Genomic DNA, 57671 nt, shown 5'->3' with positions numbered 1-57671 from the left:
CCGTTCCAGGAACCGGTCAGCGTCGCCGAACTCACCGGCGAGGAACTGCGGGCCGTTCTGGCGGGTGCGGCCGAGAGCGACCTTCGGTTCGCCGAACCCGACTGGTGGCACGCCCACGTGAGCGGCGCTCGACTCGTCTGGGACGTCGAGGCACACGCGCTCCGCGAGGCGAGTGTCGGTGGTGCACCGATCGACCCCGAGGCTACCTACACCCTGGCGACGACCGATTACCTGTTCTACTCGGCAGACGAGTTCCCAGCACTCCGAGAATCCCACCGCGTTCGGCGCCTCGATGTTCAGTACGAGGTGCTCGCCGAGTACGCCAGAGAGCGTGGTATCTCCCCGTCTCGTTCCGGTCGGATCGTCCGGTCGACGAGCGACGACTGACCCCTCTTTTCTCGTTACTTCCAGTTCACGGAGACGCGACAGTCCGGGCAGGTGGGGGAGGCCTCGAAGAGCCGTTCGGTGCGTGAGTCGGCGGTGATCGTGTTACCGTTCGGGCGGCAGTCGGCGGCGTGAGCTACTGCGTGATCGAATCAGGGTGTAGCGTCAGGCGATTGCGTCGGTGTTGCGGTCGATTTCGGCGTCATCCGTCGCCGACTGCTTTTTCCTAATTACCGTGACGACCCTCTACAGTACGTCCACTACCTCACTATACCATTGAATGGTATTGATTGGTATTGAGTGGAAACACTTATTATCGACCCGACGAATGGTGGAGTGTAGCGATGACAGCAGACGACACCGACCCCGCCTCCATTGCGGGCCTGTTCGCCGAAGCGATGGAGTCTGCGGGCACGAATGCGGCATCGACGTCCAAAGATATGACCGAGGCCATGGCTGGCGTGGCGACGGGGCGGGACGAATTCCCTCTCGACGCGGTCCAGGAGACGGCGACGTTCAAAACGCGCGTGCAGAGCAGCGGCCGGATCAGCATCCCCGACGCCGAGCGCGAGATCCTCGGTATCGAGGAGGGCGACATCGTCCAGGCAGTCATCGTCCCGCTGCACCGGGGTGGAAACGATGACTGACGAGGATTCCGGGGCCGACCCGACATCGCCGTTCGAGACGATGTTCGACCTCCAGCGCGAAGCCCTCGAACGTGGACAGCAGTTCGTCGAAGCGTCAGCAACCCTTCCGGCGGACGCGGGCCGGTCGATGCGAGACGCGGCTGTCGATCACGCACGCGTTCACCGCCAGACGATTCGCAGCGGCCGGACGACGATCGACGCCGTCCTCGACGCGATCGAGACGACCTCACCGGCCGCTGAAGACGAGATCGCCGAACTGCGCGAAGCCGTCGACGACGGTTTCGACCAGCTTCTTTCGACCCACGATGAGGCCGTCGAGAATGTAGAGACCGCCACCACGGAGGGAATCGACGGGTTCGAGACGCTCGTCGAGGAATCGATTCGCGCGCTCGAGGCGCAACTCGACCTCGTCGTCGAAACGAGCGAACTCGCCGAGGCACAGACTGTCGACGCACTGGCGGCGATCGTGGATCAGTACGAACGGCTCGAGGACGAGATACGACAGGAATCGGCGGACCTCCCTGCCGAGATCGAGACCCAGGTCGAATCCTTCGATGACCGACTCGAATCCGTCTTCGACGAGTTCCGGACCCACCTCGAGGAACTCGAGACGCGATTCGACTCCATCCAGGGCGGCGATGCCGCGAGTGGCGGTGCCGGCGACGACTGAGCCGCGCGACCCAGTTACTGCCACTCCACGGAGCCGCCACAGTACGGACAGGTGTCCTCCATGGTCGGGACGGCCCGCTCGCACGCTGGACAGAACGCCATGTAGCACGCCCGGTCCATCATATCCAGCCCTCGCCGCTGGTTCGGGAGACCCAGTAGCCAGTCAGCACTCCTGAATCCCCTCGTCGGTCACGATCCGGTCGAGGAGGTCGGTCGGGGTCGCGTCGTAGGCCGGGTTCTCGACGTCGAATCCCTCGGGTGGTTCCCGGATGACCTCGGAGGGCGAGCGGAAGTCGTTCTCGAACTGGAACGCCCCGTCGACGAGTTTTGCACTCGACCCCGCGACGGTCACGGTGACGCCGGCGTCCGCGGCGACCGCGGCGATAGGGTAGGTGCCGATGCGGTTGTAGAGGACGTCGTCGACCACGCAGTCCATCCCGACGAGCACCTCGTCGGTGTCGGCCATGTAGTGGCCAGCCGCCCCGTCCACGATGAGCGTCGGTTCGATGCCGTCGACCTGCCCCAGTTCGCGGGCGGTCTTCCGACCGAGGTGACGCGGTCGCGCCTCGGTCACGAACGCGTCGAAGGACTTGCCCTCCTCGATGGCGTACCTGATGCCCTCGATGACGGTCGTCGAGTAGTCGTGAAGGAGGAGCGTCGATCCGTCCGTCAGTTCGGCGGCGAGGTGCTTTGCCGCCTCGTGCTTGCCAGTCTCGACCTCGTCGATGACCGCCTGGACGACCTCTCGCGTCCGTTCCTGGGCCGCCCCGACGTCGTCGACATCGGCCTCCTCCACGGTGGCGACGATCTCGCGCTGGGTCGTCACGAGTGAGGCGTGGGAAGGGTTCGCGCGGCGGAGGGCGCTACTGTTGCGTTCGAGGGCGCGGACGTACTCCTCGACCGTGGGGAACTCCTGGTCAGTGACCTCCAGGAGTGCCCTCGCGGCCTTCACGGCGACGACCGAGGAACTGTGCGTTCGCATCTCCTGGATCTCCTCGGCGGTCTCGTCGATCATGTCTCACTCTGCTGTTGGCGAGCGCAAATGTCTTCCGGAGGACCGCTGATGGGGCCGGCGGTGACGGACCGCGCCGGTCTAGATCAGCCCTTGATGTTCACTACCGGGTAGGTGCGGGCGACCGTGTCGCCGATGCCGAGTTCGTCGGAGACGCGGACGACCTCGTCGACGTCCTTGTAGACGCCCGGCGCCTCCTCCGCGATGGTCGCGCCGCTCTGGGCTTTCACGTATATCTGGTGTTCGTCCCGGAGTTCGTCCTGGACGTCCCCGCCCCAGAAGTCTTTTTTCGCCTGGGTTCGACTCATCAGGCGACCGGCGCCGTGGGCGGTCGACCCGAAGGTGAGGTCCATCGAGTTCTCCCCGCCGCGGAGGACGTAGCTTCCCGCACCCATGCTGCCCGGGATGATGACCGGTTGACCGACGTCGCGGTAGGCCTCGGGCACCTCCGGGTGTCCGGCGGGGAACGCCCGGGTCGCGCCCTTGCGGTGGACGTAGAGTTCCTTCTGCTCGCCGGCGACCTCGTGGGTCTCCTTCTTCGCGATGTTGTGTGCCACGTCGTAGAGCAGGTGCATGTCCAGGTCCCGCCAGTCGGTGTCGAAGACGTCGGCGAAGACCTGGCGAGTCTGGTGCATGACGAGTTGCCGGTTGACCCACGCGTAGTTGATGGCCGCGTTCATCGCACCGTAGTACTCCTCGGCCAGCTGGCTCCCGGCCGGTGCGGCGGCCAGTTCACGGTCCGGGAGCGACTCCAGGAGGTCGGCGTGGTCCTGTTCGATGCGGCGCAGGTAGTCGGTGCAGACCTGGTGGCCGAGGCCGCGGGACCCACAGTGAATCAACACGACGATCTGCCCCTCCTCCAGGCCGAAGGTGTCCGCGACGTCTTCGCGGTAGACGTCGGTGACCCGCTGGACCTCGAGGAAGTGGTTCCCACTCCCCAGGCTCCCGATCTGTTTGCGACCTCGATTTTTCGCCTCGTCGGAGACCGTCGAGGGGTCGGCTTCCTCGCGGAAGCCGTTGTCCTCGCAGTGTTCGAGGTCGTCCTCGACGGCGTACCCGTTTTCGAGCGCCCACCGCATCCCCCGGTCGAGTATCTCGTTCACGGTGCTCGTGGTCCCCTGGACGACCCCACCCCCACCGAGGCCCGAGGGAATCGCCTCGAACAGGGCGTCGACCAGTTCCTGTTCGTGTCCCTGGACGTCCTCGTAGGTGAGGTTCGTTTTAACCATTCGGACGCCGCAATTTATGTCATATCCGACGCCTCCGGGGCTGATGACGCCGCTTTCGGCATCCGTCGCGGCGACGCCGCCGACGGGGAAGCCGTACCCCTGATGGCCGTCTGGCATGCAGACCGCGGGCGACTGGATGCCGGGGAGGTGGGTGACGTTCGTGATCTGCTGGAGGGTCTTGTCTTCCATGATCTCCTCGAGCAGTGCCTCGCTCGCCATCACCCTGGCGGGCACGCGCATCTCCCCCTCGGCCTCGATCTCCCAGATGTAGTCGTCGATCTGGGTCAGTTCGATGCCGTCGGCGTCAAATGTAGTCATACTGTCCCGTTCGGTCGCCGGGGGCGTGTAGGTTTCGGCCTGCCCACGACTCAGACGTCGAAGACGACGTAGGCGTGCCACTCCCCATCGCGCTGGGAGAGATCCATCTCGGAGTAGGTGACGGCCTTGAGGTCCCGCGCGATTACGTCGGCCAGGGGGACCCCGCGTGCGGACGCCTCGACGGTCCACTCTTCGCCCTCGCCACTGACGTCCGCTTCGTGGTCGACCGGCAGCACCTCGCGGACGTCTCGCTCGTAGATGAGTCGGTCGAGGTAGTCGAACAGCACCGCCTCCCGGTTCTCCGCCGTTACCGAGAGGGTGAATCGGTCGCCCGTGGCCGGAATCTCGTCTGCCATCGCAGCGGTCATCCCCTCGGCGACCGCGGCGAACACGTCGCCCATGGAATCGCCAGTCGCCTCGACCGCGATGTCGGCAGTGTGGTCTTGCAATTCGAACGGCATCACGGCGTCCCCCTGGAGGGTCGGCGTGCCCAATCTGTGTTCATAGCCGCAATGAGGGCGGCGACAATCTTGAAACTGGACCTTTCCGGCCCAGAGCGAGGGGAGTGGGCCGTATCGGTAGCCGATAGGGATGCTACCAGTCACCAGGGGCGGTGGAATTATATTCGCGCGAGTGCAATCTGTCGGCAGTGAGCGTCACGGTAGACAAACAGGTCGTTCCGCCGGGAGACGACGAGCATCTCTCGGCCGCCTGGGAACTCAAAGAGCGGATTCGGGAGGACGAGGACCTCCTCAAACAGCGCTGGGGCTTCTTCTCCGACGCGTACCGCCGGTCGACCGTGTACGCCTATCTCGACGGGGACTCCCTCATCGGGTTCGCCGCCGCCAGACGTGACGGCTATCTCCTCTTTCTCGCGGTCGACCCGGCGTATCGCGGTGACGGATTCGGGGAACGCCTCGTCGCGTTCGTCGCCGACGAACACGACGACGTCACCTGTCACGCCAGAACCACCAACCAGAACGCCCTCGAATTCTACCAGCATCTCGGCTTCTCCGTCGTCCGTCGGATCGACAACTACTACGAAGACGGCGCTCCGGCCTTCTACCTGCGTCTGGGCGACAGCGAGGACCTCGTCGATCGCATCTCCGAGTTCTTCCGCCGGTAGGGACGGAGCGATACGCCTTTGGTAGCGGGTTTCGTACGCCGGTGCGACATGGAGGATCGAACGCGGGCGTACCTTCGAGGGCGATTCCGCGATTACTACCGCCGATCGGCCCCGGCCCTGCCACCGGATCCGGCCGCCCGCGAGTGGGGCTACATCCCCTGGACGTCGGGCCCGGACACTACGATGGTCCGACACCGGTCCCAGCTGGACCTCGGCGACCTCGAGACGTTCCTCGCCCGCGAACGCCCGCGGCATGTTTACTACTCGGCTGGCTACTACGACGACCCGAGCGCCCGGACCATGGCCGATAAGGGGTGGCGCGGCTCCGACCTCGTCTTCGACATCGACGCCGACCACCTGCCGAACGTCGACCTCGGGGAGACCACCTACGCCGAGATGCTTGCCGCGGGGAAGGAATCTCTGGAACGCCTCGTCGCCATCCTCACTGACGACTTCGGCTTCGAAGATCTCTCGCTCGCGTTCTCGGGTGGCCGTGGGTATCACGTCCACGTTCGGGACGAGTCAGTCCACACGCTGGATCGCGAACAGCGCCGCGAGATCGTGGAGTACGTCAGGGGGAACGGCGTCGACCTCGAGTCGCTGCTGGAGACCGAGGCCGTTGGCGGGATGGGGCGAAAGACGCCGACCTCGCGGCGAACGCTTCCAACCGACGGTGGCTGGGGCCGTCGCGCCGTCGACCGGATCGACACCTTCGTCGACGAACTCCTGGCGATGGACGAGGCCGACGCCATCGAGTACCTGGAGGAGTTCGACCGGGTCGGGGAGAAGAGCGCCACCGCCGTGTTGAACGTCGTGAAGGGGAACACCGACCAGGTTCGCTCCGGGAACGTGGACGTCCACCCCGCGTTCCTCCCGGTCGCGCGCCAACTGGTCCAGGCGGCGGTCGAGGGGGAGGCCGCGTACATCGACGAACCGGTGACGACGGACACCCATCGACTCATCCGCCTGCCGGGGACCCTCCACGGGGGCAGCGGACTGGTCGTCACACCGCTGGAACCCGGCGAGGTGTCCTCGTTCGATCCGTTAACCGATGCTATCCCAGACACCTTTCGGGGTCACGACATCGCCGTCGAAGTGGCCGAGGAGACCCGACTGGAGTTCGACGGCGAGACGCGGGTCGTCTCCCCGGGACGAAAGGTACTTCCAGAGTACGCCGGTATCTTCCTCATGGCCCGCGGCGCGGCCGAGAAGGCCAGAGAGTAAGGATGGATCTAGAGGAGTTACGGGCGGTACAGACCCGCGAACGAGCCACCGACGGACTCCAGGAGCTACGCGAATCCTTCTACGCCGACGTCGCTACATACATCCAGGAGTTGCGCGAGGAGCGCGACCGCGCGGCGGCCGAGGCCGACGACCCGTTCCGGAACCCGCGAGTGAACGAACTGACCGACGAGATAGAGGTGACCGAACAGGTCGCCGAGGCCATCTACGAGCGCCGCATCGGCAAACTGGTCAAACAGGCGAGTCTGGCGGCCGCCGGCATGCCCGACGACCAGACCGGCCTCACGAACGAAGAGCAGGACCTCTACACCGACCTCGTCGACCGCATCCGGGAAAACAAACAGGGCGTCCTCGACGTCATCGCCGGCGACGCGCCCATCGACGACGCCGACGGCGCGGACGAGGAAGCCGCACGTGGCGGTCCGTCTTCCGATGGCGCTGACGATACCGACGACTCCCCGACGCCGCCACCGGACGTCCCACCGCAGGAGCAGCCCACTCCCGCAGCAGAGGCGATGGGCGGAGAGTCGGGCTCCGAACAGGATGGGGACGACGAGTCCACGCCGCCCGACACCGACGAGATGGCCGATGCACCCGACGCCGACGACGTCGACCGCACGACGGTTCGCGTGACCAGCGATGTGGGTGAGATATTCGGCGTCGACGAGCGCGAGTACTCGCTGTACGAGGACGACGTGGTCCAGTTGCCCGAGGAGAACGCCGAACCGCTGCTCCAGCGGGACGCGGCCGAGAAACTGGACTGACGATAGGGGGTTCGGGAGACGAGTGTTACCGTAAGGAACTCCGAGTGCAGGGTGTAGCAATATCGTATTTTGCTTAGCCCTTGCATTCGCGGCACGAGTGGTCCGTTAGGACCCGGAAGTGCCGCGATTCACCGGCCGCGAAGCGACCGGCCCACGGACCGACCACCGCGCGCCGGAGGCGCGCGACGGGAGGGACGCCGGGTTTTCATGAACGTTTTGCCAGGGCGAGCCGAAGGCTCGCCCGCGGCAAAAGGTTCACTGGAAGGTTCGGCCGAACATCTCGTCTTCTTGCTCTTCGGGGGCGGTGCGGGCTTTCTTGAAGCGCTCTTCCATTTCCGCGTAGCGCTCGGTCACCTCGTCGTCGACACTCGGCGAGACGGACTCGAGTGCCTCCTCGAAGTGGTCCATCGTGACCCTGACGTTCCCGACGCTGTCCATCGCCTCCTCGGGATCGACGCTGTTGATGAACTCGCGGGTCGCGGCCATCGTGGCCTCGCGGCAGACCGCCTCGATGTCGGCGCCGACGTAGTTATCGGTGCGTCGGGCCAGTACGTCGAGGTCGACGTCGTCCGCGAGCGGTTTGTGCTCGGTGTGGACCTCGAAGATGGCGCGGCGGGCCGCCGTGTCGGGGACGGGGACGTGGATGTGGCGGTCTAGCCGTCCAGGCCGAAGGAGCGCCGAATCGATGAGGTCCGGGCGGTTGGTCGTCGCGATGACCACGACGTCCTCCAGGTCCTCGATCCCGTCGAGTTCCGTCAGCAACTGGGAGACGACGCGCTCGCCGACACCGGAGTCGCCGGAGTGGCGGCCCCGTTCTCCAGCGACGGAATCGATCTCGTCGAAGAAGATCACCGTCGGCGCGTTCTGGCGGGCCTTTTTGAATATCTCTCGGACCCCCTTCTCGGACTCTCCGACGTACTTGTTGAGGAGCTCCGGCCCCTTCACGGAGATGAAATTGCTCTTGGCCTCGTTGGCGATGGCCTTCGCGAGCAGGGTCTTCCCCGTTCCCGGTGGGCCGTACAGGAGGACGCCACGGGCCGATTCCAGGTCCATCTTTTCGAAGACAGGCCCGTATTCGAGTGGCCACTGGACCGTCTCTCGGAGTCGTTCTTTGGTGTCCTCGAGACCGCCGACCGACTCCCAGGAGACGTCAGGGACCTCGATGAAGACCTCGCGAAGGCCGGCTGGTTCGATGCCTTTCATCGCGTCAGTGAAGTCGTCCTGGGTGACGCGGATGCCGTCGAGGATCTCGGCGTCGATCTCGTCCGATTCGAGATCGATTTCCGGGCGGATGCGACGGAGGGCATTCATCGCGGCCTCCTTCGCCAGCTGCTCGATGTCCGCGCCGACGTAGCCGTGGGTGTTCTCGGCGAACTCGTCGAGGTCGACCGCGTCGGTGAGTGGCATCCCGCGCGTGTGGACCTGGAAGATCTCTTTGCGGCCTCGCTTGTCCGGCACGCCGATCTCGATCTCGCGGTCGAAGCGCCCACCCCGGCGCAGGGCCGGATCGATGGCGTCGACGCGGTTCGTGGCCGCGATGACCACGACGTCGCCGCGCTCCTCGAGGCCGTCCATCAACGAGAGTAACTGTGCGACGACCCGGCGCTCGACGTCACCCGAGGTCTCACCGCGTTTCGGGGCGATCGAGTCGATCTCGTCGATGAAGATGACGGCTGGGGCTTCCTCTTCGGCTTCCTCGAAGATCTCCCGGAGTTGTTCTTCGGATTCGCCGTAGTACTTCGACATGATCTCCGGGCCGGAGATGTTCTTGAACGAGGCGTCGATCTCGCTCGCCACCGCCTTCGCGATGAGCGTCTTCCCCGTCCCCGGCGGTCCGTGCAACAGGACGCCTTTCGGCGGTTCGATGCCGAGTTGCTGGAAGAGTTCGGGGTGGCGCATCGGCAACTCGATCATCTCGCGGACCTGCTCGAGTTCCTCGTCGAGACCGCCGATGTCCTCGTACGTAATGCTCGGCGTCTCCCGTTCTGCGGTCTCCTGTGCGACGATGTCCTCGGCGGGTTGCTCGCTCACGTGGACCTCCGTCGAGTCGGTCACGACGACGGTGCCGGTGGGTTCGGTCTCGGCGATCCGGAGTGGAATCTGCTGGCCCGAGGCGGCCGCGAGTCCACCGAAGCCGAGGGACACCGGGACGGTCTGGCCGGTCGTCACGGGCCGGCCGCTCAACTTATCGCGGATCATCGGCTCGACGTTCCCGCGGATACGGAGGTTCTGCGGGAGGGCGACCGTCACCGACGTCGCCGGTTTGATGTCTGCCTTCTCGACGGTGACCCGGTCGTCGATCCCGACGTCCGCCTCCTGTCGGAGCCGGCCGTCGATGCGGATGACGCCCTTGCCCTCGTCTTCGGGATAGCCGGGCCAGACCCGGGCGACGGCCCGCCCCTGTTGGCTCCCCTCGATCACGATGTAATCGCCGTTCTCGAGCCCGAGTTCGCGCATCGAGGCCCGGTCGACGGCGGCGAGTCCACGCCCTGCGTCTTTCTGTTTGAGTGGTTTGACGGTGAGTTTCATCTCGTCGGTCATTCCCCGCTCACCTCGATAGTTAGCACGCCATTGGAGATAAACGTGTGCGCATCTCCGTCTGGCACGTCGAATTCGTACTGTCGTTCCCCCTCCGCTGTCTCCAGGACCACGATGGCCGTCTCGTCGACGACCTCGACCGTCGCGTCGTCGGCGACCGCACCGAGATCCGCGACGAACACCGTCTCGTCCTCGTAGTCGTACTGCCGATACAACACCTCGTCGCGTGCCTGGTGTGGTACTGATACCATCTTGCTAACAACACGTTATCTGTTTACCTATATAAAGATTTTGACCAAGAATCGCAAGCAAGCGACCGCATTACTAACAATAATGGAAATGCGGTTCCGAGACTCCGCGTTCGAAGACGGCCCGGGCGACCGCAGACCGTTCATCTCGCCAGAACGTTCATGGCCGCGGCCTCCGAGTCCCGACGTATGCACTCCGTCCATCACGACGGTCGGGAGACCGAGTATCGGGTCGCCGACCGGGAGGCGTCGGGACCGACCCTGGTATTCGTTCACGGAAGCGGTGGCAGCCACGAAGTCTGGAAGTCCCAACTGGCGCGACTCTCGGGGGAGTATCGGATCGTCGCTCTCGATCTGAGTGGGCACGGCCGTTCGGCGGACGTCGCCACGCAGGACGGTCCTACCGCTCGCGAGCGCTACGTGGAGGACCTCCTCGCCGTGACCGAGGCTGTCGACGGGGACGTGCTGGTCGGCAATTCGCTCGGCGGGGCGGTCGTCCTGTCGGCTCTTCTCGATCGGGACCCTTCCGTGGACGCCGCGATTCTGGCCGGGTCCGGGGCGAAGTTGGCCGTCCTCGAGGACCTCCGTGACTGGCTCGCCGACGACTTCGACCGGGCCATCGCGTTCCTCCACGGCGAGGATATGTTCTTCCACGATCCGGACCCTCGCCTGGACGCCCTTTCTCGCGAATGCATGCGGGCTGTCGACCAGCGCGTCACCGAACGGGATTTCCTCGCGAGCCACACGTTCGACGTCCGCGACCGCCTCGACGCCGTCGCGGTCCCGGTCCTGGCACTGACCGGGGAGTACGACCGGCTCACACCGCCGGAGTACCACGAGTACCTCGCGGAACACGTCCCGGCGGGGGACTGGACGACCGTCTCGGACGCGGCGCATCTCTCCATGCTCGAAGCGCCCGAGCGATTCAACGCGGTGCTCCGCGAGTTCGTCGCGGAGCGGTCCGGCTAGAACGGGCCCGTGGGCCGGTGTTCACAGGTCGTACTGCTCGCGAACGAGGTGGTCGAGACCGCGGTCGGCCAGCAGGTCCATCGGGACCATGAGGCTCAACTGGACCACGCCGGGGAGGCGACCGACCTCGACGCCTCCCGTGAAGGTCGCGCGGGTCCGTATCTCCCCCTCGCTCATCCCCAGCAGCGCCTCGGCCCGGTCGTATGCGTTATCAGTGGCGGCGTTGATGGTCGCCCCCGAACCGATGACCTGTATCGGACCGGCGTCGGTCTCGACGTCCACGTCGTACTGCTCACCCAGCGCCCGGCCTCGCTCGCGGTCCTCGTCCGTGAACGGGGCGACGATGTGCGAGAGGTCCTCCTCGTTGGGGAGCAACAGCGGGCCGTCGATGTCCAACCCCTCGATGACCTCGACCTCGAACTCCGTCCACCCGCTCACGTCCGTCGTGTGGAGGGCCAGTTCGCCATCGCCCTGGTTGGCGTGCATGTCGCCGACGTAGATGCCGCCGCCCTCGACCTTGACCGGCACGATCAACACCGCGCCCGGTCGGACCGCGTTGACGTCCATGTGACCGTCGGTGCGCTGTGCCAGTTCGTCCGTGCCCGCGAGTCCCCAGTCGTGGTCGGCGCCGATGAGGCTCTGTCCGAAGTCGCCGGCGTTGTGCGAATCCGGCATCTCGATCGGTGGCGTCGAGCCGATGTTCCCGACGAAGGGGCGAAGGTGGCCGAGCGTTCCCGGCATCTCCGACGGTTCGAACAGCAAGATCGGATGTTGTTCGGCGTTCTCCGGCAGTGCCGCTGCCTCGTCGGCGTCGAGGGCGAACTCGTGGGCGGCATCTTCGTCGACGGTGATACCGACGTTCCCGTCGACGTCGAAGGCGGTCGTGATGCCGTACTCGAACGCGAACGGGGCGGCGTCTGCCCCGCACTCGGCGCACCGGATGGCGTTCTCGCCCGTTCCCTCGACGATGGTCTCGGGCCACTCCGCGCCACACTCCGGACAGACGTGGTCCACGAAGGGGTCCTCGCCGAAGGCCTCCTCGCGGGGCGCCATCGTGCCCGTACTCGTCGCGATGCTCGTCACCTCGACGTCGCGGATGTGGACGGCGATGGCATCGCCGACGCTCGCCCCCTCGACGGCCACCGGCCTCGTCACCTCGTGTCCGCCCTTGAACGACGGGGTGATCATCGGCCCCCAGCACGCCGGCGGTGTGTGGGTCCGCACCGTCCCGCCGTCGGCGACCGTCCCTGCCCACTCGACGTCCGGTCCGACGAGCCCTCGCGTATACTCGTCGACGGTTAGCTCGTTGTGTACTTCTTCCTGGGACATGGTACAGTCGCACCTACACGCCCACCGCCAAAAAGTGTGAGGGGGATAACAGGTCAGGTCGAGAAGCGTCAGTAGATGTCTTCGATGTCGGATTTGACGTGACTGTGTTCGTCGGCGGGGAACTCGCCGGACTCGACGGCGTTTCGGTAGGCGTCCACTGCCGCTTCCATCTCGGCACGGACGTCGCCGAACTGCGCGGAGAAGGGCGGCGACCGCTCCGAGAGACCGAACACGTCGGTGAGCACGAGTACCTGGCCGTCGGTGTCCGGGCCGGCACCGATACCGATGGTCGGGATGTCGATGGCCTCGGTGACCTGGGCGGCAACGTTCGCCGGCACGTGTTCCAGCACCAGCGAGAAGGCCCCTGCTTCCTCGTGCTCTCTGGCGAGTTCGAGGATCCGTTCGGCCGCGGCCGTCGTTGTCCCCTGTCGGCTGTAGCCGCCAAGCTGGTTGACGTGCTGTGGCGTCAACCCGAGGTGCGCCATGACCGGGATGCCCATGTTCGTGAGGTGGTCGGTGAGGTCGACCGTGTGGGGGCCGCTCTCCAGTTTGACGGCGTCCGCGTCGGCCTCTTTGAGCATGCGTCCGCAGTGTTCGACGCTCTCGGCCCTGTCGACGCCGACAGAGAGAAACGGCATGTCCGCGACGACCAGGGCATCGTTCGTCGCCCGGGCGACCGCGGCCGTGTGGCTCTCGACCTCCTCGGTGGTCACCGGCAGGGTCGAATCATATCCCAGAACGGCGTTGCCCATGCTGTCCCCAACGAGGATGACGTCGATTCCGGCCCGGTCGACGATAGCCGCAGTGGGCGCGTCGTAGGCCGTGAGCATCGTAATCGGCTGATCGCCGGCGTTTTGGCGAAGGTCCTGGACGGTCGGCATACGGTGTGCTCGCGCTGCCATCGTGGTAAACGTTTGCGAACGGCCAGCCGATGCCAATCGTTTATGCGCTGGCCAGTCGTCTCTCGAGGCGTGCCAGAACGCGTCGCATCGACCGACCCGGAGGGTATCGATTACGGGTGGGTCGTCCAGATGACCTTCGTCCTCTCGATTGCCATCGGCGCGCCAATCGTGGGACTGCTCGCCCTGACGACCGATCTGCCGACCTGGAACGCTCGGCTCTCCTTTGCGGTGCGGGTCGGTGCCGTCGTCTGGTTGGCCGTCGGTATCGCAGTCCTCACGTACGCCAGGTTCAGACGCGCCTGAAGGCGACGCCGGCCCGTTCGGCCGCCTGCTCGTCCGTCTCGCTGTCCCCGACGAACAGCGCGTCCTCCGGGGCGACGGAGAGAACGTCCAGTGCGGCGAGTACCGGTTCGGGGTCCGGTTTGCGGGCGTCGACCGTGTCGCGACCGACGACCACGTCGACCGCCTCGAGCAAGGATTCTTTCTCGAGGGCGATGCGGACGGCGGCCTCCGCATTGAGCGAGACGACGCCCGTCGGGACCTCGTCGTCGAGGAGGGCGTCGGCGAGGGGGAGGCGGTCGGCTCGCCTGGCCCCCTCGCGTTCGTGTCGAGCGAGGATCGCTTCGACCTCCTCGCGGACGCCCACGGCGTCGGCGGCGTCGAGCAGGTCCCAGGTGACCAGGCCGTCCGGATCGGCGCCGGCCGTTCGAAGGACCGTCGCTATCTCTCGTTCGACGGCGGTCCAGTCGACGGCCAGGCGGACCAGGGTTCCATCGAGGTCGTAGAGGATGGCCTCGTACTCTGCGGTGCTGGTGTCCATGCTATCCGCTCACTCGAAGATGCCCCGGGCGATGATGTCCTTCTGTATCTCGGAGGTCCCCTCGTAGATGGTCGTCACTTTGGCGTCGCGGTAGTATCGCTCGACGTCGAAGTCCTTGGTGTAGCCGTACCCACCGTGGAACTGGACCGCCGTCTCGGTCACGTCGACCGCCGTCTCCGTCGCGAAGAGCTTCGCGCGGGCGGCAGCGTGCCGATAGTCCTCGCCGTCGTCCGCCAGTCTGGCCGCCTCCCGGGCGAGTTCGCGGGCGGCGGCGATGTTCGTCTGCATCTCGGCGGCGTCGTGACGCAGCGCCTGGAACTCGGCGATCGACTGTCCGAACTGGTCGCGTTCGCGGGCGTACGCGACGGCGTCGTCGAAGGCGGCCTGTGCGAGTCCGACCGCCTGGGAAGCGATGCCGACGCGGCCGTTGTTGAGGATGTGCAGGGCAGCGGAGAGGCCCTCTCCCTCTTCCGTCAACCGGTACGTCGCGGGAATACGGACGCCGTCGAAGGTGAGTGACGTCGTATCGCTGGCCCGGAGCCCCATCTTGTCCTCTTCTTTGCCGACCGTGAGGCCGTCCGCGTCTTTGGGGACCAGGAACTGGGTCACCGACCGCGGGTCGTCGGGATCGGTCTTCGCGAACAGGATGACGACGCCGCTCCGTCGGCCGTTCGTGATCCACTGCTTCTCGCCGTCGATGACGTATTCGTCGCCCTCGGGTCGCGCGACCGTCGACATCTCCGCGGGGTTCGAGCCGGCTTCCGGTTCGGAGAGCGCGAAGGCGCCAACGGGTCGCCCCTCGGCCATCTCCGGCAGCCAGGCCTCCTTGAGATCCTCGTCGCCGAACTCCGCCAGACAGGAGGTCGCCAGGCCGTGGACGCCCAGCGCCGTCGCGACGGCGAGTGCGCCGTACGCCACCTCCTCGTTGACGATGCTGTAGGTCGTCATCTCGAGGTCCAGACCGCCGTACTCCTCCGGGACGGTCATCGCAGTCATGCCGAGGTCAGCGAGCGTCTCCCAGACCTCCTCCGGAAATTCCGCGTCGCGGTCGGCCGCTGCGGCGATCGGTCGGATCTCCTCGGTGGCCACCTCGCGGACGGTGTCGCGGATGGCCGTCTGCTCGGCTGAGAGCTCCATGGCTCTCACTATGTGAACCGCCCTAAAAATGATGAGTGATTCCCGCGCTATTCGAGGAACGAGACGACGTCCGGGGGATCCGCGTCGAGACCCCCTCCCTGGGCGAAGGTCGGTCCACCACCGCCACCACCGCCGAATTCCTCGGTAACCTCGTCGACGACGTCGTTCGCCGCCACCTCGCCGGTCGTCGCGACCACTACGAATGCCCGTCCGTCGCCACCGGCGACCGCGAGGACGTCGCCCTGGCCGCCTGCCAGCTCCTGGAGCCGGTCCCCGACGTCGTTCGCATCGAACCCGTCGACGACCCCGACACGCCAGGTCAGTCCGTCCTTCTCGACGGTATCGAGCCCGGAGAGCCGACTGTCGAGTACCTCGTCGGTCAGGTCGCGGACCTCGCTTTCGAGGGAATCGCGTTCCTCGAGCAGCCGTTCGACCTCGGTGGCGAGTTCGTCGACATTGGTGCCGATAGCGCTGGCGGCATCCAGTATCGCACGGTGTTCGTCGGCCCGTCGTTGGATGCCCGTCGGGCCGACGGCGAATTCGACCCTCGTCAACCCCTCTCCCGGGTTGGACCGTTCGAGGATCGTGACCTGGCCGATCTCGCGCGTGTTGGCGACGTGGGTGCCGCCGCAGGCCGCGACGTCCCACCCGTCGATGGTCACGAGCCGAACGGTGTCGGCGTCGGCCATGACGCCCTCCTCGGTGGCCGAGTTGAACGCGACGTCCTCTCGGTCGAGGGCTTGCTCCCGCGGTACCGCCTCCCAGGAGACGTCCCGGGAGTCCCAGACCGTTCGGTTCGCCAATCGCTCGAGTTCCACGAGCACGTCGTCGGTGACCTCCGTGCTGGTCTCGAAGTCCACGCGGACCTTCTCGTTCGTGATGCCGAACCCACCGTATCCGAGGTCGTCGAGCAGCCGACGGCCAGCCCCGTAGAGGACGTGACTCGCCGTGTGTGCTCGCATCGTGTAGCGACGGAACTCCTCGTCGATCGTGGCGACGACCTCCGCGCCCGCCGCGAACGACGGTTCCCTGGCGAGTCGATGGACGGTCTCGCCCGCCACGGTCTCCACGTGTTCGACGGGCACGCCCTCGATAGTCCCCCGGTCGGCCGGCTGGCCGCCGCCCTGTGGGTAGAAGTAGGTCTGTTCGAGGACGACGTCTGTTCCGTCCACGCTGGCGACCGTCGCATCGAACTCGGTGACCGTCGGATCGGCCGCGGCGAGTGAATGCGTCATCGTCCCACGACACGACGGGCCACGATAAAAACGAGACGGTTACCCCGCGTGCGTGCGGTGCTACTCCTCGGCGAGTTCGACGTCCAGGAAGTCCTCCAGGGCGGCGATCACCGAGCCCCCGACGCCGGCCCGGGTCGCACGCCCCTGTTCGACGGCGAGGAGGTCGTTCTCGCTGATGTCCAGTTCCTCGGCCAGTTCCTCCCGCTGGAGTCCTGCGTCCTGCCGTGCACGGACGACCCGTTCGCCGTAGTCGCGGACCAGGTAGGGCAACTGGTCGCGATCGTAGTTCGTCCCCTCCTCCTCCCAGTGCGTCGAATCGCCTTTCGCGGCGTCCATCGCCCGCGCTGTCTTCTGGGCGGCCCGTTTGCCGGGGCTGTCGCGCTGTTGTCCACCGCCACCGCCGCCACCGCGGTTGGAACCGCCGCTCGGTCCGCCGCCGTCCCCGTGTGTCGCACAGTCGGGGCAGACCTGCAGTTCCGCGCCGGCGACCGTGGCGGTACGGAGGTCCTCTGTCGCCGTCCCGCAGAGCTCACAGGTCCCGCCACCGTCGCTGCCGCGGGAACCGCCCGTCGAGTACTTGGCCATATCCCCGTGTATGGTAATCACACCATTTGAATACCCCGCTTATCGACCCGTTTCCCGGGGAAAATCGGTCGGATTACGTCGTTCGTCCTCTCAGTCGTCGCCGGTCGAGATGGATTCCCACTCCATGCCGCTGCCGTCGGTGGCGACGGTCTCCCACTCCATCGTATCGCTCGCCTCGATTGCCGCCGGATGCTCGACATCGCCCGGTTCATCCGGTTCCTCAGCCGTCTCGAACGCCGCGACTGCCTCCATCGACTCGTCGATAGTGAACGCGTCGAGTTTCTCTTCGAGTCCCGCGGCGTTCTCCGCGAGATGGTCGGTATGCTCCGCGACGGTGTTCAGCGTCGCGGCCTGCTCCTGTGCGGCGGCAGCCACGGTCTGGGCTTCCGCGGAGGTCTGTGAACTGATCGAAGAGATGTCTTCGACCATGCCCACGACGTCCTGGGTGGACTCGGCCTGGTCGGCAGTCGCTTCGCTGACCTCCCGGATGCTGGTGTTGATGTTCGAGACGTTCTCGGCCATGCGCTCGAAGGCCTCCGTCGCGTCTTCGACCGTCTCGACCCCGCTGTCGACCCGGTGGGTCATCGCCTCTATCTCCGCGACGGTCTCCTCGGATTGCTCCTGGACGTCGTCGATGAGCGAGCCGATGTCCTCGGCGGACTCCTTGGTCTCCTCCGCGAGGTTCTTGACCTCTTCGGCGACGACGGCGAAGCCTTCTCCGCCCTCGGAGGCGCGGGCGGCCTCGATTCCGGCGTTGAGCGCGAGGATGTTCGTCTGGTCGGCGATGTCGAGGATGACGTCCGTGATGTCCTCGATCTCGCTCAGGGTCTGGTTCAACTCGTTGACGGCCGCGACGGTGGCGTCGGTCCGCTCTTCGATGGCGTGCATCTCCTCGATAGCGCTTTCGGCGGCCTCTCGACCGTCTTCGCCGACTGCCGCCGTCTCGTCGGTGAGCGTGGCCACGTTGTCGGAGGACGCCGTGATCTCCTGGATCGTCGCCGAGAGGTTCTCGGCCTCGTCCGCGGTCTCGTCCAGCCGTTCGGCCTCCTCGTCGACCCCCATGGATATCTCCTGGATGGAGTCGCTGATGTCCTCGCTCGCGTTGCGCACCTCCTCGGCACTCGACTGAACCTCGCGGCTCTCCTCTGCGACCTGTTCCGCGAAGGCGATGAGCGATCCCAGCGTCTCCTCCCAGTCCTCGAGCATCTCGTTGAACGACGAACCGATCTCAGCCATCGCCTCGTTGTCCGTATCTGCCTCGAGACGCTGTGTGAGATCGCCGTCGGCCACCCTGGCGATGGTCCGCTGGTAGGATTGTGCGGTCTGCTCCAGCGCCTCGTTTCTCGCTTCGATCTCCGCCCGTTTCGTCTGCAATTCGTCCATCCGGGATTTGAGATTCCGCTCCATCTGGGAGAGCGATTCGCCGAAGGTACCCGGGATCTCTTCGTTCAGGACGTCGGCATCGAACTCCTCGGCGCCGATCGCGTCAGCCTGGGCGGCGGCCGTGCGGATGTACTCGTGCATCGATTCGAACGACGACGAGAGGCCCCCGATCTCGTCGTCTTGATCGAAGACCGGTACCGTCCCGTCGAGTTCACCCTTGGCGACTTCGTCGGCCGAGGCCCACATCGCCTTCACCGGCTCGACGAAGTCGGAGTTGATGATGTAGACGGTGTTCAGTTGCGCGACGACCGCGAGGACGAAGACCAGGCCGAACAGCCCCATCTCCACTGGGGTCAAAAGGGCCAGAAGCTCGCCGACACCGAGGAAGGCGATGCCGAAGACGAACAGTCCGAGCATCGCCATGAACTGGAGACTCACTGCCGTCAGCATTTTCCGCCTGATGCTCTCGTCCACGCCGATCGCGTCCATGACGCCCCGCAGGATCCGTACGTAGAGGCCGAGGGGACCCGAGGGGGTCGCGGGTGATGGTTCGTTTGTTGACATAGTTGAGTGGGTGGGGATCGCCCATCGGGAGATGGGGTATATGCGAGCTACTTGTCCTAATGTGGTAATAAAACTGCGGGACCAGAGATCATATCTGGTAATTAGACCGTCGCTCCTGGGGTCAAATCCGGCGCTGTCGCTCGGGAATGTGGTTTCGACAGAAGTTGTGCGTGGGTGATGTCCCGGAGGACTTCACCCGCATCGCGAGTCGGTTTCCCGACGTGGCGATGCGTGGGACCGGATTTGAACTACGCCCGAGAACCTGCGCACGGCGCAGAACCTCGGTCTCCTTCAAATCCGCCCCTGCTCGTTCGCCCCCCGTTGGTCGCTCACTGCGCGGGACCGGATTTGAACCGGAGGAAGACGATCACTCTCACTTCGTTCGAGTGCTGCGACTTCCAGGGTTCAAATCCGGCGGCGGTGCTGATGAACGTTGTTTCGACAGAAGTTGTGCGTGGGTGATGTCCCGGAGGACTTCACCCGCATCGCGAGTCGGTTTCCCGACGTGGCGATGCGTGGGACCGGATTTGAACCGGCGAACCTCTACAGGACAGCGCCCTCAACGCTGCGCCTTTGACCTAGCTTGGCTACCCACGCTCGCCCGTGCGTTTGCAAACAGTGGTAGTCTGGGCCCGATTAAAAGCCCTTTCATTTGGTCGCCCTCCGGTGGTCGGGGCGGACGTCCACCTGCCCCTACAGTCCACCGTCGCCGATGACCGGGCGGTTGACCTCCCGGTCGGTCCCCTCGTCGTCGATGTCGTAGGGGTACTCGCCGGTTACACAGCCCATACAGAGGTTCGATCGATCCGTGCCGATGGCCTCGGCGACGGCCTCGTTCGAGAGGTACGCCAGGCTGTCGGCGTCGATGATCTCGGCGATGTCGTCGGCGTCCTGCTCGGCGGCGATGAGTTCCTCGCGGGTGGCCATGTTGATGCCCATATAACAGGGGGCAGTGATCGGGGGCGCACCGATACGGACGTGGACTTCCTCGGCACCCGCTTCCCGGACCAGCGAGACCAGTTGTCGCGAGGTGGTTCCGCGCACGATGCTGTCGTCGATGATGGTCACCGTTCGCCCTTCGACCGTGCTGCGGATGGGGTTCAACTTGAGCCGCACCGCGCGTTCGCGGGCCTCCTGGGTCGGCATGATGAACGTCCTGCCGACGTAGCGGTTCTTCATCAGTCCCTCCGCGAATTCGACACCCTCCGCGGCTTCGGCATATCCGGAGGCGAACGCCCGCCCGGAGTCGGGGACCGGCATGACGACGTCGGTATCCACTCCGCTCTCTTCCCAGAGTTTTCGGCCCAGGTCACGCCGGACCTCGTAGACCAGCGTGTCGTCGATGACGGAGTCCGGTCGGGCGAAGTAGACGTACTCGAAAAAGCAGTGGGCGTGGCGGTCGCGCTCGACGAGCTGATAGGCGTCGAACCCGTCGCCGTTCTCGTCGAGGACCACGAGTTCGCCGGGGTTCACGTCTCTGACGACCGAGCCACCGAGGGTGTCGATTGCTGCACTCTCGCTCGCCAGGATGTAGCCGTCCTCGAGTTCGCCGATGACGAGTGGGCGGTTGCCCTCGGGGTCGCGCAGACCCAGGACGGTGTCCCCGTGCATGATGGTGAGGGCGTACGAGCCGTGGATCCGATCCATGGTCCGTTTGACCGCCCGGACGAGGTCTGCCTCGAGGAGGTTGCGGGCGAGGTCGTGGGCGATGACCTCGGTGTCGCCATCGGAGGTGAAGGCGTGACCGATGTCGCCGAGTTCGTCGCGTATCTCCCCGGCGTTGACGAGGTTCCCGTTGTGCGAGAGGGCGAGCGATCCGCCCTTGAACGAGACGGTGAACGGCTGGGCGTTGCTCTCGTCGATGCTCCCTGCCGTCGGATAGCGGACGTGGCCGATACCCGTCGGGCCGGCCAATCCCTCGATGTCCCCCTCGTCGAAGGCGTCCCCGACGAGCCCCATCGCGATGTGCTGGTGTTGCTGGAACCCGTCGTGGGTGACGATCCCGGCCGATTCCTGGCCCCGATGCTGGAGCGCGTACAGGGCATAGTACGCCGGGAGGGCGGCGTCGCGTTCCGAGAGACTGAGGCCGACGACGCCACACTTCTCTGTCGGCCCCTCGTCGATTGCCGGGGCAGGGTCACGCCCGGATGACATGGACACCACTATCGTCGCACCGGGTAAAAATCCCCCGGCATCGTGCTGAAATCGCCGGAAGCGAGAACGGATTTATCCACGTCCGTGCACATGTGGGCCGGGGCGCGGGATGGGTCTCCGTTTCGGCACGGGCACGGCTATCGCTGGGGAGTTCGCGTTCCCGAGAAGGCCGTTCGTTCAGTTGTCGCCAGCCTTGTCCTGCCACTCGTAGCCGCGGCGTTTCGCGGATTTGCCGAAGCCACAACTCGAGCAGACGCCCTTTCGGACGTGGTACGATTTCTCTCCGCAACGGCGACACTTGACGTGCGTCGTCTTGTTCTTTTTCCCCTGGCTCGGAGTGCCGGCGCCAGTCATGGTTTGATGGTGACGACGTTATCGCCGCGTATAACGGTTGTGTTGTCCCCGCCCGGGTCTTCGATGACCAGATTCATGTGCTGGTCGTACCCGGCCAGAACGCCGGTGTACTCCTCGCCGCCTTTTAGCTGGACGGTCACGGGTTCGTGAAGGGTCTCCTCCAGCACGTCGAGTGGTCGGCCGCTCATACTCCACGAACCTGCCGTCAGTCGCTTAAACGTACCGAACCCGCATTATAGCGTCACGCCGAAGTACTCCCGTTCGTCTTCCCGGTCGGCCATCGCGGCCAGCACCCTCGCGGCGGTCTCCAGGTCCGCCGTGTCCACGACCTCCGCGGGCGTGTGCATGTACCGATTCGGGATACCGAGGTTCAACGTGGGGATGCCGCCCCGCTGGGTGTAGAAGGCGTCGGCGTCGGTGCCGGTCTGCTGCCCGGTCGCCTGTAGCTGGACGTCCAGCCCCTCGGCCTCTGCCGCCTCGCGGACGGCCGTCACGAGTTCTGGATGATTCGCGGTCCCCCGAGAGACGACGGGGCCGTTCCCCAGTTCGAGGTCGTTCGCCCAGTCGTCAGGATATCCCGGATTGTCGGCGGCGTGGGTGACGTCGACGGCGATGACGGCGTCGGGTTCGAGCGAGAATCCCACCATCTCCGCCCCTTTGAGCCCGAGTTCCTCCTGGACCGTGCTGACCGCACAGATTCGAGCGTCGACCTCCCGTTCTTTGGCCAGGCGGAGCGCCTCGGCGGCCACCCAGACGCCGACCCGGTTGTCGAGGCCGCGGGCCGAGAGCCGGGACCCGGCGAGGTCGTGGACGCCAGTCGCCGCGGTGGCGGGGTCGCCGACCTCGATCAGGTCTCGGGCCTGCTCGTCGTCTTCGGCGCCGATATCGACGTGCTGGGCCCTGATTTCGGGTACCGACTGGTCGTCGTCTTTGTCCCGGAGGTGGATCGCGGTCTGGCCGATGACGCCGTTTACCGGGCCATCGTCGGCGAGGATCTGGATCTGGGTCCCCCGCGAGACCAGTGGATCGGACCCACCGATTGGGATGATGCGGACGAATCCGTCGTCGGTGATGGAGGAGACGGTATACCCGATCTCGTCCGCGTGACCGCTGAACACGATATGGGGACCAGCACCTCCTTCGTAGGTGGCCACGGCGTTCCCGTAGGCGTCGGTCCGCGTCTCGTCGGCGAATTCCTCGACGTAGTCCAGCCAGACGCGCTGCCCCTCCGTCTCGAAGCCGGACGGGCTGGGCGTCTCGAGCAACTCGTCGAGGAAATCGCGGCGGTGGAGGTCCATGGATCTGGTTTGTCGGTCCGGTGGCATGAACGCACCGGAGGCGGCGTCTCGCGGTCGACTATTCGGGAAACCGTCGACTGCGGCGGCCCAGAAGGACTTTCCACGTGCACCCGTTATCCCCGGTGATGGATTTCACGACGGGGCTGCGGGCGGTCGCGAACGCTTCGGGGGAGGAGCCGGTCGACTGGTCGGCAGTCGCCACTGCCGCCAAGGCGTCCACCGACCCCGGGACGCTATCGCTCAGCGAGTCGGAGCAGGCGGGGTACGCGGCGGATGTGAGGGACGCCCGCTCGGCGATCAGCTCGCTCACTGGCCGCTCTTTTGCGGTCCCCGACACGATCGAGGTCCAGAACCGCCACCACTGGATCGACGCGAACGTCGAGACGTTCAGACGGGTCTTCGAGCCCCTCTCCCGGGAGGGCGTCTCGATCCACCGTCTCACGCGGACGGTCAACACGGCCACCACGGCTGGAACCCTGGCCTACGTGGCCCGCCACGTGCTCGGACAGTACGATCCACTCCTGCTCGCGGATGGCGACCCGAACCACGAACTCTATTTCGTCCACCCGAACGTCGTCCGCGCGGCCGAGACGCTCGACGTCGAGTACCCGCGGTTCCGCCGCTGGATCGCCTTCCACGAGGTCACCCACGCTGCGGAGTTCGGTGCCGCCCCGTGGCTCTCGGAGTATCTCGGTGACCGCCTCCACGAGGCCATCGAGGAACTGTCGCGATACGACGTCCCCCGTAGCTCGTTCGCCGAGTTGAACGTCGCCATGACGACGGTGGAGGGGTACGCCGAACTGTTGATGGATCACGCCTTCGACGCGGAGTCGGCTGATCTCCGGGAGAAACTCGACGCCCGGCGACGAGGTGGCGACCCGCTCTCCCGGGTGATTCGTCGCCTACTCGGGTTCACGCTCAAACGCCAGCAGTACGAACGCGGACGGGCCTTCTTCGACACCGTGGCCGGTGCGCGCGGTATCGACGGTGTCGGAGTCGTCTGGGACCGGCCGGAGAACCTTCCCACCGAGGCGGAACTCGAGCAGCCGAAACGGTGGCTCGACCGGATGGACTGATCAGCCCTTCTCTTCAGTAGAACCCGCGACCGACGTCGTCCGCTTCGATCAGGTCGTCGAATTCCGCTTCGAGTATCTCCTCTGCCTCCTCGAAGGTATCGGCGAGGCCGTCGAGTTCCTCAGGCCGACCGTGCTGGTCGTACTCCATCGGGCCGTAGGCGGGACTCTCGATGGTCTCCATCACGTCGTCGAAGAGGTCCCCGGGAGTGGTCGGCGCTTCTGCGTGGGTCTGGAGAACCGTCTCGAGGTCCTTCGCCTTTCGCTTCGCCTCGTCCTGGTCGTCGGGCCCCTGCTGAACCGCGAACCGTCCCCGATCGTCGGTCGGCAGGAACGGGTCCAGGTCATCGTCGATCCGTCGGGCGACCCGCGTTCCGACGCCCCGTACCTCGAATGGGTTCTTGGCGTAGGTCTTGAGGAGGAACACGCCGGCCGAGGGATGGCCGAGGTAGAAGTCCTCGCCGAGCCCACCGTCCCGGTCTCCCGCGACCGCACGCCAGTCGTCCGGGTCGGCGTTCGAGTCGACGACGTCCTGGACGATGTCCTGCCAATCGCGGACCTTCATCGTCTTTTCGTCGGCCGGCGAGCGGATTAAGCGTGGCGCTCTCCGCCGGATCACCGAACGACAGGATTTTCGGCCGCCGCGCCGTTGCCGCTGACGTGAACGTTCGGGGTCCGGTGACTGCCGTCGGCGATGGTCGCGAGGTCTCGACAGCCAACGGCACCCGGTCGGTGGCAGACGTCGCCCTCGCGCTCGACGGCGAGCCGACGACCGTCTCGCTCTGGGGCAAGTGGTCGGAGACGGCAGAATACCTCGAACCGGGGATGGAACTGCTCGTCACCGACCCGGAACCCCGGGACCGGGGTGGCTACTCGACGAGCACCGATTCTACTGTCGTCGTCGAACCGGACTTCCTCGTCGACGTGACAGACGTCAGATCGTGGGTGCAGTGTCCCCGGATGTACTACCTGAACAAACTCGGTGGTCTCCCGCTCAAGTACCCCGTCACGAAGGGGACCATCGTCCACGAGGTGTTCGGCGACCTGCTCCGTGGTCGTGACCTCGACGAGGCGGTCGCCGAACGCGTCGACGAGGCGGCCCTGGAGATCGGTCTCCTCGGTCGCGACCGCGACGAGGTGGAAGCCGACGTCCGGGCGAATGCGGCCGCAATCGAGGGGTGGCTCGCGCAGGGAACCCTCGACGGCGAGGACGCCTGGCGCTCGGAGGTGACGCTCATCTCGGAGACGGTCGGCATCAAGGGGCGGGCCGACGCCATTCGCCGGGGGATGCCGGTGGAGTTGAAGACCGGCAAGAACACCAACCGGTCACCCCGATTCCAGGACAAGATCCAGGCAGCGTCCTACGCGCTCCTCCTCGCCGAACGCGGGGTCGAACCGAACACCGGGACGCTCCTGTACACCAAGAACACCGCCGTCGACCGCTCGGCAGTCTCCGGCGACCTCTCGCCGGCGAAGGAGTTCTCCATCGGCCCCGGCCTGCTGAATTTCGTGGTCCGGACCCGCAACGAGATCGCCGCCATGGAGCACGACCGGTCGGTGCCAACGGGGTACGAGGCAGACGCCAAATGCGAGTACTGCTTCGAGCAGGACACCTGCATGGTCGTCTCCGGACGGCTTGCACAGGAGTCGAAAGCCGGTGCGGTCGGCACGCCGCTCCCCGAAGACGAACGCGAGTACTTCCAGACGTTCTACGACGCCATCGAGGCGGAACGCGACGCCATCCACGAGGAGTACCGCAAACTCTGGACGCAGACGCCCGAGGAACGGGTCGATACCGACCGCGCGGTCGTGGACCTCGAACCGTCGGACCGCGAGGAACTTCCGGACGGCCGCTGGCGGTTGCGGGCGACACGACCCGCCCCAGTCGCCTCGAAGATCCGGGAGGGTGACAGGGTGCTCGCGAGCGACGGCGACCCGGTCGCGGGCCGCGCGGAGATGGCACGTGTCACCCGACTCGACGCCGAGGTCGTGGAGGTCACGACGGACGAACCGGTCCCACTGCGCCGACTCGACGTCTATCCATCGGAGTTCTCCGTCGATCGGATGCTCACCGCCCTCTACGACGGGCTCTTGCGAGCGGACCAGCGCCGGAAGGACGTGTTGTTCGGTCGCGCGGACCCGGATTTCGGCGACGAAGGGGTCGATGCCGTCCCCACCAACGAGGCCCAGAATGCGGCGGTCGAACGAGCACTCAACGCTCGCGATTTCGCCCTCATCCACGGCCCGCCGGGAACGGGAAAGACCTACACCATCGCGGCACTGGTCGAGGCCCTCGTCGAACGAGGCGACCGGGTCCTCCTCGCTTCGTTCACCAACCGGGCGGTCGACAACGCGCTCGAGGCCGTTCGTGATCGTGGCATCGACGACCCGGTCCGCGTGGGCACCGAGAACGGCGTCCGTGAGGACATGCAGGACGTCCGCCTCGACCGGTCGGGCGACCCGGCAACCCAGGCCGGGGCGCTCGAATCCGCGTCGGTGGTCGCCGCCACGACCGCCACCTGCGGGTCGCGAGTGCTCCGCTCCCAGGAGTTCGACGTGGTGGTCGTCGACGAGGCGAGTCAGTTGACCGAACCCGACGCCCTCGCGGCCATCAACCGCGGCGACCGGTTCGTGCTGGTCGGCGACCACCACCAGTTACCTCCCGTGGTCCAGTCGGACTCTCGGCTCACGACCTCGTTGTTCGAACGGCTCATCGACGCCCATCCCGAGGCAGCCGTCATGCTGGACCGGCAGTACCGCATGTCACAGCGTATCCAGGCGTTCTCCTCGCGGGAGTTCTACGAGGGGGCACTCCGCCCCGCCACCCCATCAGTTGCCGGACAGACGCTCGCCGACCTCGACGTCGATACCGACGCCGTCCCTGATGGCGTCACCTTTCACCAGGTGACTGGCACGACTGCCCCTCATACCGACGCGGCAGAAGCGGAGTACGTCGCGGACCTCGTGTCCGGCTACCTGGACGCTGGCGTCCCCGCTGTGGACGTGGGCGTCATCGCTCCGTTCCGTGCGCAGGTCGCCGAGATCGGTCGCCTGGTTCCTTCGGGCGTCGTCGTGGATACCGTCGACCGCTTCCAGGGCTCGAGCAAGGAGGTCGTCGTCGTCTCCTTCGTGGCGACCGGGTCGCTCGATGGGCCCATTTTCGAGGACGCACGGCGGATGAACGTCGCGCTCACGCGGGCGAAAAAGGCCCTCGCCCTCGTCGGTGACCGGGCGGCGCTTTCGGAAGACGAGCGATACGCTCGGATGGTCGACTGGGCGGACCGCTGACCGACCGGATCATTCTTCGTCGATGTGTTCCAGTACCCGGTCGTGGAAGTCCCTGAGCGCCGCGTCCTGATCCTCGGTCAGGACGACGTCGCTCGCCGAGAGGGTCGCCAGCCCGAACGCACGTGGGGTCGGCGCGGGCGGGCGGTGGTGGACCACGGAGAGGTCACCGTCCTGGACGCGCCCGAGGACGGTCTCGATGCCCTCGACGTGGAGGGTATCCTCGATAATCTCGCGGTAGGTCTCCTCGAGGACGGCGAGGTCGGTCAGATCCTCGGCGAACCCGAGGAGCATCTCCGAGGAGATCTGCTGGCGGCGGGCGGACTTCTCGTGGCCCTTGTACCGTTTGAGGATCATCAGCGAGCGCGTGGCGTTGATGCGAAAGTAGCGGGCTAGACGGTCGGTGCCGTCGAGACTCTCCCGCAGGTAGTCGCGAACCGCGTCGGGGACGGTGTCACGGAGCAGGCCGACGACGTCCACCTTCCGATTGAGTGGCATCGAGAGGCTGAAGCCGTTGTCCGCGACGGCGATTGAGACGTTCGCGTTCGCCTCCTGGGCGCACCGATAGGCCAGGACGCGAGAGAGGCCATCGTTGAATCGCCGACCGTAGTTCGAGTGGACGTAGTATCGACGCCGATAGTCGTCGCGGTCGAGTACCTCCTCGACGACCAGGCGGTCCTCGGTGCTCACGCTCTCCGCGCCAGCGAACCGGACCTGCTCGTCGAAGAGACGGGCCAACGCTCGAACGCCGTTCTCGTCGATAGGAAAGCCCCGGAGCCAGGCCCGGACGCCCGCCCGACCCCCGTCCGCCAGGTGCTCGAGCAGGGTGCGCTGGAACGCGAGTATCTCGCGCCCGAGGTCGTAGGAGAGGGGGAGCCGTTCGGAGAACCAGGAGGGGACGGTCGGTCGCTCGCCGGTGCGGTCCACGTAGACCTTCGACCCACGCCGGTAGCGGTAGGCGTAGCGGTCACCCCCCAGGACGAAGACGTCGCCCGGGTCCAGCGTGTCGAGGTACTCCTCGTCGAGGTCGCCGACCCACTGGGTATCCTCCCGGGTATAGACGTCACAGGTAAAGGAGTCGGGAATGGTGCCGATGTTCGTCATGTAGATGACGCGGGCGAGTCGACCCCGCTTGCCGATCAGGCGTTCGCCCACGTCGTACTCGGGGTAGTGATGCTCGCCGTCGGGCGGGTCGTTCTCGTCGCGCCAGACCTTCGCGTAGACGTTGCGCTCCTCGAAGCCCTCGAAGTCGGCCTGGAGGTAGGTGAGCAACTGCTCCCAGTCCTCGTCGGTGTACTCGCGGTAGGGATAGGCTCGCCGGAGGATACCCTTGATCTCCGTCTCGGGGCGGGGGCCGTTGATCGCCATGCCGTAGACGTGCTGGGTCGCGACGTCCTGGGCGCGTTCGGGGACGAAGACCCGGTCGACGAACCCCTCCTCGGCCTTCGCGAGCATCACCGCACACTCGACGAGTTCGTCGCGGTCGAGGGCGATGACTCGTCCGGTCACCGTCTCGCCGACGCGATGGCCTGCCCGCCCCACCCGCTGGAGCAGCGAAGCGACCGACTTCGGGGACCCGATCTGGACGACGAGGTCCACGTGGGGCATGTCGATGCCGAGTTCGAGGCTCGTGGAGGTCGTGACCACGTCGAGGGTGCCGTCCTTCAACTGCCGCTCGACGCGCTGGCGCTTCTCTTTCGAGAGCGACCCGTGGTGGGCCCCGGAGTTCGTCTCGTCGAACGGCCCCATCTCGCGCAAGCGATGGAGGACCCGTTCCGCGCCCGAGCGCGTGTTAGTGAACACGAGCGTGGAGTCGTGTGCGTCGATGAGTTCGTAGAGGTGCTCGTAGAAGGCGGACTGGATGGCCGACTGCGAGGTGTTCACGAGGTCGGCGACGGGGGTGGTGAGTTCGAGGTCGTAGTCGCGGAGAAAGCGCGTGTCGACGATCTCGACGTCCCGTGGCGCCAGTCCGCCCTCCGACGAATCCGCATCGTCCTCGTAGCCGACCAGGAACTGTCCGATATCGTCGAGTGGCTCCACAGTCGCCGAACAGCCGATGCGGGTCACGTCGCCCGCCATCGCCTGGAGGCGTTCGAGGCTGACGGCGAGGTGGGTCCCGCGTTTCGAGTCGGCCAGCGAGTGGATCTCGTCGACGATGACGTACTCGACGGTCGCGAGTTTCTCCTTGAACTTCGGCGAGTTCAGCAGGATGGCGAGCGTCTCCGGCGTGGTGTTGAGGATATGGGGCGTCTCCTCCAGCATCGCCCGTCGCTCGCTGTCCGCGGTATCGCCGTGTCTGATGGCGTGTCGGATCTGGCCGATGCCATCGCTGTCCGCACTATCGCCGCCCTCGTCACTTCGTTCGTCCATCCGTTCCTGGATGCCCGCCAGTGGCACCTCCAGATTCCGATGGATATCGTTCGCGAGCGACTTCAGCGGTGAGACGTACAGACAGTAGACGGTGTTCTCGAGCCCCTCGGTGCGCTCTCTGCGGTAGAGTTCGTCGATGATGGCCGTGAAGGAGGCGAGGGTCTTGCCACTCCCCGTCGGGGCGGCGATGAGGGCGTTCTCGTCCGCGTGGATGAGCGGGATGGCCTCGCGCTGCGGTGGGGTGAAGTAGCCGCCGTTCTCCGGGACGTACTCGCCGAACTGGTCGACCCACCACTCCTGGACGGCGGGTTCGAGCAGCGAGAGGACCTCGGTGTCTGCGGGTTCACCGTCCACCGAGGTGTCTGCCGAGCGGTCGGGTGGCGCGTTGGCACCCATTCGTCCGATGATACTGCGGGAGAACTGTTGTACCTGTTGAAAGCGCGGTGAAAGTGAAACGTGTTCCGCTCGTCGACGTGGCGAGCGCTAAACGGTGACATACCCAATAAACGATGGGCTATTGTCCGTACGGTCAGACCGAGTCCCGCCACCAGCCAACCCTGTCCCATCGTGTCGGAGTACCTATAGATAATAATTGATATAAGTCGCGTGTGCGGCCGTACGAGCGTTTGACTAGTTCGCCTGTTGTGTAGCGGGCCAGATGAGTGACGTCAATCCCCTAAATTTAAGGGTGACGTTCCCTTGAGGATTTAGAAAGTACAATCCATACTTGATATGCCATGTCTTTAAACCCGATCCCGGATCTCTCGTCTCTCACGGATGATTCAGCTCTTCTCCAGTTCATCGACGGCCTCGACGACCCGATTCTGGCCCTCGACGAACAGCTCCGGGTTACGGTACTGAATACGGCCGCAGAACGGTACTTCGGCCGAACCGAGGATGGGATACGAGGCCAGGCGTACACCGTTTTGTTCCCCGAGGAATCTTCTGCGTTGCAGAAGCGACTGGAAACGGTCATCGAAACGGGCGACTCCGCCGAGTTCGAACAGACCGTCGACGAGCGAGATGGCTGGGTAACGGTGACGGCGTATCCGTCCACGTCGGGCGTGGTCGTGTTTCTCGAGGACGTCTCGGCGGAGAAGACACGAGCACGGCAGTTGGAGCGATTCCGCACGGCAATCGACCATTCGAACGACTCGGTGTGGATCGTCGATCCGAACGAACAGACGATTCTGGACGTCAACGAGACGGCCTGTGACCAGCTGGGCTACGCCTGTGCGGAACTCCGTGGGATGTCACCGGTCGATATACAGACGGAGGTCTCGAGTGCCGCGGAGTGGCGTGACCACGTCCAGTCGATTCGGGAGACTGGCTCGCTCACGTACGAGGGCCACCATCGACGGAGCGACGGAACCACGTTCCCCGTCGAGGTCGAGGTATCGATGGCGGAGCTGGAAAACGGCGAGGAGATCGTCGTCGCGGTGGCGCGGGACGTGACTGGCCGCCGGAGACGGTTACAGGAACTGCGGCGCCTCAAGAAGGCGGTCGAACAGGCCGGTCACGCCATCTACATCACCGATACCGATGGAACGATAGAGTACGTCAATCCGGCGTTCGAGGAGATGACCGGGTACGCCGCGACGGAGGCCATCGGTCGGAATCCCCGTAGCCTGCAGTCGGGTCGAATGGACGACTCGTACTACGAGAGGCTCTGGGAAACCATCCAGGACGGGGAAATCTTCCACGAGGAGGTTCCAAACCGCCGCAAGAACGGCGAGATATACTGGGCGGATCAGATCATCGCGCCGATACTGGAGGAAGGGGAACCGAGCGCCTACGTCGCGATCCAGCGGGACATCACCGAACGGATGGAGAACGAACGGGAACTGGAATTACTCGGGACGCTCGTCGATTCGGCGAACGACGCCGTCTACGTGATCGACGAGCAGACCGGGGCCATCGAGTACGCCAACGAGACGGCCAGCGAGATGGCGGGCTACGATCGCGAGGAGTTACTGGACCTGACCGTGGTGGATATCTCCGCATACTTCGAGACGGTCGAGGAGTTCAAAGATCACGTCGAATCGAGCGACAAAACGGAGACGATTACCGCCGGTCACGACCACCTGCGAAAGGATGGGTCGCCGGTCCCGGTCGAGGTCTCCGCACGGACGGTGACGTTCGACGGTAACTCCTACCGTATCGTCATCGCCCGGGATATCGCTGCACGACAGTCGAGATTGCGGGCGCTGGACGAGTACCAGCGCTCGCTCGAACGACTAAACGACGTGACACTCGACCTGCTGCGGACGGAGTCACCAGCGCAGCTCCGCGATCACGTCCTCGACGCGACGATGGACATCTTCGACGACGCCGAGGTCGCGTACATCTCGTACGACAAAGCGGAGAACGTCCTTCGTCCCGAAGGCGTCCGTGGGTTCGAGACCACCGACGAACTGGGTGTCACGCGGTTGGCCCCGGGCGAGTCCGTCCTCTGGGAGGCGTTCGCGGACTCGTCGGTCCGAGTGGTAGAGGACGTGAACGAGCGATGGATCGATGGGGACGGTCCCGAGACGTGGTTGCTCATCCCGATAGCGAACGAGGCGATTCTGCTGGTGACTCACCGAAACCGTGACGAATTCCAGGACCGGTCGGTCGAGCTGGCAAAACTCCTCTCGACTATCGGCGAGGACGCGTTCGAACGGATCGCGTGGGAGACTCAACTTCAGGACAAACGCACCGAACTCGAGTTGACGAACGAGCGGTTGAGCGAACTGACCCGGGTGAACGAACGCGCCAGGAAGTTGCAAAACCAGCTGCTCGACACCGAATCACGCGAAGAGATCGAAGCGAAGGTCTGCCGGAGCCTGGCCCAGTTCGACGACGTCGCACTGGTCTGGATCGGTGGCTACCAACCGGGGGAATCGACGATCGAACCCCGGGCGTGGCGAGGGCCCAAGAGCAGCTACCTCGACGCGAACAGTTTCGAGATGCCCGCCGATGGATCTGAGCCAGCGGTACGGGCCGTCGACGAACGAAAGCCCGTGGGAATCCAGTCGATCGCCGAGCATATCGACCAGGACGCCTGGTATCGGGAGGCACTGAAACGGGGCTTCGGATCGGCGCTCAGCGTCCCGATCAGCCACGACGAGGTCCGCTATGGCGTATTGACGATATACGAATCGGGACCGATGTCGTTCATCGAACAGCGCCAGGTCGTCTTCGAGGAACTCGGGGAGACCATCGCCCGTGCGATTACGATGGTCGAACAGCGCCGGTCACTCGGCAGTCGGGACCGCGTCGAACTCCAGTTCGAGACCGACGAGGTCGACTCGCTCTGTGCGGCCTTCGCTCGCGAACTGAACAGTTCGATGACGGTGGATGGAATCGTGGGACAGGGAGACGAACGATACTACCTCTACGGGACGGTCGACGGTGTCTCGGAATCGGCGGTACGCAACGCGGCAGAAGCGATTCCGAGCATTCGAGCCCTCCGAATACTGGAGGAAGGGGCGGAGCGGGTTCGATTCGAAATCGACACAGGGAATCAGATACCCCCCATCACGATTCTCGAATCCGGGGGCCGGTTCCACGAGGTGCAGGTAACGCCGTCTAGCTGTGTACTCGTCGTGAGTTACCACGACGGGGCCCAGATCAACACGGTCATCGACACCTTCGTCCACCGCCATCCCAACTGGGAACTCAGTGCCCGTCGGCAACTGGTAGGACAGGAGACGGAACGGACCGATTCGACACAGGATCGTCTCACGGACCGCCAACTCGAAATATTATCAGCAGCATTACACTCTGGCTACTTCGAATGGCATCGAAAGACGACCGGCGAAGAACTCGCGGAGATGTTCGACGTCTCACCTCCGACGGTGTATCGGCATCTACGGCTGGCATTACGCGAAGTCGTCGAGGACGCAGTGACCGATCGGCAGTCCCGCTGAAAGATGTCGATTCTATGACTGTAATTTTGTTATCTAGAGGCCCACTCGCGGGAGCCGTCTGTATCTAGTCACCATCCGGATGGTGGTATAGCCTAAATCACACGTATGGGTATCATAACGAAACTCGTCGACGTATTCGCCAGTAGCGAAGCCGAGGACGACCCGGAGCGGGAGACGACGCCGTCTGCCCCCCAGGGGGACGTCGAGATCGGGGTCGACGAGGGTTCGGTTGCGAGTGAGCAACCGTCGGATACCTTCGAATTCCCGGGCGAGACGGATTCGGGGCCGGAGGCGGCGGCCCCCAGGACGATGACGGCCGACGGCGGCACCCAGACCCAGGCGCTCGCCGACCAGCCGATGGACTCGCCGGGCGACGACCTCCCCGAACCGGACAGACCCGAGCTCGAGGTCGTTCTCGAGGACGACCCCGATCAACTGTTCGACAACACCGGGACCGCCCTCCGGGTCATCGACGACCAGTTCAACGTCGCCAAGCAGAACCGGGTGATGACCGAATGGACGGGGGTCGACGCCGAGAACGAGGACCTCAAGTGCATGAACCAGATGTCCGGTCCGGTCTGTGGGACCGAGAACTGCACCGTGAAGCAGTTGATGGAGCAGGGAAAACAGCGGGTCGAAGTCGAGATCGAAAAGGAGCTGGCCAACGGCGAGACCCGAGAGACCCTCCTCGTCTCCGAGCGGATCACCAACGCACGCGGTGAAGTGGTCGGCATTACGGAGAGTTTCAAGGACATCACCGACATCAAGGACGCCCAGTCCGACGTCCAGGAGTCCGTCTCCGAACTGACGACTGCCGCGGAGGACGTCGCCGAGAGCTCGGAAGGAATCAGTACGACCGCCGAAGAGATGTCGGGTGCGATGGAGGAAGTCACCTCCGAGGTGGCGAATGTCAGTGCCACGGTCGAGGAGGTCGCATCGAGTGCGGAGGAGGTCGCGGCGGTCAGCAACCAAGCTCGCGAACAGGCCGAGGGCGGGTACGAGACCGCCGAAGAGGCCATCGACACGATGGAGGACATCGACGAAGCCGCGGGCGAGGTCTCCGCCGACGTCTTCGACCTGCGCAACCGGGTCGACGAGATCGACGAGATCGTCGAACTCATCAACGACATCGCGGACCAGACGAACCTGCTCGCGCTCAACGCCAACATCGAGGCCGCGCGTGCCGGCGAGGAGGGTGACGGATTCGCCGTCGTGGCGAACGAGGTCAAGAACCTGGCCGAGGAGTCCCAGGAACACGCCCAGACGATCGAATCGATGATCGGCGGGATCAAGGCGGACACCGAGGAGACCGTCGAAAGTCTCGAGGAGACGACCGAGGAGATCGACGAGGGTATCGACATGGTCGAAGAGACCATGGAGCGCCTGGAGGACGTCGTGGCCGCGATCCAGGAGGCGGCCAACGGGGTCGACGAGGTCGCGGATGCGGCCGACGACCAGGCGGCGAGCACCGAGGAGGTCGCCGCGATGATCGACGAGGCCAACGCCAAGGCCGAGGACGTCGCCGCCGAAGTCCAGAACATCGCCGCGGCCAACGAAGAACAGGCCCAGATGGTCTCCGACATCGAGGAGGCGATCGGCCGTCTCGACCAGGGGATGTGACGATGGCGGCGACGGACACACAAGAGAGCGAGGTTTCGACGGTGAAACAGGGCGTCGTCTTCCGGCTCGGCGAGTCGGCGTACTGCCTCGACATCACCGCCGTCGACGAAATCGTCGAGCGCGGCACGCTGACCCCCTTGCCGAACACCGCCGAGCACTTCGAGGGTGTGATGGACCTTCGTGGCGAGACGACGACGATATTCAACCCACGCAGCTACTTCGACATCGACGCCGAAGAGGCGGGCGGCGACCGGATCCTCATCCTGGATCGAGAGGACGGTAACGTGGGCTGGATCGTGGACAGCGTCGAACGGGTCATCGAATACACGGACGACGCGATCGAATCGGAGATGAGCGATGGCGCAGTCGAGGGCGTCTTGCGCCGGGACGACGGGTTCATCATCGTGGTCGACCCCTCGGTCGTCGACGATACCACCTGATCGATAGCTGAGTTGGCCCCTCTTCGAGGGGCCGGAGTCCGATCAATGAACGAAGTGAACGTCGAACATCGATCGCTCGATGATCTGGCCGAGACACTTTTCAGCCATACCTCCGATCTCGTGGTCGTCAAGGACACGGAACACCGGATCGTGCGGGCCAACGAGCGGTATGCGTCGATCTTCGATGCAACGCCCACCGAACTCGTCGGCCGGGGCACGCGGACGCTCTGGGGCGCGGATGCGGTCGAATCGGTCCTCGAGGACGAACGACGGGTCTTCGATGGGCAGGAGCTCCGTGATCGAGAGCGGCGATTCCCGTGCTCCGGCGGTGAGGATTGCTGGTACGCGTTCAACTACGTACCGCGGTACGACGAGACGGACAGTGTGCAGGGCTTTCTCGCCATCGGACGGGAGATTGCCACCAGGAAACGGATCGAACGGGAGCTGGAGCTGTTCGAGAACGCCGTCGAAGCGGCAGGTCACGGTGTGTACATCACCGACCCCGACGGGACGATCGAATACGTCAATCCCGCCTTCGAGACGATCACCGGCTATTCCCGTGAGGAGGCCATCGGCCGCACCCCCCGGATATTGAACGCCGGCGAGATGTCCGAGGCGTACTTCGAGGAGCTTTGGGCGACGGTACTCGATGGCGAGCTCTGGGAAGAAGAGATCGTCAACCGAACGAACGGTGGCGAGTTGTATCGAGCCCATCAGACCATTGCCCCGGTCGAGGACGGGGCCGGTGATCTGCTGGCGTTCGTGGCTATCCAGACCGATATCACGGAGTACAAAGACTACGAGAAGCGTCTGCGGCGGTACCGTCAGGCCGTCGAGAATTCGAAGGCCCTCATCGCTGCGGTGGACCGAAACGGGACGTTCCACTTCGCCAACGACCGGTTTCGTGCATTCTACGGGCTAGACGACGCCGACCTCTCGGCGGAGACACTGGAGTCTGTCATCGGAGAGACGGCGTTCACCGCCATCGAACCATATCTGGATCGTGTCTTCGGCGGCGAACGAGTCGAATTCGAAACCACGCGAGAGGACGCGACGGGAACTCCACGACGGCTGGCGATCTCGGGGTACCCACTACGAAACGACGAGGGGACGGTCGTCTCGGCTGCCGTCTCGATGCAGGATATCACCGAGTCGTACGAGCAATCCAAGGAGAACGAGATCCTCGCGGAATATCGGCGAGTGATGTCGACGGTCAACCGGGAGCTCGTACGAACCGACTCGGTGGAGGAGATGCTCACCAGGGTCACCGACATCATCGGGTCCAGCGACCTGTTCGGCTGCACGTTCGCCGCGCTCATGGATGACACTACGCCGTCGTTTGTCTGCAACAGCGGGTCCGATCTCGACGACCGAGCAGTGGCCTCCTTTCACACGACTGCGTACCGCGAACGGGTGATCGACGAGGGGTTCTACTGGATGGACGACGTCACCCAGGAGCCGTTCGCACAGCACGGCGAAGACGTCCCCGCACATCCCGGTGTCGCCATCCCACTCCAGTACGAAGATGAGGCCTACGGCGTGTTGACCGTCCATTTCCAACGAGACCTCGAAACCGATGCCGTATCCTGGGAACTCCTCTCCGAGGTCGCCGACGACATCGGCTTTTTCCTCTACAACCAGTCACTCGAACACGATTATCGGACGTTCCAGGAGATCGCCGAACGCATCGACGACCCAATCATGCTCCAGGACCTCGATGGACAGTATAGGGTCATCAACGACGCGGTCAGCGAGTACGCGGGACGGCCAAAATCCGAGCTAATCGACGGAGATGAGTTCGCGTTCATGGACGACGCTGCTGCCGAACAAATTCGAGAGAACAAAGAACGGGTGCTCCGCACGGAGTCGCCCGTCGAATACGAAACCACGACCGAATTTCCGACCAAGGGCGAACGTAGCTTCTCGACTATCCGGTACCCACATTACGACGACTCCGGCACGCTCGATGGGACCGTCGCGATCTGTCGGGACGTCACGGAGTTAAAAAAGCGCGAACAACAGCTGCGTGTGATGGACCGGGTTCTCCGGCACAACGTGAACAACAACATGAACGTCGTCACGGGGTACGCCGAGATGATTATGGAGTCTTCGTCGGGGGAGACCGTCACGCGCGCCGAAAACATCGTCAAGATGAGCGAGAAACTCCTCGAGACGACGGCGAAGCAGCGACAGATCACGCGGTTTCTCTCGAATCCGGGGTCCACTACCCGGTACGACATCGCAACGGTCGTCTCGGATATCGTCTCGACGATCAGCGACCGATATCCGGCTGCCGAGATCGAAACGTCTCTCCGGGCGGATGTCTCGGTGACCCTCCACGACGGGATACCGCGAGCCATCGAGGAACTTCTCGAGAACGCGATCACTCACTCGGACCGCGACCAACCGACGGTCGAGGTGCAGACAGCGGTCTCGGCGGATACCATTCGAATTCGAATCGGGGATCACGGCCCCGGGATTCCACGGATGGAACGAGAGGTACTCTCGGGCGAGACGGAGGTCGGTCCGCTGTATCACGGCAGCGGGCTCGGTCTCTGGTTCGTGAACCTGGCCGTCAAACACGCCGACGGCGTTCTGGAGTTCGAAGACAACGAGCCGCGCGGCAGTGTCGTGAGTATCCGTCTCCCTCGCTGAGTGAGCCGACTCCACCGAAGATTCGACCCCACGCAGACGCCCGGCCGGGCCGAACCGCTCCTCGGGTGGCCAACCCCGAAGTGTTTTCCTTCAGGCTGCCCCCGGGTCTGCCATGCAACTGACGTTCCTCGGGACCGGGAGCGCGATGCCCGACGGGAACCGCGTCCAGACCGGCCTCCTGCTCGAAGACGACGAGCGGACACTCCTCGTCGACGCCGGCAGCGGGGTCCTCCACCGCCTCGCGGGGACCGAGACGGGCTACGAGGGGGTCGATACTGTCCTGCTCACCCATCACCATCTCGACCACGTATCGGATATCATGGCGCTGATCAAGGCCCGGTGGCTCGTCGGTGAGGAATCGCTGACCGTCGCCGGGCCGGCGGGAACCCGCGACCTGGTCGACGGCCTCCTCGGCGTCCACGAGTACATGCAAGAGCGGATCGACCTGGAGGTCCGCGAGGTCGACGTCGGGTCGTTCGAGCTGGCCGGGTTCGCCGTCGACGCGATGGAGACGCGACACTCGCTCCCGGGCCTCGCGTATCGCTTCGACGACCGGGTGACGATCAGCGGAGATTCGGAGGCCTTCGACGACCTCGCGGCCTTCGGCGCGGTCGGCGACGTCCTCGTCCACGACTGCTCGTTCCCCGACGAGGTGGACGTCTCGAACCATCCGACGCCCCGGTCGCTGGGCGAATCGCTCGCGGGTCGGGCAATCGACGCGGTCTATCTGACCCACCTCTACCCGCACACGAACGGCAAACACGACGAGATGCTCGCGTCCATCGCCGAACACTTCGACGGCGACGTCTCGTTCGCCCGGGACGGACTCACGGTCTCCGTCTAGTCGCTCAGTTCAACCGATATCGCAACAGCGCCGCGATGCCGCCCAGGTTTCGTAACTGCTGGCCGGGGTCGAACTCGTGGGAGAAGACCGTGACCTCTCCGCCCTGCTGGTCGACCGACTCGACCAGGTCGTTGACGTCGACCGCCCAGTCGCCGTCGCCGGCCCGTTCCTGTCTGAGCCGTTCGTCGAGGACGAGGAGCGTCTCCACCGCACCGTATTCGACGGCCTGCTGGACCGCGTCGATGCCGTAGGCCACCGCGCCGTCGGTCGCCATCCCCTCCATGAGTTCGTCGATCAGCGCGGACTCCTCGGCGATGCGGGTCTGCTCCTGCACTTCGTCGACGGCCCCCCGCTTGAGGACCTCGTGGACGCCCCGCCCGCCGGCCGCGCTCGTGTCGACGACCGTGATGGCGTCGGTTAGGTCGGGATAGGTCTCCTCGATATAGTCCAGTGCGTCCTGTTTCGTGAATCCCGGTCCCGCGAGGATGATGGCGTCGGTCTCGAGGTGGGTGAGGGCGCTGGCGAGGTCCTCGAAGAGCTCCTCGCGGCCCCGTGAGAACTCGCCTTTGCCCGTCGTGTTCGTGAACGTCGCGTACTCGTCGACGCCGTACTGGGCGACGGTGTGGATGTGCGCCTCCCCCTCCTCGACGGTGGCGATGGCGACCTCGGGCTGTTCTGCGGCCTCGACGGCCGCCTCGATGCGGTCAAGTTGATCCGGTTGCCAGACCTTCTCGATGGTGATCTTCTCGTTCGTCTCGACGTTGAGGGTGTGGTGCAACCCGAGTTGGTCCTCGCGCGAGCACTCGTCGATGACGCCGCTGACGCGCAGTCGGTTGGCGAACTTGTGGAACTCGACCTCGTCGACCTCGAGGGTCACGTACATGTGTTCGCGCTCCCCGCCCGTGTCGCGTAACTGCTCGTCGTCCCGCTGGATGCGGCGGTGGGTGTCGCCCGAGACGAGGTCGCCCGGCTCCAGCACGTACGTGAGATGCCAGAGGTCGTCGAGGCTCTCGGGAACGAGCGTGATGGCGGTCCGACCCCCCTCTCGTCGCTCCCGGTCCGAAACGTGCATTGGATTGGTCTATCCGGTTGGACGGCAAGAGTCCTTCCGTTCGGGACCGCCCCGCTGCCGGTCAGTCCGCCATGCGACTGCCACCGGGCGGCATGAACAGCTGGATCTCGTCCGGACTGGCGACCTTCCGGACGAAGGAGGTGTCCGCGAACCGGTCGCGGAACTCGCGGTAGATGCGCTTTGCCGCGTCGCCCTGGGCGTATCGGCCCGGTTCGAGCCGTATCGACGTCTCGGTCTGTTCCTCGATGGCCTCGGGTGGCCCGCCGACCACGCGGGTCTCCGGTTCACAGGTGATGCCCACCGCACACCCGACCGGGCTGTCCTCGTAGTACGTCCGGTCGCCCCTGATGGCGAAGCCCCCCTTCTCCAGGTACTCGCCGCTCTCCGGCGTCTTCGAGACCTGCTCAGGGTCGACCATGTAGGCGTCGCCGGTGAACTTCCCGTCTTTCCACACCGAGGAGTAGGTGACCGCGAACTGGGCGGCCTCCTCGAGACTTCGATCCGGCACGTCGATGTCCTTGGACGGTTCGCTCGGATCGGAGGTTTTCAGGACGGTCACCGGTCCGCCGTGGGCCTGGGCGTGGAAAAAGCGGTCCGTGGGTTCCATGTACTTCTGGACGATCTCCTCGTTCTGGTCCGCGTTCCGGCCCCCGATGACCAGGAAACCGTCGCTCGTCCTGAACCAGCGGAACCGGTCGTACCACTTCTCGGGTTTGCGGACGGGGATCGAGGTTCGTGAGAGCCAGTCTATCTCTTCGTCCGCTTCGTCTTCGTCCGTCTCCTCGGGTTCGTCCCGTGATTGCCACTCTTCCTGGCGGCGTTTCAGATCGGCGAGTTCCTCTCGGGTGTTCTCCACGGCTGTCAGTGCGCCCTCGCGCTTCTCCTCGATCCGCTTGGCTTCGGTGTAGAGGCGGTCGGCGTTCTTCTCGACGCCGTGTCGGGGGTCGAGGGCCACCTCGTAGTCGCCAAGTACCACCGTCACCATCCCCTCTGCACCGTCAACGTCGACGACCGCCGCTGCGGCCTCGATACCGGCGTCGGCCCCGTCGGCCAGCGTCTCCTCGATGTCCTCCCAGCCGTGGCCAGCCTCGCGTGCCTCCCTGACGGTGGAGAGGATCTCGTCGACCAGGTCGTACTTTGCGTACACGAGCTCGGCCTTCTCGCGTTCGGTTTCGGCGTCGGCTTCGAACTCCTCGATGGCGCCCTCCTGCTGAGCGATGATCCGCTCTCGCTGTTCGATCTCCGCGGCGAAGTCAGGTCCCCCGGACTCGTCGACGGCCCCCTGTTCGTCCGCCGTGTCGAGATTCGTGAAGTAGTCGTCGAGTGCCTCGTTGATGGTATCGAACGCCTCACTGTTCAGGTGGGCGTACTCCTCGAGCGGCACCGGCGTCACGTCCACGCGGCCATCGTCCTCGTAGTAGACGCGGGGGTCGATCTCGCCGGCGAGGATCGGATCGATGAGCCGCTCTGCGGCGTCGAAGAGCCGCTCGTAATCGTCTTCGGTCGCGTCGGCGATATCGAGTTCCTTCTCGACGCCGGCGCGGGTACAGATCTCTTCGGCGTAGAGCCCACCGAAGTTCAACTGGGTCGCGAGGGTGCGGACGACGTCCGTATCGGAGTCCTCCATGTGGGCGACGAACGCTTCGGCGTCGAGGTCGAGCGGGTTCACCCGCGCCTGCGGGAACCCGTACTGGGCGCCCGGTGCGACGGTCCGCGACTGTAGGCGGACGGTCTGGAGGGAGTCGATCACGTCACCGTTCTCGTCGAGAACGGCCACGTTGCCCTCCCCGAAGAGTTCGGCGACGATGGTGGTGTCCGCGTCGCCCCGTCGGAACTCGAACTCGAGGATACGATCGAAGCCGTGCTGGCGCACGCCCGCGAAATCCGCGCCGGCGATCCGGTTGCGTAGCATCTTCGCGAAGTTCGGTGGTCGCCCTGGGGCGTCGGGGACGTGTTCCGGGCGGGCGACGTTCGCCCGCTTGCGCTCGCCGACCTCGACGAGCAGTTCGATCCGCCCCCGGTCGTACTCGCGCATCTTGAGGCGAACGAGGTCGTCCCCGTAGAGGTAGGCCTTGTCGACCTTCGCACCGGTGTACGCCGACAGCTCTCGGGTGAGTGCCACGAGGTCGAGGCTGGACACCTCCCGCTTTGGCTCCATGCCACCGGCTTCGACGCGACCACCCTTTTGCCCTGCGGTGTCCGCCCCTGGGTTCATACCCGAAGCCACGCCCAGGTTGGGCCGTGCGCTGACCGCCGATCGGCTCGGAACGCGAAATCCGCGGTGGAACCGGGCCGAGACCGACGACCACCGCGTGTTCGCCATTCCGATAGCGTCGCGGCTGCTCTCCGACCTTCCCGGAGTTCGCGTTGGCCGTCCCTAGAGCGACGTGCTCACGTACTGGCCGTCCTGGAAGTACCCGAGTTTCTCTCGATAGTACTCGCGGGCGCCGATTCCGGAGATGACGCTCAGCTTGTCGTAGCCGGCGTCCGCCGCGATCTCCTCCGCGCGGCGAACCAGGCGTTTGCCGTAGCCGCGGTGCTGGAAGTCCCCTTCGCCAGCGCCGACCCCGACCTCGTTGCCGTAGACGTGGAGTTCGCGGACGAGTGCGGCGTTCCGTAGCTCCGGTCGCGCGACCGTCCCCGGGAAGCGAAGGCGGAGGAAGCCGACGAGCAGGTCGCGATCCCGGTCCTCGAAGGTCAAGAAGTGCTCGGTGCCGCCGGCGACCTCGTAGGTCTCGACGTCGAAGGTGACGTCTTCGGGGTCCTCGTCGTTCATTCCGACCTCCCGACAGCGGATGCACTCGCAACTCGTCCCGCGGTCGTCCATGCGCTGGCGTGCCAGTTGCCGGAGGTTCGACTTCCACACGCCGGCGTCGATGAAGTCGGCGGGGATGTCGCGTTGTACTCGCTGGAGTCGCACGTAGCGTGGCAGGTCGGCCTTCGCTTCGGCGACGAGTTCGGCCGCCTCGTCGTTCGTCAGCGGGTCGAAGTCGCCACGCCGCCACTGGTCGTAGACGCGCGTCCCGCGGACGACCAGCGTCGGGTAGATCTTCAGGTAGTCGGGCCGCCAGTTCGCGTTCTCGAAGATGCGCCGGAAGTCCTCCCGGCTCATCTCCCAGGACATGCCCGGTTGCCCCGGCATCATGTGGAAGCCGACCTTGAATCCCGCGTCCCTGAGCCGTCGGTTCGCGTCGATCGCGTCCTGGACACCGTGCCCGCGGTGCATCCGCCGGTTGACGTCTTCGAAGGTGGTCTGGACGCCCAGTTCGACCTTCGTCCCGCCGAGTCGCAACATCCGGTCGACGGCCTCCGGTCCGGCCCAGTCCGGCTTCGTCTCGAAGGTGGTCCCGACGTTGCGGACTGTCCCGGTCTCGTTGTCTGTGACGACGTTCTCGAGATACTCGAACTCCCGTTCGGACGGGGACTGCGCGAAACTCATCCCCTCTGCGGGCTCGGGTGGGTCGTCGGGGTCGAAGTCGTTCATCGCCTGCAGGGCCCGTTTGACGAACCATTCCTGGTAATCCGCAGAGCGGGCGGTCAGCGTCCCGCCCATCAGGATGAGTTCGACTTTGTCGACCGGGTGGCCGATCTCGCGCAACTGGGCGAGGCGGAGTGTGACCTGCCCGTACGGATCGTAGTCGTTCTGTTCGGCGCGCGCAGCGGCGGGTTCGTGTCCGGTGTAACTCTGTGAGGAGGAGAACTCCGAGGCCGGCCCACCCGGGCAGTACAGGCACTTCCCGTGGGGACACGGTTCGGGACTCGTCATGATCGCGACCGGAGTGACGCCGGATGCGGTACGGACCGGCTTTCGCTGGAGGACGGCCTCGACGGTCTCCCGGTGTGCCTCGGGTGCGACGTTCAGGAGGTCGGTGTGGGTGGGAACGGTCGCGGCGCCGTGCTCGCTGCAGGCGTCGAGTTTCGCCCGCTCCACGTCGCCCTCGCCGACTTCGCCGTCGATGATACGCTCGACGACGTCTCGGCAGACGGCCTCGAACGTGTCGTCGACGCCAGAGCTCATTGCCCGAATGCAGCCGTCTGCGGCGGAAAAGGATATCGTTCGTTCAGGAGAGACGGGACGCTATCTCGTCGACGACCGCGTCGACGACGGCCTCCCGCTCACCGGAGAGGAACTCGATGCGGCCGTCACGACCACCGCGCGGCGTGACACCCGCCTGTGGAAGCGCTTGCGCGATGGTCTCGGCGACCGTCCGGACGTTGACCGGTCGCGTGCTCCTGACGCGGAGTTCGTCACGTTTCACGGCGACCGTCACGCGCGGGCCGTCCGTCGCTTCGCGGCGCCGGTGGAGGGCGTCGACGAGTAACGCCGCCGGTGGGAAGTCGTAGCGGTGGGTGTACTCGTCGACGTTCAGCACGTCGAAGACGACGCCCGACTCGTTGCGCGCTTCGAGGTGGGCGATGGCCGTCTCGAGCTGGGACTCCAGCTTCTCCGAGAACTGTTCGCTGATCGGCGCCGCCAGGGAGGCGTTGCGTTCGTCCCAGAAGAGGTCGGCGATGAGTTCGCGCTTGTCCTCGTAGGACTGGTAGAACGCTTCGAGGGTGACCGCATCACGGATGTCGTCGAGTGCGTCCATGTCGTAGCCGGCGGCCGCGGCCAGATCCTCGTAGCGGGCCGGTCGTTCGTCCCAGTAACTCGCCGCCGGAAGGTGGCGAAGATCCGCTCTGACGTCCTGGTTGACCAGGGCTGCGAGATGGGACCCGAGCGTTCCCGTCGTGACCGGGTCGCCGCCGGCGGCGGTGGGACTGACCAGCACGTCGGCGGTCGTCGCTGCGGCGGCGTCGGCGTAGCCCCCGTCGACGACGACGCTCTTCGCGTCGTAGATATCCAGCAGTTCGAGCCCGTCGGTGGACTCCCGTGTACTCCCGGCATCGACGAGGACGAACAGTGGGTGTTTCTCGTCGTGACGGTCGGCCGCCTCGAGCATGTCGGTGACGTCGCCCGTCGCGGCTTCCACGTCGTAGAACTCGTCGTCGAGGGGCCGGCGGTCGACGTAGTGGTACTCGGCGTCGCTCTGGGCGTGTTCCTCCCGGATGAGTGGCAACAGTGCCCGTTCGAGGGCGGTGCCGGCGACGTAGCCGTCGAGCGTGGCCGTGTGCCGGACGATGACCGGACGCGCCTCGATGACCGCGCGGCGGATCGTCGTCGCGGCAGCGACCAGATCCTCCAGCACGACGGACACCTCGGGATCGTCGACGAGGAGCGACGTGTCGGCCGGTGTCGCTCGTTCCTCCATGGCGGCCTCGAGTCGGGCGAGAACGGCCTGGCCGTCGTCTCCGGTCAGTACCTCGAGGTCGCTCGTCTCTATCTGGAGTTCACCGCGACGGCGTTCGACCTCCCCGACGAGACGGATCACGTCGTCGACATCGACGTCGGGGTACGCACGGACACCGGCCTCTTCGAACGCGGCACAGTCGATGGTCCCCGTCTCGTCCGTCACGTCGAAGATGGTCGGCCCGCCAGTCTGACGGATGCCAGCGACCGTCCCTTCGACGGTGACTGTCTCGCCGATTTCGTCCGCTAGCTGACCGATCTCGACGCGCTCCGGTGGGGGCGTCTCGCGTTCGGTGGTGTCCGTCTCGACAGCGGCCGATTCGGTCGTCTCGTCGGGTTCGGTGGAATCCTCGACGACGTCGTCCGTCTCCCCGACCGGTTCGGTGACGGTTTCGGTGTCTGTAGCGCCATCTGCCACCGTGCCGTCCGATACTGTCGATTCGGCGGACCCGGATTCGGGCTCCGTTTCCGTCTCCGGGGCGGTTTCAGGCTCCGTCGCCGTCTCCGCCGCCGTCGTAAAATCCGACTCGGACTCCGTCTCGACTGGTTTGGGCTCCGAGATGGAACTGGAACGGCCCTCCGTCTCCTCATCGTCGTCAGCGTCAGTCTCCGGGGCCGCCTCTGGCGGGTCGTGCAGGTTGCCGCGGAACTCGCGTTCCTTCTGGCGGATGGACCAGCCGAGGTCGATGTTGCCGTTGTCGTGGACCTGGAGGACCTGGACGAAGACCTCGTCCCCGGGGTCCCAGTCGAGCGATTCGAGTCGTTGTGGTATCTCGCTACGGTGCAGGAGGCCGGTCACCGGGCCGATGTCGACGAAGACGCCGAACTCGGCGAAGCCGTCTACGACGCCACGATAGTAGCGACCTGCGGTCAGGTCGTCGGGACGGTCCCCGTGAAACGTAAAGGAGGCGTCCTCTTCGTGGGTCTTGCAGATGCGGCCGTCGGTGGGCTTGCCACAGATAATACACGTGCCCATGTTATCAGGACAAAATCAACCCGACCGTAAACGATTGTCGAAAGTCCCCTGCCCGTGCGATCGCCGTCCCGACCACTCACTCGAGGGCGAAACGGGGCCCGGATGAGCGAGCGACATCACTCGGTCCGGACGACGTGGCAGTTCCGACAGCGCGCCTCGTAGGACTCGTCGGCCCCCACGATGGTCGTCGGTTCGTCCACGTGTGCTGGTTGGCCGTCGACGATTCGCTGAGTCCGGGTCGCTGGTTCGCCACAGATGGTGCAGATTGCCTGGAGTTTGTCGACGTACTCGGCCGTCGCGATCAGCTGTGGCACGGGTTCGTAGGGGTCGCCGCGATACGTCTGATCGAGTCCACTGACGATGACACGCCGGCCTGCACTGGCCAGTTCCTGGGCCACGTCGACGAGCGGCGGATCGAAGAAGTTGGCCTCGTCGATGGCGACCACTTCCTCGCCGTCCAGTACGTCGACGACGTCCCAGACGCCCGCTCCATCGTTGTCGACGACGGTCGCCTGCCAGGAACTTCCCGCGTGGGACCCGAGCGTCTCCTGGCCGAAGCGGTCGTCGATGGCGGGGGTGAACGCGGCGACGGACTGGCCCGCGATCTCCGCGCGGCGCAGCCGACGGAGCAGCTCCTCGGTCTTCCCGGAGAACATCGATCCGGTGATGACCTCGACCCACCCGCTGTTCGTGATGGCGTGCATGTGATGCACGCGGTGGGTCGGGCGCAAAAATCGATTGCTTCGCCCGTGATCGTCAGGTGTCCTCGACTTCCTTTACGTTGTGCGCGCCCTCGAAGGAGAGCGGGTCCGGTTCGATGTTCGCGTACTGGACGACCCGTCGGCCCAGCGTCCGCACGCGCTCCGCGATGTCCTCGTCGACGATCTCGCCGTCCGCCACCGTCGAGGAGGCGTTCGGTATCGCGGCCTGATGGGGGAGCACCCAGGCGTCCAGCGCTCGCATGGTCGATCGGAGGTGTTCGAGTGCCGTGATCGGGAAACTCCCGCCGGCGACCGCCAGCAGGCCCACGGTGGTGTTCTCGAACTCGTCGAAGCCGCTGTAGTCGATGGCGACCTTGATGGGCGAGGAGTACGACCCGTGGTACATCGGTGTGCCGAGTACGACCGCATCGGCGTCCCGCAGACGCGACTTCAGCGCGACGGCGTCGCCGGCGTCGGACGCGTCCGGGTCGTACATCGGCAGGTCGAACTCGCGGAGGTCGATCAGGTCGGTCTCGGCACCCAGTCGCTCGGCCTCCGCGAGCGCCTCTCGCGAGGCGATTCGCGTCACGCTACCCGCTCGAAGACTGCCGACCAGGGCCGCGATTCGGACTGTCATAGTGGCAGGTCTCCTCGCGGGCAAAAAACCGTCCCGGTTGGATACCGTTCCCGCCGGAAGTTGGGACGGGAGACGACCGCCGCTCAGCGCTGGAGTCGAGCAGTCGCCTCGCCCGTTTCGTCGCTCTCGACCACCTCGACGAGGCCATCGTCGGCCAGGTCGCCGAGCAGTTCGGCGAGCCACTCGCGGCCGTGTTCTCCGTCCGGGTCGTAATCGACCCGCACACGGGGCCCGAGTTCGTCGAGTGCGAGCTCGTCGTTCGATTCGAGCGCCGCGACGACTCGGCCGCGCATCTGTCGCCGACTCCCCTCGAAACTCGGCTGGGTCGGAACGTCCGGCGCGGTGAAATCCCCACTCTCGTACGCGTGACACCACTCCCGCCAGGGACACTCCGCTTCGTTGCACCGGGGGGTCTTCCCGCACGCCACCCCGCCGAGTTCCATGATGGCGTTGTTCCAGACCCTGGATTCGCCCTCGGGCATGAGTGCTGTGGCGGCCGCCGCGAACGCCCCGTCGTCGTCCGGGACGTCGAAGGCCCGGAAGAGCACCCGTTTCACGTTCGTGTCCACGACCGCGTCGCCCGCATCAAACGCGAAACTCGCCACCGCGTTGGCGGTGTACGGGCCCACCCCCTGCAATTCCTGTAGCTCGTTGGGCGTCTCGGGGAACTCGCCCCCGAAGTCCTCGCGGACCTGGTTGGCGGCCTCGTGCAGGTACCTCGCCCGGTTGTTGTAGCCGAGATTGTGCCCCGACCAGAAGCCGACCACGTCCGCCCGGTCGGCGTCGGCGAGGTCCGCGATCGTCGGCCACCGTTCGAGAAAGGCCTCCCAGGCGGGGACCACCCGGTCGAGTTGGGTCTGCTGGCTCATCACTTCGGAGACGAGTATCTCGTAGGGGTCGGTGGTCTCGCGCCACGGGAACGAGCGGTGGTCGGTCTCGTACCACTCGACGAGCGCACGTCGCACGGCCCGTCGGTCCGGCGGGAGCGACCACTCTTGCTCCGTCATCGGACCGGACAACGGGAGTGGTGGGCTTCAGTATGGCGCCCGAGGCGAAACGCGTTTCCGGCCACCTGCCCGAACGAGTGCTATGAGTCTGGACGACCTGACCGACGCCGTCGACGCGGAGTACGCCGACCTGCGTGACCTGGACGTCTCGCTGGACGAAGAGAGTCGAACGGAACTCGCGCTCCTCGCGGCCGCACTGGACACCGAGGACCCGTCCGATCTGGTCCAGCGCGCCGTCCACCTCCTCTTCCAGTCGACGGTCGACACCGGCAAACTGGACTTCCACCTCCGGAGTCGCTACGACGTCACGTACGACGAGTACCTCTCGGGGATGACCTACGAGGAGATGACGGGTGGGGCGGCGTTTCCACAACCGGACGACGAGGACCAGCGTCGCTACCAGTTCTAACCCGACCGTCGCGGCCGATCAGATCGTGTCTTCGCTCGAACTGACGGCCGGCCCGACACGCTTGACCTTCGAGTCGTCGAGGGCGTCCTCGACGAGGCTCGCGGCGAGGTCGATCTCGCGTTCGGTCACGTCGAGGGGCGGGAGGAATCGCAGGGTCTTCACGCCACAGCCGAGCGTGAGGAGGCCACGCTGGAGGAGCGCCTGCACCATCGCCTCGCGGCGGTCCTTCGTGTCGAACTCGACGGCGATCATGAGCCCTTTGCCGCGGACGTCCACGACTGCGTCCGTGGCGGCGTCCTCGAGTCGCTCGACGAACTGCCGGCCCCGTTCGACGGCGTTCTGCATGAGGTCGTACTCCTCGATGGCCTCGATGGTGAACACGCCCTGTGCGGACGCCAGGATGTCGCCCGCTCCCCAGGTCGAGGAGAGTCTGGCCTTCTTGTCGGGGAATATCTTCTTCTTCCCGATGGTCGCGCCCACGCGGAGGGCCTTCGCGCTCGTGATGACGTCCGGCTCGATGGGGAAGTGATCGGACCCCCAGCGTTCCCCGGTGCGGCCGACGCCAGACTGTATCTCGTCGGCGACGAGGGGAATGTCGTAGCGATCGGTGAGGTCCGCGATGTCCCGCATGAACTCGTCGCTGGGTATCTTGTAGCCGCCCTCGCCCTGGATCGGTTCCAGGATGATGTAGGCCACGTCGTCCGGGTGGATGTTCCCGGAGTCCGGGTCGAGACGACGGCGGAGTTCCGAGACCTCCGAGTCGCCCGGGAAGTACCCACAGTCACAGGTCTCCGGCGTGCAGGTCCTGTCCTGGCAGAACGGCATATCGTGAACCCCGGAAATCTCGGGGAACTTGCGGCGATGGGTGGACTTCGAGCGGTTGAGTGAGAGGGCGCCGAGCGTGCGACCGTGGAAGGCCCCGTCGAACGTGATCGCCCACTTGGCACCGTCACGGTAGTCGTAGCTGATCTTGATCGCGTTCTCGACCGCCTCTGCGCCGGAGTTCGAGAGGAAGACGGTGTTCAGACCGTAGTGGTCGGTGAGGTCCGTCAGTCGGTCCATCAGGTGGGCCGGTCCGGGGAAGCCGGCGTCCTCGGGACTCGACGTGTCGGTCGCCACGTAGAAGTCCTGGCCGGCCATCTTCATCGGATCGACGAGGTCGAACTCCTCGAACTTGTCCATGATCTTCGGGTTGTTGTACCCGAGCGGGGAGGCCGCGACGTGGCTGGTGAAGTCCATCAGGACGTTGCCATCCACGTCGGTCACGAAGGGTCCCGCGGCATCCTGGGTGATGTCCCAGACGAAGTCGTAGACGTAGGTGCTCGTCGCCGCGTTCTGGTGATGGAAGTCGACCCACTCGCTGGCAAGTTCGCCCGGAAGGGCGGTGACGTCGGGTTCTGCGGTTGCGCGCTCCATGTACGTCCCTTGTTAGACAAACATACATAAATTTACGCTATATTGGTCGGCGGTCGTAGAAATATCGCGGATGCTATCTGGTTGTGGAATTCTGTAGCGACGTGGTTTGAATATATCAAACAATTGTGGCCGCGATACCGGCCGGTTCGCCCGAACTCCGAACCGGTCGGCTGGCGTGCCTGGGACGGTCGGCAGTTCGTCGCCTCCGTTAGCCCATCTCGCGACGAATCGAGGACACCGCCGCTCGTCGGTTCGATATGTTCGAACTCCTCTGGCCGCCCAGGAGTGCACTCCCTCGCTGGAAGTATCTCGCGGTCTCAGACGTCCAGAACCGCCGTCTCGAGGTTCACTTCGATGATGTTCGCCGCCTGCATCACGAGTTCGGGCACGGTCGTGTGGAACCGGTCGCCGGACAATCGGCGCTTGGGCGCGGTCACACTGATGGCTCCGGCGACGTCGTCCTCGATGCCGCGAACCACGGCGCCGACCGATCGCATCCCCCGAACCTCTTCTTCGTCGTTGACCGCGAACCCACGATCCCGGATGTCGGCCAGCTCGGCGGCCAGCTCCTCCCGGTCCGTGATCGTCTGGTCCGTCTGGGCGACGAGTCCTTCCGCTTCGATGATCCGGTCTACGCGTTCCTGGTCGAAGTGGGCCAACATTGCCTTGCCCGTCGAGGTGTAGTGGAGATGCTGCGGTGCCTCGCGCATCCGGAGGTGGTAGTCCATCGCGATGGCGTTCTCGCCACGTCGCTCTTCGATGGTCACCTCTCTGCCGCGGTCCGCCACGGTCAGGTGGACGTACTCCTGGGTCTCCCGTGCGAGGGTCTCTACCTCCTCTCGGGCCGCCCGGTAGAGTCTCGTCTCGTTTCGGACCGTCTCGGCCATCGGGATGAACCGAACGCCGAGCCGGTAGACGCCCTCGTCCCGAGTGACGAACCCCTCCGCTTCGAGCGTCGAGAGGTAGGTGTGTACCGTTCCCTTCGACAGGTCGATGGCGTCCACGACGTCGACGAACGTCGGCGCGTCCTGGAACTGGATCGTTCGCAGGATGTCGCTGACCGTCCCCACGGACTTGATCCGGCGGGGCTCGTCCCCCGAATCGCGCTCGCTCATACCACTGCGGACGCGGGCAGTGGTCATACGAGTTTGGATATCTCAAACTCAACGGGCTGTGGAGATCGGCGACGTCCAGTCATCGGTCCTGGGTGTGTGGGACATTCACAATCGAGGTCGGTACAAGAAATCTTATGTACGTCGTTTTGGGTCGTTCACCTGGAATGATCCGAACCGCTAGCGGTTCACGTGCGTTCGCCGCCTTCGCGGCGGGACGGGCCACGATCGATCCGTCGACCGACCGATCAACTCCGTACGACCCGTTCCGTCGTGAACGTCGTCGAATCGGCTCGATGGAGGCGCAGTAATGGCCTTCGACTTCGAACCCCGACTCTACGAGGACATCGATGCGGAACAGCGGCCGTCGTTGGTCGAGTCGCTCGTCCCCGTCGTGGCGATGCTCGGGTTCCTCTCGTTGGGTATCGTCTTCCTCGAACTGGATCCGCAGATGCCGCTACTCTGGGGGATCGTCTTCACGGGCCTGATGGGTCGATACTACTTCGGCTATACGTGGTCGACCCTGTACGACGGGATCAGTCGGAGCATCCTCATGGGACTACAGGCCATCCTCATCCTCTTCGTCATCTACATGCTCATCGCCTCGTGGATCGACGCCGGGACCATCCCGACGATCATGTACTACGGGCTGGAATTTCTCACGCCGACCGTCTTTCTCCCCTTCACGGCCGTCCTGGCTGCCATCGTCGCGTTCGCCATCGGTTCGTCCTGGACCACGGCAGGGACACTCGGGGTGGCCATGGTCGGTATCGGCTCCGGACTCGGCATCCCCGCCCCGATGACCGCTGGTGCGATCCTTTCCGGTGCGTACACCGGAGATAAGAACTCACCGCTTTCGGATACCACCAACCTCGCGGCGGCAGTGACGAACACCGAACTCATGGACCACGTGCGGGCGATGCGCCCCGGAACGTCCATCGCGTTCGGGCTTTCCGTCGTGTTCTTCACGTTCCTCGGTCTCGATGCGGCCGGAGCGATCCCCGCTGGCCGCGTCGCCGAGATCCAGAGCGGCCTCGCCGGGACGTATGCGATATCACCGCTGACGCTGGCACCGCTGGTGTTGACCTTCGCGCTCGCGCTGTACGGCTACCCCGCGCTCCCCTCGCTCACCGCGGGGATCTTCGCCGGTGTCGGCGTGAGCACGCTCTATCAGGGAACGGCTTTCTCGACGGCGTGGTCGACGGTCCACTACGGAACCAGTCCCGAGACCGGCGTCCAGCTCGTGACGGACCTCCTGGCGAGTAGCGGGCTCTCGGGGTCGATCTGGGTGATCTCCATCGTCGTCGCCGCCCTCGCGCTGGGCGGTATCTTCGAGGCGACCGGCATCCTCGCGGCCATCGCCCACTACATCGGTGAGGCCGTCAGTTCGGTCGCTGGCGTGACCGCCGGGACGGCCGTGAGCGCGATCGTGGTCAACGTCCTGGCCGCCGAGCAGTACATGGCCATCGTCGTACCGGGGATGACCTTCCGGAACCTCTACGACGAGTACGACCTCGATAGTCGGAACCTCTCACGTGCAATCGAGGCATCGGGGACGACCACGTCCGCCCTGGTCCCCTGGAACTCCGGTGGCGTGTACATGGCCGCGGCGATGGGGGTGCCCGTCGTCTCGTACGCGCCGTACTACATCTTCGGGTTGCTCTCGCCGGTGATCCTCGTCGTGATGGGGCTGACCGGCTGGAAGATCTTCTACCAGGACGACGCTGACGCCGGAGCGGCTCCGTCCGTGGCCGGCGCCGACTGAGGCCGTTTCGGCTTCCTGTTGGCCATCCACACTGTTTAGAGGCTGGCCACCGTCAGTGAGCATATGCCGTCGCCGTGGGAGATGGGCCGGGCGCAGATCGGCTGGTGGACTATCGCCGGACTACTCGCGGCGTTTCTCGCGTACCTCTTCGTCTCGTTCGTCGGGACCTTCGTCTTCGGACTCTTCGTGTACTACGCGACGCGGCCGATCTATCGCCGGTTGCGGCGGGTGGTCCGACCGCCGTCGTTCGCGGCGGCCATCTCCCTCGTCCTGATCATCCTCCCCGCCATCCTCCTGCTCGCGTACACCATCGCCATCGGATTACAGGAGTTCAGTCGCCTCGTCGAGGTCCAGGGTCTCGACATCGGCCAGGTGGAGACGTTGATCGAACCGTACGTGGACATCTCCGGGCTCGTCACCGACCCTGTCGCGATTCTCTCACAGCAGATCAGCTTCGATGCCATCTGGCAGAACCTCGGTGATGCGGGAGCGTACGTCGGCTTCTTCGGGACCGCGGCGTTGCACCTGTTCGTCATCATCCTCCTCTCGTTTTACCTGCTACGCGACGACCACCGGCTTGCCGACTGGTTCACGGAACGCTTTACGGACGCCGATGGCGTCCTCGAGACCTACGTCTTCCGGGTCGACCGTGACTTCAGCATCATTTTCTTCGGCAACATCCTCAATGCCTTCCTCACCGGTGTCATCGGCGCCATCGTCTACGGGGGACTCGACCTCGTCTCGCCTGCCGGTATCGGAATCCCCTATTCGACGCTACTGGGGCTTCTGACCGGTATCGCGAGCCTCGTTCCCGTCATCGGGATCAAACTCGTGTATTTCCCCCTCGCCGGATACCTGGTCTACGGCACTTACCAGACTCCGCAACTGCTCTGGTTCCCGGTCCTCTTCGTCATCGTGTCGTTCGTCGTCGTCGACGTCATCCCCGACCTCGTCCTCCGGCCGTACGTCTCCGGGCGTGGCCTCCACCTCGGGATGGTCATGATGGCCTACGTCTTCGGTCCCCTCCTCTTCGGCTGGTATGGCCTGTTCCTCGGACCGATGTTGCTCGTCCTGGTCGTCCACTTCGCCGACCTCGTGCTCCCCGAACTGGTGGAAGGACGCGAGGTCAGACGGGGCGGACGGGACGAGCCTCGTGGACGACCACCCGACGACGGGGGCGATGATGGACCCGATTCGGCCGGTAAGGTGGTCGAATCTCGCTCCAGCCCAGACGACGCTACGGACGATCCATCGCCTGGACCGTCCGACCTGTCTTGATTATCTCCCGGGCGGTGCGACGTGTCCTGCTCATCGGCCGAGCGGTCCGACCTGCCCCACAGTTCTCGCGGTGCTCGTCGCGACACGATGGCGCCGAATCGATCGCTGGTGCGAGTCTGGTCCCGTCGTGTGGCCTGTTACGGACCGCCGAATCCGTGGTCTGGGATTCACAGTCGGCACTGGTTCGGATCGGGGGTTGATTCGTCCGACCCGTCCGAGCACGAACGGGACGAAGGGGAGGACGGAAAGAGCGAAACGTATAGAACTTCTGTCAGATGTCGGGGCTACCCGCGAAGCTACGTAGAACGCCGAGGAGCGCGGTCCTCGGCAGCAAAGACGTCACTCCTCGATGGCGACGTACTGGGACTCCCAGTCGCGACGTGCGTCTATCTCGCGACGACCGCGACGGGTCACGGTGTAGTAGTTCGTTCGCTGGTCGCGTTGTCCCTTGTCGATGAGCCCCTTGTCGACGAGCGTGTCGAGGTTCGGATACAGTCGGCCGTGATGGATCTCCGATTCGTAGTAATCCTCGAGTTCCTCCTTGATCGCGAGGCCGTGTGGTTCCTCCAGCCCGGCGACCACGAAGAGGAGGTCTCGCTGAAACCCTGTCAGGTCGTACATATGTCTGTCCCTAAAGACATCTTACTACCACGAAACTATAAATATACTGTTGTCATCGCCGCACTTGCCGGGTTTCGCGGCGTACCAACCCGCTGAAACGACTGGTCCCGACACGAGACTTATCACTGTTCGACGCCAACGTACTGACATGCCAGAAGAAGTGCTGTTCGTCACGGAGTCTCGACAATCGCGATCCGACGTCGCGGAGTACCTCCGCGCAGTAGCCGACAGACTCGAGGCAGGCGATTCGGTCTCGCTCACGAGCGGCGAGAATTCGATCACCCTCGACCCACCGGAGACCGTCGAGTTCGAGGTCAAGGCCGAACGGGAAACCGGCGATGGCGCCCCCGAACTGAGCGTGGAGTTCGAACTCGAGTGGAACGAGAACGGCGAGACGGCGGACGAGTCCCTCGACATCTCGTAAAACATCGTCGACGAGTACGGGACGGCCGCCGCTACTCGATCGTTGGTACGCGAGCGGAAGTGGAAGCGAGGTCGAAAACCGACCTCGCTGCCGCCCTGATTGGTCCCCGCTGACGCTTCGGCCCTCCAAAGCGAAGCGTCAGTTGAGCCATTCGGCCCGTCGAACATAAATGTACCGCCAGCGCCCGGCGCGCCTAGATATGTTCTTCTTCCAACACCCAGCCGAGGGCGCGTTTGTAGTGGGTGAACATCTGCCGGATCCCCTGGTGGTTCATCTCCTCGCTCTCGAGCTGTTCGGCGAGGAATTCGTACTGCTCGCGGATCTCGGATTCGTCGCGCATACTGCTCGTTATCGACCGAGCACAAAAACGACCGGGGCCGGCTCCGCTCTCTGACAGCAGTTACCGCCGTTCGAGTCGGGAGAGACCGTGCCAGATGGCGTTCACGAGTTTCTCTTCGCCTTCCCCCTCGGCCTCGTCCCAGCCACGTGCGAGGGCGTCCTCGATGACCTCGAGGGAGTGGTTCTCGAAGTTGTTCATCCCCCGGAAGGCCTCGAGGGCCTCCCGCTCCGACTCGCCCACCGTTCCAGTCGGCGTCCCGTCGTACAGCGCCAGCGATGCAAGCGTCTCGAGGACGGCTTCGGCAGTATCGCCCTGCAGTTCGGCGGTGGAATCGGGTGTTTCGCGTTCCAGGAGGGTCACGTCGTAGATGCGAAAGACCCGCTCGAGTTCGTCGATGGGGTGTTCGTGGTCGTCGACCCGGACGTCGATCCACCGGTCGTTCTTCCCGTCGTAGCCACCGTCGGGTTTCGCGACGTACATCGCCGCGCTCTGCTCGCCACGTTTGTCTCCGCCCGCGTCGTTGCCAGCGTGCAGGGCGGCGAGCAATCGCTCCGGAAGTCCGCCCGCCGTCTCCTCGAAGGTCTCGGCCATCGCGTCGATGGTCTCGCGGCCTTCGAGGATGTTCCCCTGCACGGTGTAGTTCTCGCCCTGCCGATCGCTCGCGTGCTCGAAACACTCCTCGCCGGTGAACGCCGCTACCGATCCGTCTTCGCTCACGATGCCCAGCTGACGACTCGGTGCCTCCTCGTCGGCCTGGATGAGGCGCTCGACGACGGTGCTCGCCTCGTACCCGTCGCGAAGTAGATCGAGCCCCTTCGGGCCGTAAGCCACGTTGGCGAAACTCTGGGTCGCGATGGCCCCGGCGTCGGCCGCCGCGACCGGGACGACCGAGCCCACGCTGACGAACTTCGACTGGACGGCGATTCCCACCGCCTCCTGGTCCGGGTCGCGGGCGACGATCGAGAACGTCGCTGGTCTGGGTTGCATGACCGTATCATGCGACCCGGCTGGGAAAAACCTACTCGTCGTCGACCCTCCGGGCGGTGAGCGGTTGTCTACTCTTTAGGTCGAACGGCAAGGTGGGGTGCTCGACGAGGTGCCAGAGGACCATGTGTCGTCGGCCGCCGGTGAGCCCGACACGCGAGAGGTCGTCGGCGGTCACCTCGTCCGGGAGCCGCTCCGCCAGTCGTTCGAGGGCGTCGAAAGAATCGAAGACCTTCGAGTTGCCCGCGGAGTCCGCACCGCTTCGTTCGACCACGTAGGCGCCGTCCCGCCGATGTTCGCCGACCGTATGCAGGTAGGTCTGGCGCTCGGTGAGGGCCGCTTCGAGGTCGTCGCGAAGCGTCTCGACCGATTCGGCCGGAACGGTGAGATGTGACTCGCCCAGCGTGAGGGTAACCGTCTGCCCGTTTCGCTGTACGTCCGGGACAGGTGCGTCGCTGGACGATGTGGGACTCGATGCGCTCTCGTGCTCGTGTGGCGTATCAGACGAGCGGGAGAATTTCTCGATCAGCCGCG

Annotated in this window: 50 protein-coding genes and 1 tRNA gene (1 of these 51 cut by a window edge); 19 read left to right on the top strand and 32 right to left on the bottom strand. The window is 65.1% G+C overall.

Annotated features, from left to right (window positions below):
* From HSRCO_RS11050 to HSRCO_RS11040, 3 genes are all read left to right on the top strand, one after another.
* Positions 1–387: the final stretch of a bifunctional UDP-sugar hydrolase/5'-nucleotidase gene (locus tag HSRCO_RS11050; protein WP_259517701.1), read on the top strand. It extends 987 nt beyond the left edge of the window; only the last 387 of its 1374 coding nucleotides appear in the window; its start codon lies off the left edge, out of view; it ends in the stop codon at positions 385–387.
* A gap of 341 nt (positions 388–728) precedes the next feature.
* Positions 729–1031: an AbrB/MazE/SpoVT family DNA-binding domain-containing protein gene (locus HSRCO_RS11045; protein WP_259517700.1), complete on the top strand. Its 303-nt coding sequence runs from the start codon at positions 729–731 to the stop codon at positions 1029–1031.
* Positions 1024–1701, top strand: a complete 678-nt coding sequence (locus tag HSRCO_RS11040) for a hypothetical protein (RefSeq protein ID WP_259517699.1) — start codon at positions 1024–1026, stop codon at positions 1699–1701. The genes HSRCO_RS11045 and HSRCO_RS11040 overlap by 8 nt, the downstream gene beginning before the upstream one ends.
* Positions 1702–1863: 162 nt before the next feature.
* Here the strand turns inward: HSRCO_RS11040 and HSRCO_RS11035 are convergent, their stop codons facing one another.
* From HSRCO_RS11035 to HSRCO_RS11025, 3 genes are all read right to left on the bottom strand, one after another.
* Entirely contained in the window at positions 1864–2715 is an 852-nt protein-coding gene (locus tag HSRCO_RS11035) for a translation initiation factor eIF-2B (protein ID WP_259517698.1), read from the bottom strand.
* 83 nt (positions 2716–2798) lie between these two features.
* Entirely contained in the window at positions 2799–4259 is a 1461-nt protein-coding gene (locus HSRCO_RS11030; RefSeq protein WP_259517697.1) for an RtcB family protein, read from the bottom strand.
* A 50-nt stretch (positions 4260–4309) separates the two neighbouring features.
* Positions 4310–4720, bottom strand: coding sequence for an archease (locus tag HSRCO_RS11025; protein ID WP_259519799.1), 411 nt, complete (start codon positions 4718–4720; stop codon positions 4310–4312).
* Positions 4721–4908: 188 nt separating this feature from the next.
* On the opposite strand from HSRCO_RS11025, the gene HSRCO_RS11020 reads away from it, so the two are divergent.
* The 3 genes from HSRCO_RS11020 to HSRCO_RS11010 are packed head-to-tail and all read left to right on the top strand — an operon-like array spanning position 4909 to position 7391.
* A complete protein-coding gene (locus HSRCO_RS11020; protein ID WP_259517696.1) occupies positions 4909–5385 on the top strand; it encodes an N-acetyltransferase in 477 nt (158 codons plus the stop codon).
* A 48-nt stretch (positions 5386–5433) separates the two neighbouring features.
* Positions 5434–6609, top strand: coding sequence for a DNA primase small subunit PriS (gene priS / locus HSRCO_RS11015; protein WP_259517695.1), 1176 nt, complete (start codon positions 5434–5436; stop codon positions 6607–6609).
* A 2-nt stretch (positions 6610–6611) separates the two neighbouring features.
* Positions 6612–7391, top strand: a complete 780-nt coding sequence (locus tag HSRCO_RS11010; RefSeq protein WP_259517694.1) for a hypothetical protein — start codon at positions 6612–6614, stop codon at positions 7389–7391.
* Positions 7392–7646: 255 nt separating this feature from the next.
* On the opposite strand, the gene HSRCO_RS11005 is transcribed toward HSRCO_RS11010, so the two are convergent.
* Both HSRCO_RS11005 and HSRCO_RS11000 read right to left on the bottom strand, forming a co-directional pair.
* On the bottom strand, positions 7647–9920 hold the full coding sequence (locus tag HSRCO_RS11005) for a CDC48 family AAA ATPase (protein WP_259519798.1): 2274 nt from the start codon (positions 9918–9920) through the stop codon (positions 7647–7649).
* Between the two features lie 8 nt (positions 9921–9928).
* Positions 9929–10180: an Hsp20/alpha crystallin family protein gene (locus HSRCO_RS11000; RefSeq protein WP_259517693.1), complete on the bottom strand. Its 252-nt coding sequence runs from the start codon at positions 10178–10180 to the stop codon at positions 9929–9931.
* Between the two features lie 186 nt (positions 10181–10366).
* Between HSRCO_RS11000 and HSRCO_RS10995 the strand changes: the two genes are divergently transcribed.
* Positions 10367–11146: an alpha/beta fold hydrolase gene (locus HSRCO_RS10995; RefSeq protein WP_259517692.1), complete on the top strand. Its 780-nt coding sequence runs from the start codon at positions 10367–10369 to the stop codon at positions 11144–11146.
* Between the two features lie 21 nt (positions 11147–11167).
* On the opposite strand, the gene HSRCO_RS10990 is transcribed toward HSRCO_RS10995, so the two are convergent.
* A complete protein-coding gene (locus HSRCO_RS10990; RefSeq protein ID WP_259517691.1) occupies positions 11168–12475 on the bottom strand; it encodes an acetamidase/formamidase family protein in 1308 nt (435 codons plus the stop codon).
* A 68-nt stretch (positions 12476–12543) separates the two neighbouring features.
* Positions 12544–13356 carry a 3-methyl-2-oxobutanoate hydroxymethyltransferase gene (gene panB, locus HSRCO_RS10985; RefSeq protein WP_259517690.1) on the bottom strand — a complete coding sequence of 271 codons (813 nt, stop codon included), beginning with the start codon at positions 13354–13356 and terminating at the stop codon, positions 12544–12546.
* Positions 13357–13446: 90 nt separating this feature from the next.
* On the opposite strand from panB, the gene HSRCO_RS10980 reads away from it, so the two are divergent.
* Positions 13447–13680 (top strand): DUF5822 domain-containing protein, encoded by a 234-nt coding sequence (locus HSRCO_RS10980; protein ID WP_259517689.1) that lies wholly within the window; start codon positions 13447–13449, stop codon positions 13678–13680.
* Here the strand turns inward: HSRCO_RS10980 and HSRCO_RS10975 are convergent.
* The 10 genes from HSRCO_RS10975 to HSRCO_RS10930 form a co-directional block, all read right to left on the bottom strand.
* Positions 13667–14197, bottom strand: coding sequence for an HAD family hydrolase (locus HSRCO_RS10975; protein ID WP_259517688.1), 531 nt, complete (start codon positions 14195–14197; stop codon positions 13667–13669). The genes HSRCO_RS10980 and HSRCO_RS10975 overlap by 14 nt on opposite strands.
* Positions 14198–14206: 9 nt before the next feature.
* A complete protein-coding gene (locus tag HSRCO_RS10970) occupies positions 14207–15334 on the bottom strand; it encodes an acyl-CoA dehydrogenase family protein (protein WP_259517687.1) in 1128 nt (375 codons plus the stop codon).
* Positions 15335–15381: 47 nt separating this feature from the next.
* Positions 15382–16569 carry a DHHA1 domain-containing protein gene (locus HSRCO_RS10965; RefSeq protein WP_259517686.1) on the bottom strand — a complete coding sequence of 396 codons (1188 nt, stop codon included), beginning with the start codon at positions 16567–16569 and terminating at the stop codon, positions 15382–15384.
* Between the two features lie 60 nt (positions 16570–16629).
* Positions 16630–17154, bottom strand: a complete 525-nt coding sequence (locus tag HSRCO_RS10960; protein ID WP_259517685.1) for a multiprotein-bridging factor 1 family protein — start codon at positions 17152–17154, stop codon at positions 16630–16632.
* 90 nt (positions 17155–17244) lie between these two features.
* Positions 17245–19101, bottom strand: a complete 1857-nt coding sequence (locus HSRCO_RS10955; protein ID WP_259517684.1) for a methyl-accepting chemotaxis protein — start codon at positions 19099–19101, stop codon at positions 17245–17247.
* A 512-nt stretch (positions 19102–19613) separates the two neighbouring features.
* Positions 19614–19698: transfer RNA gene (locus tag HSRCO_RS10950), tRNA-Leu, on the bottom strand.
* A 96-nt stretch (positions 19699–19794) separates the two neighbouring features.
* Positions 19795–21255: an amidophosphoribosyltransferase gene (purF, locus tag HSRCO_RS10945; RefSeq protein WP_259517683.1), complete on the bottom strand. Its 1461-nt coding sequence runs from the start codon at positions 21253–21255 to the stop codon at positions 19795–19797.
* Positions 21256–21432: 177 nt separating this feature from the next.
* Positions 21433–21609, bottom strand: a complete 177-nt coding sequence (locus tag HSRCO_RS10940) for a 50S ribosomal protein L37e (protein ID WP_259517682.1) — start codon at positions 21607–21609, stop codon at positions 21433–21435.
* Positions 21606–21797, bottom strand: coding sequence for an LSM domain-containing protein (locus HSRCO_RS10935; RefSeq protein ID WP_259517681.1), 192 nt, complete (start codon positions 21795–21797; stop codon positions 21606–21608). Before HSRCO_RS10935 ends, HSRCO_RS10940 begins: the two co-directional genes overlap by 4 nt.
* 45 nt (positions 21798–21842) lie before the next feature.
* Positions 21843–22907: a M20/M25/M40 family metallo-hydrolase gene (locus HSRCO_RS10930; RefSeq protein ID WP_259517680.1), complete on the bottom strand. Its 1065-nt coding sequence runs from the start codon at positions 22905–22907 to the stop codon at positions 21843–21845.
* Between the two features lie 125 nt (positions 22908–23032).
* Between HSRCO_RS10930 and HSRCO_RS10925 the strand changes: the two genes are divergently transcribed.
* The gene (locus tag HSRCO_RS10925) at positions 23033–23983 is read left to right on the top strand and encodes a zinc-dependent metalloprotease (RefSeq protein ID WP_259517679.1); all 951 of its coding nucleotides are present in this window, start codon (positions 23033–23035) and stop codon (positions 23981–23983) included.
* 13 nt (positions 23984–23996) lie between these two features.
* On the opposite strand, the gene HSRCO_RS10920 is transcribed toward HSRCO_RS10925, so the two are convergent.
* Positions 23997–24545: a hypothetical protein gene (locus HSRCO_RS10920; RefSeq protein WP_259517678.1), complete on the bottom strand. Its 549-nt coding sequence runs from the start codon at positions 24543–24545 to the stop codon at positions 23997–23999.
* A gap of 95 nt (positions 24546–24640) precedes the next feature.
* Between HSRCO_RS10920 and HSRCO_RS10915 the strand changes: the two genes are divergently transcribed.
* Positions 24641–27268 (top strand): AAA domain-containing protein, encoded by a 2628-nt coding sequence (locus HSRCO_RS10915; protein WP_259517677.1) that lies wholly within the window; start codon positions 24641–24643, stop codon positions 27266–27268.
* Positions 27269–27277: 9 nt separating this feature from the next.
* Here the strand turns inward: HSRCO_RS10915 and HSRCO_RS10910 are convergent, their stop codons facing one another.
* Positions 27278–30031, bottom strand: coding sequence for an ATP-dependent helicase (locus tag HSRCO_RS10910; protein ID WP_259517676.1), 2754 nt, complete (start codon positions 30029–30031; stop codon positions 27278–27280).
* A gap of 341 nt (positions 30032–30372) precedes the next feature.
* Here HSRCO_RS10910 and HSRCO_RS10905 point away from each other — a divergent pair, with 341 nt between their 5' ends.
* The 5 genes from HSRCO_RS10905 to HSRCO_RS10885 all read left to right on the top strand — a co-directional run bounded on the left by HSRCO_RS10905 (position 30373) and on the right by HSRCO_RS10885 (position 39105).
* Positions 30373–33546 (top strand): PAS domain S-box protein, encoded by a 3174-nt coding sequence (locus tag HSRCO_RS10905; protein WP_259517675.1) that lies wholly within the window; start codon positions 30373–30375, stop codon positions 33544–33546.
* Positions 33547–33651: 105 nt separating this feature from the next.
* Positions 33652–35166, top strand: coding sequence for a methyl-accepting chemotaxis protein (locus tag HSRCO_RS10900; protein ID WP_259517674.1), 1515 nt, complete (start codon positions 33652–33654; stop codon positions 35164–35166).
* 2 nt (positions 35167–35168) lie between these two features.
* Complete coding sequence (locus tag HSRCO_RS10895) at positions 35169–35606, top strand: chemotaxis protein CheW (protein WP_259517673.1); 438 nt, start codon at positions 35169–35171, stop codon at positions 35604–35606.
* Between the two features lie 45 nt (positions 35607–35651).
* The gene (locus HSRCO_RS10890; protein WP_259517672.1) at positions 35652–38261 is read left to right on the top strand and encodes a PAS domain-containing protein; all 2610 of its coding nucleotides are present in this window, start codon (positions 35652–35654) and stop codon (positions 38259–38261) included.
* 112 nt (positions 38262–38373) lie between these two features.
* Positions 38374–39105 (top strand): MBL fold metallo-hydrolase, encoded by a 732-nt coding sequence (locus HSRCO_RS10885; RefSeq protein ID WP_259517671.1) that lies wholly within the window; start codon positions 38374–38376, stop codon positions 39103–39105.
* Positions 39106–39109: 4 nt separating this feature from the next.
* On the opposite strand, the gene HSRCO_RS10880 is transcribed toward HSRCO_RS10885, so the two are convergent.
* From HSRCO_RS10880 to HSRCO_RS10850, 7 genes are all read right to left on the bottom strand, one after another.
* Positions 39110–40177, bottom strand: coding sequence for an mRNA surveillance protein pelota (locus tag HSRCO_RS10880; protein ID WP_259517670.1), 1068 nt, complete (start codon positions 40175–40177; stop codon positions 39110–39112).
* 61 nt (positions 40178–40238) lie between these two features.
* On the bottom strand, positions 40239–42335 hold the full coding sequence (gene rqcH / locus HSRCO_RS10875) for a ribosome rescue protein RqcH (protein WP_259519797.1): 2097 nt from the start codon (positions 42333–42335) through the stop codon (positions 40239–40241).
* Positions 42336–42554: 219 nt separating this feature from the next.
* The gene (locus HSRCO_RS10870; RefSeq protein WP_259517669.1) at positions 42555–44195 is read right to left on the bottom strand and encodes a tRNA uridine(34) 5-carboxymethylaminomethyl modification radical SAM/GNAT enzyme Elp3; all 1641 of its coding nucleotides are present in this window, start codon (positions 44193–44195) and stop codon (positions 42555–42557) included.
* A gap of 43 nt (positions 44196–44238) precedes the next feature.
* Complete coding sequence (locus HSRCO_RS10865; protein WP_259517668.1) at positions 44239–46443, bottom strand: DHH family phosphoesterase; 2205 nt, start codon at positions 46441–46443, stop codon at positions 44239–44241.
* A 116-nt stretch (positions 46444–46559) separates the two neighbouring features.
* Entirely contained in the window at positions 46560–47147 is a 588-nt protein-coding gene (locus tag HSRCO_RS10860; RefSeq protein WP_259517667.1) for a thymidine kinase, read from the bottom strand.
* Between the two features lie 52 nt (positions 47148–47199).
* Positions 47200–47781: an NADPH-dependent FMN reductase gene (locus HSRCO_RS10855; protein ID WP_259517666.1), complete on the bottom strand. Its 582-nt coding sequence runs from the start codon at positions 47779–47781 to the stop codon at positions 47200–47202.
* Positions 47782–47864: 83 nt separating this feature from the next.
* Positions 47865–48788: an A/G-specific adenine glycosylase gene (locus tag HSRCO_RS10850; RefSeq protein ID WP_259517665.1), complete on the bottom strand. Its 924-nt coding sequence runs from the start codon at positions 48786–48788 to the stop codon at positions 47865–47867.
* Between the two features lie 82 nt (positions 48789–48870).
* Between HSRCO_RS10850 and HSRCO_RS10845 the strand changes: the two genes are divergently transcribed.
* Positions 48871–49197 carry a hypothetical protein gene (locus HSRCO_RS10845; RefSeq protein WP_259517664.1) on the top strand — a complete coding sequence of 109 codons (327 nt, stop codon included), beginning with the start codon at positions 48871–48873 and terminating at the stop codon, positions 49195–49197.
* An 18-nt stretch (positions 49198–49215) separates the two neighbouring features.
* Here the strand turns inward: HSRCO_RS10845 and HSRCO_RS10840 are convergent, their stop codons facing one another.
* Both HSRCO_RS10840 and HSRCO_RS10835 read right to left on the bottom strand, forming a co-directional pair.
* Positions 49216–50613: an aspartate aminotransferase family protein gene (locus HSRCO_RS10840; protein WP_259517663.1), complete on the bottom strand. Its 1398-nt coding sequence runs from the start codon at positions 50611–50613 to the stop codon at positions 49216–49218.
* 317 nt (positions 50614–50930) lie between these two features.
* On the bottom strand, positions 50931–51728 hold the full coding sequence (locus tag HSRCO_RS10835; protein WP_259517662.1) for an IclR family transcriptional regulator: 798 nt from the start codon (positions 51726–51728) through the stop codon (positions 50931–50933).
* A gap of 307 nt (positions 51729–52035) precedes the next feature.
* On the opposite strand from HSRCO_RS10835, the gene HSRCO_RS10830 reads away from it, so the two are divergent.
* Together HSRCO_RS10830 and HSRCO_RS10825 are read left to right on the top strand one after the other, a co-directional pair.
* Positions 52036–53490 carry a Na+/H+ antiporter NhaC family protein gene (locus HSRCO_RS10830; protein WP_259517661.1) on the top strand — a complete coding sequence of 485 codons (1455 nt, stop codon included), beginning with the start codon at positions 52036–52038 and terminating at the stop codon, positions 53488–53490.
* Positions 53491–53553: 63 nt separating this feature from the next.
* Positions 53554–54768, top strand: a complete 1215-nt coding sequence (locus HSRCO_RS10825; RefSeq protein ID WP_259517660.1) for an AI-2E family transporter — start codon at positions 53554–53556, stop codon at positions 54766–54768.
* A gap of 339 nt (positions 54769–55107) precedes the next feature.
* Here HSRCO_RS10825 and HSRCO_RS10820 read toward each other — a convergent pair whose 3' ends face one another.
* Complete coding sequence (locus HSRCO_RS10820; protein ID WP_259517659.1) at positions 55108–55389, bottom strand: PadR family transcriptional regulator; 282 nt, start codon at positions 55387–55389, stop codon at positions 55108–55110.
* Between the two features lie 148 nt (positions 55390–55537).
* On the opposite strand from HSRCO_RS10820, the gene HSRCO_RS10815 reads away from it, so the two are divergent.
* A complete protein-coding gene (locus HSRCO_RS10815) occupies positions 55538–55813 on the top strand; it encodes an amphi-Trp domain-containing protein (protein ID WP_259517658.1) in 276 nt (91 codons plus the stop codon).
* Positions 55814–56006: 193 nt separating this feature from the next.
* On the opposite strand, the gene HSRCO_RS10810 is transcribed toward HSRCO_RS10815, so the two are convergent.
* Genes HSRCO_RS10810 through HSRCO_RS10800 form a run of 3 tightly spaced genes read right to left on the bottom strand, consistent with a single transcriptional unit; the run spans position 56007 to position 57411 of the window.
* Positions 56007–56153: a hypothetical protein gene (locus tag HSRCO_RS10810; protein ID WP_259517657.1), complete on the bottom strand. Its 147-nt coding sequence runs from the start codon at positions 56151–56153 to the stop codon at positions 56007–56009.
* A gap of 60 nt (positions 56154–56213) precedes the next feature.
* Positions 56214–57140, bottom strand: a complete 927-nt coding sequence (locus HSRCO_RS10805) for a DUF1028 domain-containing protein (protein ID WP_259517656.1) — start codon at positions 57138–57140, stop codon at positions 56214–56216.
* Positions 57141–57171: 31 nt separating this feature from the next.
* Positions 57172–57411, bottom strand: coding sequence for a hypothetical protein (locus HSRCO_RS10800; protein WP_259517655.1), 240 nt, complete (start codon positions 57409–57411; stop codon positions 57172–57174).
* Between the last annotated feature and the right edge of the window lie 260 nt (positions 57412–57671).

The sequence above is a fragment of the Halanaeroarchaeum sp. HSR-CO genome, from assembly GCF_024972755.1.
GTDB lineage: Archaea > Halobacteriota > Halobacteria > Halobacteriales > Halobacteriaceae > Halanaeroarchaeum.
Note: the sequence above shows the minus strand (reverse complement) of the source record. Positions and strands in the feature narration are given on the sequence as shown.

Coding starts and splice junctions, on each gene's coding strand:
- HSRCO_RS11045 (WP_259517700.1), top strand. CDS start 729: ATGACAGCAGACGACACCGACCCCGCCTCCATTGCGGGCCTGTTCGCC.
- HSRCO_RS11040 (WP_259517699.1), top strand. CDS start 1,024: ATGACTGACGAGGATTCCGGGGCCGACCCGACATCGCCGTTCGAGACG.
- HSRCO_RS11035 (WP_259517698.1), bottom strand. CDS start 2,715: ATGATCGACGAGACCGCCGAGGAGATCCAGGAGATGCGAACGCACAGT.
- HSRCO_RS11030 (WP_259517697.1), bottom strand. CDS start 4,259: ATGACTACATTTGACGCCGACGGCATCGAACTGACCCAGATCGACGAC.
- HSRCO_RS11025 (WP_259519799.1), bottom strand. CDS start 4,720: ATGCCGTTCGAATTGCAAGACCACACTGCCGACATCGCGGTCGAGGCG.
- priS (WP_259517695.1), top strand. CDS start 5,434: ATGGAGGATCGAACGCGGGCGTACCTTCGAGGGCGATTCCGCGATTAC.
- HSRCO_RS11010 (WP_259517694.1), top strand. CDS start 6,612: ATGGATCTAGAGGAGTTACGGGCGGTACAGACCCGCGAACGAGCCACC.
- HSRCO_RS11005 (WP_259519798.1), bottom strand. CDS start 9,920: ATGAAACTCACCGTCAAACCACTCAAACAGAAAGACGCAGGGCGTGGA.
- HSRCO_RS11000 (WP_259517693.1), bottom strand. CDS start 10,180: ATGGTATCAGTACCACACCAGGCACGCGACGAGGTGTTGTATCGGCAG.
- HSRCO_RS10995 (WP_259517692.1), top strand. CDS start 10,367: ATGCACTCCGTCCATCACGACGGTCGGGAGACCGAGTATCGGGTCGCC.
- HSRCO_RS10990 (WP_259517691.1), bottom strand. CDS start 12,475: ATGTCCCAGGAAGAAGTACACAACGAGCTAACCGTCGACGAGTATACG.
- panB (WP_259517690.1), bottom strand. CDS start 13,356: ATGCCGACCGTCCAGGACCTTCGCCAAAACGCCGGCGATCAGCCGATT.
- HSRCO_RS10975 (WP_259517688.1), bottom strand. CDS start 14,197: ATGGACACCAGCACCGCAGAGTACGAGGCCATCCTCTACGACCTCGAT.
- HSRCO_RS10970 (WP_259517687.1), bottom strand. CDS start 15,334: ATGGAGCTCTCAGCCGAGCAGACGGCCATCCGCGACACCGTCCGCGAG.
- HSRCO_RS10965 (WP_259517686.1), bottom strand. CDS start 16,569: ATGACGCATTCACTCGCCGCGGCCGATCCGACGGTCACCGAGTTCGAT.
- HSRCO_RS10960 (WP_259517685.1), bottom strand. CDS start 17,154: ATGGCCAAGTACTCGACGGGCGGTTCCCGCGGCAGCGACGGTGGCGGG.
- HSRCO_RS10955 (WP_259517684.1), bottom strand. CDS start 19,101: ATGTCAACAAACGAACCATCACCCGCGACCCCCTCGGGTCCCCTCGGC.
- purF (WP_259517683.1), bottom strand. CDS start 21,255: ATGTCATCCGGGCGTGACCCTGCCCCGGCAATCGACGAGGGGCCGACA.
- HSRCO_RS10940 (WP_259517682.1), bottom strand. CDS start 21,609: ATGACTGGCGCCGGCACTCCGAGCCAGGGGAAAAAGAACAAGACGACG.
- HSRCO_RS10935 (WP_259517681.1), bottom strand. CDS start 21,797: ATGAGCGGCCGACCACTCGACGTGCTGGAGGAGACCCTTCACGAACCC.
- HSRCO_RS10930 (WP_259517680.1), bottom strand. CDS start 22,907: ATGGACCTCCACCGCCGCGATTTCCTCGACGAGTTGCTCGAGACGCCC.
- HSRCO_RS10925 (WP_259517679.1), top strand. CDS start 23,033: ATGGATTTCACGACGGGGCTGCGGGCGGTCGCGAACGCTTCGGGGGAG.
- HSRCO_RS10920 (WP_259517678.1), bottom strand. CDS start 24,545: ATGAAGGTCCGCGATTGGCAGGACATCGTCCAGGACGTCGTCGACTCG.
- HSRCO_RS10910 (WP_259517676.1), bottom strand. CDS start 30,031: ATGGGTGCCAACGCGCCACCCGACCGCTCGGCAGACACCTCGGTGGAC.
- HSRCO_RS10905 (WP_259517675.1), top strand. CDS start 30,373: ATGTCTTTAAACCCGATCCCGGATCTCTCGTCTCTCACGGATGATTCA.
- HSRCO_RS10900 (WP_259517674.1), top strand. CDS start 33,652: ATGGGTATCATAACGAAACTCGTCGACGTATTCGCCAGTAGCGAAGCC.
- HSRCO_RS10895 (WP_259517673.1), top strand. CDS start 35,169: ATGGCGGCGACGGACACACAAGAGAGCGAGGTTTCGACGGTGAAACAG.
- HSRCO_RS10890 (WP_259517672.1), top strand. CDS start 35,652: ATGAACGAAGTGAACGTCGAACATCGATCGCTCGATGATCTGGCCGAG.
- HSRCO_RS10885 (WP_259517671.1), top strand. CDS start 38,374: ATGCAACTGACGTTCCTCGGGACCGGGAGCGCGATGCCCGACGGGAAC.
- HSRCO_RS10880 (WP_259517670.1), bottom strand. CDS start 40,177: ATGCACGTTTCGGACCGGGAGCGACGAGAGGGGGGTCGGACCGCCATC.
- rqcH (WP_259519797.1), bottom strand. CDS start 42,335: ATGGAGCCAAAGCGGGAGGTGTCCAGCCTCGACCTCGTGGCACTCACC.
- HSRCO_RS10870 (WP_259517669.1), bottom strand. CDS start 44,195: ATGAGCTCTGGCGTCGACGACACGTTCGAGGCCGTCTGCCGAGACGTC.
- HSRCO_RS10865 (WP_259517668.1), bottom strand. CDS start 46,443: ATGGGCACGTGTATTATCTGTGGCAAGCCCACCGACGGCCGCATCTGC.
- HSRCO_RS10860 (WP_259517667.1), bottom strand. CDS start 47,147: ATGCACGCCATCACGAACAGCGGGTGGGTCGAGGTCATCACCGGATCG.
- HSRCO_RS10855 (WP_259517666.1), bottom strand. CDS start 47,781: ATGACAGTCCGAATCGCGGCCCTGGTCGGCAGTCTTCGAGCGGGTAGC.
- HSRCO_RS10850 (WP_259517665.1), bottom strand. CDS start 48,788: ATGACGGAGCAAGAGTGGTCGCTCCCGCCGGACCGACGGGCCGTGCGA.
- HSRCO_RS10845 (WP_259517664.1), top strand. CDS start 48,871: ATGAGTCTGGACGACCTGACCGACGCCGTCGACGCGGAGTACGCCGAC.
- HSRCO_RS10840 (WP_259517663.1), bottom strand. CDS start 50,613: ATGGAGCGCGCAACCGCAGAACCCGACGTCACCGCCCTTCCGGGCGAA.
- HSRCO_RS10835 (WP_259517662.1), bottom strand. CDS start 51,728: ATGAGCGAGCGCGATTCGGGGGACGAGCCCCGCCGGATCAAGTCCGTG.
- HSRCO_RS10830 (WP_259517661.1), top strand. CDS start 52,036: ATGGCCTTCGACTTCGAACCCCGACTCTACGAGGACATCGATGCGGAA.
- HSRCO_RS10825 (WP_259517660.1), top strand. CDS start 53,554: ATGCCGTCGCCGTGGGAGATGGGCCGGGCGCAGATCGGCTGGTGGACT.
- HSRCO_RS10820 (WP_259517659.1), bottom strand. CDS start 55,389: ATGTACGACCTGACAGGGTTTCAGCGAGACCTCCTCTTCGTGGTCGCC.
- HSRCO_RS10815 (WP_259517658.1), top strand. CDS start 55,538: ATGCCAGAAGAAGTGCTGTTCGTCACGGAGTCTCGACAATCGCGATCC.
- HSRCO_RS10810 (WP_259517657.1), bottom strand. CDS start 56,153: ATGCGCGACGAATCCGAGATCCGCGAGCAGTACGAATTCCTCGCCGAA.
- HSRCO_RS10805 (WP_259517656.1), bottom strand. CDS start 57,140: ATGCAACCCAGACCAGCGACGTTCTCGATCGTCGCCCGCGACCCGGAC.